Source organism: Paraburkholderia sp. MM5477-R1, from assembly GCF_050436385.1.
GTDB lineage: Bacteria > Pseudomonadota > Gammaproteobacteria > Burkholderiales > Burkholderiaceae > Paraburkholderia > Paraburkholderia tuberum.
In genome coordinates this window covers 1,479,360-1,530,066 of sequence record NZ_JBNDMC010000003.1, presented here as the reverse complement: position 1 = coordinate 1,530,066, position 50,707 = coordinate 1,479,360, and the positions used below count along the sequence as shown (strand labels likewise).

46 protein-coding genes, 1 rRNA gene and 3 pseudogenes (1 of these 50 running past the window's edge) are annotated in these 50,707 nt (G+C 64.4%); 23 read left to right on the top strand and 27 right to left on the bottom strand.

What is annotated here, in order from left to right; all coding sequences use genetic code 11:
- From OKW35_RS10325 to OKW35_RS10315, 3 genes are all read right to left on the bottom strand, one after another.
- Positions 1-82, bottom strand: a 16S ribosomal RNA gene (locus tag OKW35_RS10325); the annotation flags it as partial.
- Positions 83-434: 352 nt separating this feature from the next.
- Positions 435-1,715: an SGNH/GDSL hydrolase family protein gene (locus OKW35_RS10320; protein ID WP_429551819.1), complete on the bottom strand. Its 1,281-nt coding sequence runs from the start codon at positions 1,713-1,715 to the stop codon at positions 435-437.
- A gap of 113 nt (positions 1,716-1,828) precedes the next feature.
- On the bottom strand, positions 1,829-3,451 hold the full coding sequence (locus tag OKW35_RS10315) for an NAD(P)/FAD-dependent oxidoreductase (RefSeq protein WP_429551818.1): 1,623 nt from the start codon (positions 3,449-3,451) through the stop codon (positions 1,829-1,831).
- 247 nt (positions 3,452-3,698) lie between these two features.
- On the opposite strand from OKW35_RS10315, the gene paaA reads away from it, so the two are divergent.
- The 8 genes from paaA (at position 3,699) to OKW35_RS10275 (ending at position 10,085) form a co-directional block, all read left to right on the top strand.
- Positions 3,699-4,700 carry a 1,2-phenylacetyl-CoA epoxidase subunit PaaA gene (paaA, locus tag OKW35_RS10310; protein WP_429551817.1) on the top strand — a complete coding sequence of 334 codons (1,002 nt, stop codon included), beginning with the start codon at positions 3,699-3,701 and terminating at the stop codon, positions 4,698-4,700.
- Positions 4,701-4,736: 36 nt separating this feature from the next.
- Entirely contained in the window at positions 4,737-5,021 is a 285-nt protein-coding gene (paaB, locus tag OKW35_RS10305) for a 1,2-phenylacetyl-CoA epoxidase subunit PaaB (protein ID WP_018418671.1), read from the top strand.
- An 8-nt stretch (positions 5,022-5,029) separates the two neighbouring features.
- Positions 5,030-5,851, top strand: coding sequence for a 1,2-phenylacetyl-CoA epoxidase subunit PaaC (paaC, locus tag OKW35_RS10300; RefSeq protein ID WP_429408091.1), 822 nt, complete (start codon positions 5,030-5,032; stop codon positions 5,849-5,851).
- Between the two features lie 7 nt (positions 5,852-5,858).
- Entirely contained in the window at positions 5,859-6,428 is a 570-nt protein-coding gene (paaD, locus tag OKW35_RS10295; protein WP_429408089.1) for a 1,2-phenylacetyl-CoA epoxidase subunit PaaD, read from the top strand.
- A 1-nt stretch (position 6,429) separates the two neighbouring features.
- Entirely contained in the window at positions 6,430-7,518 is a 1,089-nt protein-coding gene (gene paaE, locus OKW35_RS10290) for a 1,2-phenylacetyl-CoA epoxidase subunit PaaE (protein ID WP_184034674.1), read from the top strand.
- A 175-nt stretch (positions 7,519-7,693) separates the two neighbouring features.
- Positions 7,694-8,509, top strand: coding sequence for a DUF1835 domain-containing protein (locus tag OKW35_RS10285; RefSeq protein ID WP_429551816.1), 816 nt, complete (start codon positions 7,694-7,696; stop codon positions 8,507-8,509).
- Positions 8,510-8,526: 17 nt separating this feature from the next.
- A complete protein-coding gene (locus tag OKW35_RS10280; protein ID WP_429356267.1) occupies positions 8,527-9,138 on the top strand; it encodes a TetR/AcrR family transcriptional regulator in 612 nt (203 codons plus the stop codon).
- Positions 9,139-9,416: 278 nt separating this feature from the next.
- Positions 9,417-10,085, top strand: a complete 669-nt coding sequence (locus OKW35_RS10275) for a GNAT family N-acetyltransferase (RefSeq protein ID WP_090802188.1) — start codon at positions 9,417-9,419, stop codon at positions 10,083-10,085.
- 99 nt (positions 10,086-10,184) lie between these two features.
- Here the strand turns inward: OKW35_RS10275 and OKW35_RS10270 are convergent, their stop codons facing one another.
- Positions 10,185-10,682, bottom strand: coding sequence for an Lrp/AsnC family transcriptional regulator (locus OKW35_RS10270; RefSeq protein ID WP_184034682.1), 498 nt, complete (start codon positions 10,680-10,682; stop codon positions 10,185-10,187).
- 189 nt (positions 10,683-10,871) lie between these two features.
- Between OKW35_RS10270 and hppD the strand changes: the two genes are divergently transcribed.
- Entirely contained in the window at positions 10,872-11,969 is a 1,098-nt protein-coding gene (hppD, locus tag OKW35_RS10265; RefSeq protein ID WP_429551815.1) for a 4-hydroxyphenylpyruvate dioxygenase, read from the top strand.
- Positions 11,970-12,107: 138 nt separating this feature from the next.
- On the opposite strand, the gene OKW35_RS10260 is transcribed toward hppD, so the two are convergent.
- On the bottom strand, positions 12,108-12,293 hold the full coding sequence (locus OKW35_RS10260; RefSeq protein WP_090802620.1) for a hypothetical protein: 186 nt from the start codon (positions 12,291-12,293) through the stop codon (positions 12,108-12,110).
- A gap of 386 nt (positions 12,294-12,679) precedes the next feature.
- On the opposite strand from OKW35_RS10260, the gene OKW35_RS10255 reads away from it, so the two are divergent.
- Positions 12,680-16,270: an indolepyruvate ferredoxin oxidoreductase family protein gene (locus tag OKW35_RS10255; protein ID WP_429551814.1), complete on the top strand. Its 3,591-nt coding sequence runs from the start codon at positions 12,680-12,682 to the stop codon at positions 16,268-16,270.
- 158 nt (positions 16,271-16,428) lie between these two features.
- Here OKW35_RS10255 and OKW35_RS10250 read toward each other — a convergent pair whose 3' ends face one another.
- Positions 16,429-18,711, bottom strand: a complete 2,283-nt coding sequence (locus tag OKW35_RS10250; RefSeq protein ID WP_429551813.1) for an NADP-dependent malic enzyme — start codon at positions 18,709-18,711, stop codon at positions 16,429-16,431.
- A 360-nt stretch (positions 18,712-19,071) separates the two neighbouring features.
- Positions 19,072-20,316 (bottom strand): MFS transporter, encoded by a 1,245-nt coding sequence (locus OKW35_RS10245; protein WP_429551812.1) that lies wholly within the window; start codon positions 20,314-20,316, stop codon positions 19,072-19,074.
- A 312-nt stretch (positions 20,317-20,628) separates the two neighbouring features.
- Between OKW35_RS10245 and OKW35_RS10240 the strand changes: the two genes are divergently transcribed.
- Positions 20,629-21,315, top strand: a complete 687-nt coding sequence (locus tag OKW35_RS10240; protein WP_018418686.1) for an orotate phosphoribosyltransferase — start codon at positions 20,629-20,631, stop codon at positions 21,313-21,315.
- 143 nt (positions 21,316-21,458) lie between these two features.
- Here OKW35_RS10240 and OKW35_RS10235 read toward each other — a convergent pair whose 3' ends face one another.
- Entirely contained in the window at positions 21,459-22,148 is a 690-nt protein-coding gene (locus tag OKW35_RS10235) for a response regulator (RefSeq protein WP_184056372.1), read from the bottom strand.
- Between the two features lie 269 nt (positions 22,149-22,417).
- Between OKW35_RS10235 and OKW35_RS10230 the strand changes: the two genes are divergently transcribed.
- From OKW35_RS10230 to OKW35_RS10205, 6 genes and pseudogenes are all read left to right on the top strand, one after another.
- The gene (locus OKW35_RS10230) at positions 22,418-23,014 is read left to right on the top strand and encodes a YbhB/YbcL family Raf kinase inhibitor-like protein (protein ID WP_429551811.1); all 597 of its coding nucleotides are present in this window, start codon (positions 22,418-22,420) and stop codon (positions 23,012-23,014) included.
- 91 nt (positions 23,015-23,105) lie between these two features.
- Complete coding sequence (locus OKW35_RS10225; protein WP_429551810.1) at positions 23,106-23,678, top strand: flavodoxin family protein; 573 nt, start codon at positions 23,106-23,108, stop codon at positions 23,676-23,678.
- Between the two features lie 211 nt (positions 23,679-23,889).
- A complete protein-coding gene (argC, locus tag OKW35_RS10220) occupies positions 23,890-24,837 on the top strand; it encodes an N-acetyl-gamma-glutamyl-phosphate reductase (protein WP_429551809.1) in 948 nt (315 codons plus the stop codon).
- A 112-nt stretch (positions 24,838-24,949) separates the two neighbouring features.
- Positions 24,950-26,089, top strand: a pseudogene (locus OKW35_RS10215) (DUF2957 domain-containing protein).
- A pseudogene (locus tag OKW35_RS10210) lies at positions 26,013-26,444 on the top strand (DUF2957 domain-containing protein); the annotation flags it as partial. The pseudogenes OKW35_RS10215 and OKW35_RS10210, both read left to right, overlap by 77 nt.
- A pseudogene (locus OKW35_RS10205) lies at positions 26,404-26,622 on the top strand (OmpW family outer membrane protein); the annotation flags it as partial. The pseudogenes OKW35_RS10210 and OKW35_RS10205, both read left to right, overlap by 41 nt.
- A gap of 242 nt (positions 26,623-26,864) precedes the next feature.
- Here the strand turns inward: OKW35_RS10205 and OKW35_RS10200 are convergent.
- Positions 26,865-27,500 carry a LysE family translocator gene (locus OKW35_RS10200; protein ID WP_184065758.1) on the bottom strand — a complete coding sequence of 212 codons (636 nt, stop codon included), beginning with the start codon at positions 27,498-27,500 and terminating at the stop codon, positions 26,865-26,867.
- A 106-nt stretch (positions 27,501-27,606) separates the two neighbouring features.
- On the bottom strand, positions 27,607-28,476 hold the full coding sequence (locus OKW35_RS10195; RefSeq protein WP_184034705.1) for an NAD(P)-dependent oxidoreductase: 870 nt from the start codon (positions 28,474-28,476) through the stop codon (positions 27,607-27,609).
- Between the two features lie 93 nt (positions 28,477-28,569).
- On the opposite strand from OKW35_RS10195, the gene OKW35_RS10190 reads away from it, so the two are divergent.
- Positions 28,570-29,328, top strand: coding sequence for a Mut7-C RNAse domain-containing protein (locus OKW35_RS10190; protein ID WP_187612748.1), 759 nt, complete (start codon positions 28,570-28,572; stop codon positions 29,326-29,328).
- A 53-nt stretch (positions 29,329-29,381) separates the two neighbouring features.
- The gene (locus OKW35_RS10185; RefSeq protein WP_018418694.1) at positions 29,382-29,657 is read left to right on the top strand and encodes a hypothetical protein; all 276 of its coding nucleotides are present in this window, start codon (positions 29,382-29,384) and stop codon (positions 29,655-29,657) included.
- 151 nt (positions 29,658-29,808) lie between these two features.
- Here the strand turns inward: OKW35_RS10185 and OKW35_RS10180 are convergent, their stop codons facing one another.
- Complete coding sequence (locus tag OKW35_RS10180) at positions 29,809-30,018, bottom strand: hypothetical protein (protein ID WP_184056380.1); 210 nt, start codon at positions 30,016-30,018, stop codon at positions 29,809-29,811.
- 265 nt (positions 30,019-30,283) lie between these two features.
- Entirely contained in the window at positions 30,284-31,036 is a 753-nt protein-coding gene (locus OKW35_RS10175; protein ID WP_018418696.1) for an IclR family transcriptional regulator domain-containing protein, read from the bottom strand.
- Positions 31,037-31,272: 236 nt separating this feature from the next.
- Here OKW35_RS10175 and OKW35_RS10170 point away from each other — a divergent pair, with 236 nt between their 5' ends.
- Positions 31,273-32,202 carry a DMT family transporter gene (locus OKW35_RS10170; protein WP_429551808.1) on the top strand — a complete coding sequence of 310 codons (930 nt, stop codon included), beginning with the start codon at positions 31,273-31,275 and terminating at the stop codon, positions 32,200-32,202.
- 79 nt (positions 32,203-32,281) lie between these two features.
- On the opposite strand, the gene OKW35_RS10165 is transcribed toward OKW35_RS10170, so the two are convergent.
- From OKW35_RS10165 to OKW35_RS10145, 5 genes are all read right to left on the bottom strand, one after another.
- The gene (locus OKW35_RS10165) at positions 32,282-32,533 is read right to left on the bottom strand and encodes a hypothetical protein (protein WP_184056386.1); all 252 of its coding nucleotides are present in this window, start codon (positions 32,531-32,533) and stop codon (positions 32,282-32,284) included.
- Positions 32,534-33,313: 780 nt separating this feature from the next.
- Positions 33,314-34,231 carry a DUF2242 domain-containing protein gene (locus OKW35_RS10160; protein WP_429551844.1) on the bottom strand — a complete coding sequence of 306 codons (918 nt, stop codon included), beginning with the start codon at positions 34,229-34,231 and terminating at the stop codon, positions 33,314-33,316.
- Positions 34,232-34,425: 194 nt separating this feature from the next.
- On the bottom strand, positions 34,426-35,118 hold the full coding sequence (locus tag OKW35_RS10155) for a lytic transglycosylase domain-containing protein (RefSeq protein WP_429551807.1): 693 nt from the start codon (positions 35,116-35,118) through the stop codon (positions 34,426-34,428).
- Positions 35,119-35,243: 125 nt separating this feature from the next.
- A complete protein-coding gene (locus OKW35_RS10150; protein WP_429551806.1) occupies positions 35,244-36,530 on the bottom strand; it encodes a cytochrome-c peroxidase in 1,287 nt (428 codons plus the stop codon).
- Between the two features lie 8 nt (positions 36,531-36,538).
- On the bottom strand, positions 36,539-37,741 hold the full coding sequence (locus OKW35_RS10145) for an alkaline phosphatase family protein (RefSeq protein ID WP_429491979.1): 1,203 nt from the start codon (positions 37,739-37,741) through the stop codon (positions 36,539-36,541).
- Positions 37,742-38,014: 273 nt separating this feature from the next.
- Here OKW35_RS10145 and OKW35_RS10140 point away from each other — a divergent pair, with 273 nt between their 5' ends.
- On the top strand, positions 38,015-38,275 hold the full coding sequence (locus tag OKW35_RS10140) for a DUF6723 family protein (RefSeq protein ID WP_090805534.1): 261 nt from the start codon (positions 38,015-38,017) through the stop codon (positions 38,273-38,275).
- 51 nt (positions 38,276-38,326) lie between these two features.
- Here OKW35_RS10140 and OKW35_RS10135 read toward each other — a convergent pair whose 3' ends face one another.
- From OKW35_RS10135 to OKW35_RS10110, 6 genes are all read right to left on the bottom strand, one after another.
- Positions 38,327-38,926 carry a rhomboid family intramembrane serine protease gene (locus tag OKW35_RS10135; protein ID WP_429551805.1) on the bottom strand — a complete coding sequence of 200 codons (600 nt, stop codon included), beginning with the start codon at positions 38,924-38,926 and terminating at the stop codon, positions 38,327-38,329.
- A 162-nt stretch (positions 38,927-39,088) separates the two neighbouring features.
- Positions 39,089-40,906, bottom strand: a complete 1,818-nt coding sequence (gene glmS, locus OKW35_RS10130) for a glutamine--fructose-6-phosphate transaminase (isomerizing) (protein ID WP_429362775.1) — start codon at positions 40,904-40,906, stop codon at positions 39,089-39,091.
- A 59-nt stretch (positions 40,907-40,965) separates the two neighbouring features.
- Positions 40,966-42,327, bottom strand: a complete 1,362-nt coding sequence (gene glmU / locus OKW35_RS10125) for a bifunctional UDP-N-acetylglucosamine diphosphorylase/glucosamine-1-phosphate N-acetyltransferase GlmU (protein ID WP_429551804.1) — start codon at positions 42,325-42,327, stop codon at positions 40,966-40,968.
- 141 nt (positions 42,328-42,468) lie between these two features.
- Positions 42,469-43,470 carry a tRNA 2-thiocytidine(32) synthetase TtcA gene (gene ttcA, locus OKW35_RS10120; protein ID WP_429551803.1) on the bottom strand — a complete coding sequence of 334 codons (1,002 nt, stop codon included), beginning with the start codon at positions 43,468-43,470 and terminating at the stop codon, positions 42,469-42,471.
- A 3-nt stretch (positions 43,471-43,473) separates the two neighbouring features.
- The gene (locus OKW35_RS10115; RefSeq protein ID WP_090802589.1) at positions 43,474-43,869 is read right to left on the bottom strand and encodes a dihydroneopterin aldolase; all 396 of its coding nucleotides are present in this window, start codon (positions 43,867-43,869) and stop codon (positions 43,474-43,476) included.
- A gap of 89 nt (positions 43,870-43,958) precedes the next feature.
- A complete protein-coding gene (locus OKW35_RS10110; protein WP_429335437.1) occupies positions 43,959-44,786 on the bottom strand; it encodes an SDR family oxidoreductase in 828 nt (275 codons plus the stop codon).
- Positions 44,787-44,799: 13 nt separating this feature from the next.
- Here OKW35_RS10110 and OKW35_RS10105 point away from each other — a divergent pair, with 13 nt between their 5' ends.
- Together OKW35_RS10105 and OKW35_RS10100 are read left to right on the top strand one after the other, a co-directional pair.
- Complete coding sequence (locus tag OKW35_RS10105) at positions 44,800-46,002, top strand: class I SAM-dependent methyltransferase (protein WP_090805533.1); 1,203 nt, start codon at positions 44,800-44,802, stop codon at positions 46,000-46,002.
- Between the two features lie 31 nt (positions 46,003-46,033).
- Positions 46,034-46,228: a DUF2905 domain-containing protein gene (locus OKW35_RS10100; RefSeq protein ID WP_018418711.1), complete on the top strand. Its 195-nt coding sequence runs from the start codon at positions 46,034-46,036 to the stop codon at positions 46,226-46,228.
- A 34-nt stretch (positions 46,229-46,262) separates the two neighbouring features.
- On the opposite strand, the gene OKW35_RS10095 is transcribed toward OKW35_RS10100, so the two are convergent.
- The 4 genes from OKW35_RS10095 to OKW35_RS10080 all read right to left on the bottom strand — a co-directional run.
- Complete coding sequence (locus OKW35_RS10095) at positions 46,263-47,495, bottom strand: multifunctional CCA addition/repair protein (RefSeq protein ID WP_429551802.1); 1,233 nt, start codon at positions 47,493-47,495, stop codon at positions 46,263-46,265.
- Complete coding sequence (locus OKW35_RS10090; RefSeq protein ID WP_429490403.1) at positions 47,492-48,145, bottom strand: glutathione S-transferase family protein; 654 nt, start codon at positions 48,143-48,145, stop codon at positions 47,492-47,494. The genes OKW35_RS10095 and OKW35_RS10090 overlap by 4 nt, the downstream gene beginning before the upstream one ends.
- A gap of 27 nt (positions 48,146-48,172) precedes the next feature.
- Positions 48,173-49,126 carry a complex I NDUFA9 subunit family protein gene (locus OKW35_RS10085; protein ID WP_090802583.1) on the bottom strand — a complete coding sequence of 318 codons (954 nt, stop codon included), beginning with the start codon at positions 49,124-49,126 and terminating at the stop codon, positions 48,173-48,175.
- An 82-nt stretch (positions 49,127-49,208) separates the two neighbouring features.
- A protein-coding gene (locus tag OKW35_RS10080) for a transglycosylase SLT domain-containing protein (RefSeq protein WP_429356280.1) crosses the window boundary here: on the bottom strand, positions 49,209-50,707 show its 3' portion. The gene runs 469 nt beyond the window's last position; 1,499 of the gene's 1,968 nt are visible here — the last part of the coding sequence; its start codon lies off the right edge, out of view; its stop codon occupies positions 49,209-49,211.

Sequence of the window (50,707 nt, the reverse complement as noted above, 5' to 3'; positions counted from 1 at the left end):
AAAGTCCGTGCTGCCGTTCGACTTGCATGTGTAAGGCATGCCGCCAGCGTTCAATCTGAGCCAGGATCAAACTCTTCAGTTCAAACCTGTTACTGTGTTCGGGCTCTCTCGAACCCGGTCGCTCACTCAACGTACTGACGATGATTGATCCGTCTTTCGACAGACAAACCTTCCTCTAATACTGTGTGAGGCTTCTGATACTTCTGCCTGACAGCAGATTCCGGAGAATCCGCTGCCGCATCCCGCATCAAGCGCCCACACTTATCGACTGTTAGTTTTTAAAGATCGGTCCGCCAAACCCGCCGCGCCTGAACCACCACTACCCGGCACTGCTTCGTTTGCGTCGCTGCGTCTGCAGCAGAGAAGCGAGATTATGGAGACTCTTTCACGTCTCGTCAATACCCGTTTTTGCTTTCGCTTAAAAAAGTTGCCGCTCACTTCCGGGTCGCATCCACCACGACCTCGACAGGAACTGCAGCGGCCATAGCCGCGTAGCCCGCGTCGCTTGGATGGATGTGGTCGCCGCTATCGAAAGCGCGCTGCAGACGCTCCGGCTGCGTCCGATCGCGCAACGCCGCGTCGAAGTCTACGACGCCATCGAAAGCACGACTAGTTCGGATCCACTGATTAACCGCGAGTCGGATCTTTTCCCGCTCCGGTGGCAGCGACGCCGGCGTCAGCGTCGCGCCGAACATCTTGACACCGTTGCGCCGCGCGGCCGCGATCACTCGCTGGTAACCGGCGATCAGATCGGCAGCCGTGACCGACGTATGAGGAAAATCGCAGTCGAGCCCGCCATGAGGCGGCATTGCCGCAAAGTTGATGTCGTTGATGCCAATCAGCAGGATCGCCGCTTTGACGCCTGGACGTCGCAAAACGTCGCGCTCGAAGCGGCTCGCAAGCGCGTCGCCATAACAAGGCGAGTCGCTCAGGAGCCGGTTGCCGCTGATGCCGAGATTCACGATCGCGGTCGACTGCGCGCCGCTCGCCGCCAGCCGCCGAGCCAGCGCATCCGGCCAGCGACGGTTCTGGTTGAGGGTGGAGCGCATGCCGTCGGTGATCGAGTCGCCGATCGCGGCCACCGCAAGCGACGGTGCCGCCGCCTCCACCGACAAACCTGTGACCCACACATATTGCGTGAAGCGGCCGGGAAACGCCGTGGCGGACGCGTCGGTGGTGTGATTGCCGGGCCCGGACACATAATTTACCTGATTCGACACTCGGTGCCATGCGACGATCCGCTGCTCCGGTCCCACGAACGCACTGATCGCATATGGCGCGCCCTCGACGACATCGATCGCGACCGCATCGCTGTCCACCTCGCCGCCAGGCGGAACGCTGACCGCGCCCTTACCGCCAAACGTCACCCGACTGCCGGCGCCCTCGACTGCTGCCGCGCCACCGGCGGAGCGCGCGATGCGCAGTTCGTCGATGACGAGAGGCGTCTTGCCGTACGCATTACTCAGATGAATTCGCGCCACCCTCCCCGACAACGTCGGATACATGATTTGCCGAACGGTGCGCCCGGCGACTTCCGGCGCGCGATACAGCGGTGGCAACTCGGCCCGCTGTGGAATCGGTTGCAGCGCGGTCGCCCAAACGGCGACCCAATGCTCGGACGCTTCGGCAGCGAACGCACTCGAGGAAACGACAAACGGGGCAAATTGGGCAAGCAGCGCCGCGCCGCATGCGGCAGCCAGGGTGCGAATGGTCATTCGGAAGATCGGTTCGAGGCGAAACGCGCATTGTGCCCGAACGACGCGGCAAGCGCCGGCAATCGCAGGCAGGTCCGCTTACCCCGGCGCCCGGCGGCTGTGCCGGCTCGGTCTCACGCCGTTTGCTGACTCATGATCTTCAGCGCGACCGCTTCGGCGACCTCGATTCCGTCGATTGCCGCCGAGTAGATCCCGCCCGCATACCCCGCACCCTCGCCCGCCGGATACAGCCCGTTGACGTTGACACTCTGGTAGTCGTCGCCGCGACGCACGCGTACCGGCGACGAAGTTCGCGTTTCAACGCCGGTCAGCACCGCATCATGCATCGCGAAACCTGCGATTTTCTTCTCCATCTGTGGCAGCGCTTCGCGAATCGCTTCGATCGCGTAGTCGGGCAGCGCGGTGCTGAGATCGGTTGGCCGCACGCCCGGCTTGTACGACGGAACGACCGAGCCGAGTGAAGTGGACGGCCGCCCCGCGATGAAGTCGCCGACCAACTGCCCTGGAGCCATATAGTTACCGCCACCGAGCTCGAACGCCCGCTCCTCCCACTTGCGCTGGAACGCGATGCCGGCGAGCGGCCCGCCCGGGTAGTCGTCTGGCGTAATGCCGACCACGATGCCCGCGTTCGCGTTGCGCTCCGCGCGCGAGTACTGGCTCATGCCGTTCGTGACGACGCGCCCCAGCTCGGACGTGGCCGCCACCACGGTGCCGCCGGGACACATGCAGAAGCTATAAACCGCTCGCCCGTTGCTGCAGTGGTGCACCACCTTGTAGTCGGCTGCGCCGAGCTGTTTGTGACCGGCAAATTTCCCGAAACGGCTCCGATCGATGATCCCTTGCGGATGCTCGATCCGAAAACCGAGCGAAAACGGCTTCGCCTCGACGTGAACGCCGCGGTCGTACAGCATCTGGAAGGTATCGCGTGCGCTATGGCCGACCGCCAGCACAACGTGGTCGCAGCGCAGCGTCTCGCCGGTCGACAGCTTCAGCCCGCGCACCTGGCCGTTGTCGATCTCGATGTCCTCGACACGCGTTTCGAAGCGCACTTCGCCGCCCAACTCGTGGATGCTCGCGCGCATCTTCTCGACCATGCTGACGAGACGAAACGTGCCGATATGCGGCCGGCTCAGGTACAGGATGTCCTCCGGCGCACCGGCCCGCACGAATTCGTCGAGCACCTTGCGGCCGTAGTGTTTCGGGTCCTTGATCTGGCTGTAGAGCTTGCCGTCCGAAAAGGTGCCCGCGCCACCTTCGCCGAACTGCACGTTCGACTCGGGATTCAGCACCGATTTGCGCCACAGGCCAAACGTGTCCTTGGTGCGCTCACGTACGGCCTTGCCGCGCTCGAGGATGATCGGCCGGAAGCCCATCTGCGCGAGGATCAGGCCCGCGAACAGTCCGCACGGCCCCATGCCGATGACGACCGGACGCGGCGTGCTCAGTTGGGCGGGCGCTTCGGCGACGAACTTGTAACTCATGTCGGGCGTCACGGCGCAATGCGGCACGTCGGCGAGCCGTTTTAGCGCGGCCCCTTCATCCTTGACCTCGACATCGACGATGTAGGTGAGCTTGATGTCGGCGCGCTTGCGCGCGTCGTGCGCGCGGCGAAACACGGTGTATCGGATGAGCCCGTCCCGCGCCACGCCGAGTTCCGTGAGGCGCGCACGGATGGCGGCTTCGAGGGCGCTTTCGGGATGATCGAGCGGGAGTTTGATTTCGCTTAGACGTAACATGAGTGCCGGAGATGCAAGTGGGCCGCAAATCGCGGCCAATTCGCAATTTTACCGGTAAGTGTCGGCGCGGGGTGACGGCCGGTCATGAAGCGCCGGCCCGTCGAAACCGGGCAAACCAGCATGCATGCTTCGACGCCCTCGACGAGCTATCAGCCCCAACGTCTCTGCACAAAAAATTTATTAACCGACCGGTCGGTTGGTTTATACTACGCCGACACAGACCACTCCTCCAGAGAGAGCGTCCCTCATGTACACCCAATCCCTCGATATCCCCGGCAACGTTGCCCCGCTGGACGCGGACGCGAATTCGCCCGAACAACAGGCTCGCTTCGACGCGGTCATGAGCGCCGACGGCAAGATCGAGCCGCAGGACTGGATGCCCGACGCGTACCGCAAAACGCTGGTGCGGCAGATCTCGCAGCATGCGCACTCGGAGATCGTCGGCATGCTGCCCGAGGGCAACTGGATCACGCGCGCGCCGAGCCTCAAGCGCAAGGCGATCCTGATCGCCAAGGTGCAGGACGAAGCCGGCCACGGCCTCTATCTGTATAGCGCCGCCGAAACGCTCGGTGTCTCGCGCGAGCAGCTGATCGACGCGCTGCACGCGGGCAAGGCCAAGTATTCGAGCATCTTCAACTACCCGACACCCACCTGGGCCGACGTCGGCGTGATCGGCTGGCTCGTCGACGGCGCGGCGATCATGAACCAGATCCCGCTGTGCCGCTGCACGTACGGCCCGTACGCCCGCGCGATGATCCGCATCTGCAAGGAAGAGTCGTTCCATCAGCGCCAGGGCTTCGACGCGCTGCTCGCGATGATGGCCGGCACCGAGGCGCAGCGCGAGCTGGTCCAGCAGGCGGTGAACCGCTGGTGGTGGCCGGTGCTGATGATGTTCGGCCCGAGCGACAAGGACTCGGTCCACAGCAACCAGTCGGCCAGATGGGGCATCAAGCGCATCACCAACGACGACCTGCGCCAGAAATTCGTCGATGCGACCGTCGAGCAGGCGAAGGTGCTCGGCGTCACGCTGCCCGACGTGGACCTCAAATGGAACGAGGCGCGCGGTCATTACGACTACGGCGACATCGACTGGGAAGAGTTCTGGCGCGTCGTCAATGGCGACGGCCCGTGCAACCGCGAGCGCCTCGCGACCCGCGTGAAGGCCCATGAAGACGGCGCCTGGGTACGCGAAGCCGCGCTCGCCCACGCGGAAAAGCAGCGCCAGCGCGCGCAACAGCACGCCGCCTGAGTGGCACCGCACATCAAAGGAATCAGGAGATCAGCAATGAACAAGGAATGGCCGATTTGGGAAGTGTTCGTGCGCAGCAAGCAGGGACTCGACCATAAACACTGCGGCAGTCTGCATGCCGCCGACGCGCCGATGGCGCTGCGCATGGCGCGCGACGTCTACACGCGCCGCCAGGAAGGCGTGAGCATCTGGGTGGTGCCGTCCTCGGCGATCACGGCCTCGGCGCCGCACGAGAAGGCCGAGCTGTTCGAACCGGCGGGCGACAAGATCTATCGCCACCCGACGTTCTACACGCTCCCCGACGAAGTCAACCACATGTAAGCGCGGCCATGACCACTACGTCCACTACGCCCATTACGCCCGAACATCTCCAGTACGTGCTGCGCCTCGCGGATACCGCGCTGATCCTCGGTCAGCGCAACACCGAGTGGTGCGGCCACGGCCCGATCCTCGAGGAGGACATCGCGCTGTCGAACATGAGCCTCGACCTGATCGGCCAGGCGCGCCTGCTGTACACGCACGCGGCCGCGCTCGAAGCGCCGCTCACCGGCCGTCAGCGCAGCGAAGACGACTACGCGTACTTCCGCGCCGAGCGCGAATTCGCGAACTACACGCTCGCCGAGCTGCCGCATTACGGGCCGCTCGCCGGCACCGCGCAGGCCGGGAAGGATTACGCGGTCACGATCGTGCGCAACTTCCTGTACGCGACGCTGATGATGCATCTGTGGGGTGCGCTGACGGGCTCCACCGACGGGCAGCTCGCCGCGATCGCCGCGAAGTCGATCAAGGAAACGCAGTACCACGTGCATCACGCGAGCGAGTGGCTGATCCGTTTCGGCGACGGCACCGACGAATCGCACCGTCGCGCGCAGGCCGCGCTCGACTATCTGATGCCGTACACGTACGAGTTCTTCAGCGCGGACGCGGTGGAAGACGCGGTCGCCGCGGCCGGCATCGGCCCGCGCACCTCGACGCTGGAAGCCGCGTGGCTCGACGACGTGCGCGCCACGCTCGACCAGGCCACGCTGACGCTGCCCGCGGCGCTGCGGCACGTGAGCACGGGCAAGCACGGCGAGCATTCGGAGCACATGGGTTTCGTGCTCGCCCAAATGCAGAGCCTCGCGCGCCAGCATCCGGGCGCCAGCTGGTGAGTACGCGATGACGACCTCGACCGCCCCGCAGCCCGCGAACGCCGCCGCTGCCACGACCGACGCCGCGCTCACCCGCGCATGGACCGTGCTCGAAGCGGTACCCGACCCGGAGATCCCGGTGGTGTCGATCCGCGAGCTCGGCATCCTGCGCGACGTGCGACGCGCCGCCGACGGCGCGCTCGAAGTCGTGATCACGCCGACCTACTCGGGCTGCCCGGCGATGTCGCAGATTGCCGAAGACGTCGGCCGTGCGCTCGAGGCCGCGCAGCTCACGCCATACCGCGTCGCCACCGTGCTCGCGCCGGCGTGGACCACCGACTGGATCACGGCTGAAGCCCGCGAAAAACTGCGCGTCTACGGCATCGCGCCGCCGACGGGCAACTGCGGTTCAGCCGCGACGTCAGCGCCGCAGGAGAAAGTGCTGCGCTTCGTGCCGCGCGCGCTGCCGGCCCCAGGCTGCCCACGCTGCGGCTCGGCGCACACCGAGCGGCTCGCGCAATTCGGCTCGACCGCCTGCAAGGCCCTGTATCGCTGCCTCGACTGCCGCGAACCCTTCGACTACTTCAAACCGTACTGATATGGCCACCCCGCAATTCCATCCGCTGCGTATCCGCGAAGTGCGCCCCGAAACCGCCGATGCGGTCTCGGTCGCCTTCGAAGTCCCGCCCGAACTGCGCGACCACTATCGCTTCACGCAGGGGCAGTTCGTCACGCTGAAGACGCATATCGACGGTGAGGAAACGCGCCGTTCGTATTCGATCTGCGTGGGCGTCACCGACTACGATCGCGACGGCGAGTTGCGCATCGGCATCAAGCGCGTGCGCGGCGGGCGTTTCTCGAACTTCGCGTTCGACACGCTGCAGCCGGGCCACACGATCGACGTGATGACGCCCGACGGCCGTTTCTTCACGCACCTGAACGCGGAACAGGGGCAGCAGTACCTCGCGTTCTCGGGCGGCTCGGGCATCACGCCGGTGCTCGCGATCATCAAGACGACGCTCGAAGTCGAGCCGCGCAGCACCTTCACGCTCGTCTACGGCAACCGCAGCGTCGACCAGATCATGTTCGCCGAGGAGCTCGAGGATCTGAAGAACCGCTTCATGAACCGCTTCGTGCTGTATCACGTGCTGTCGGACGACCTGCAGGACGTCGAGCTGTTTAACGGCGTGCTCGACCAGGAAAAATGCGCGGCGTTCATCGAGCAGCTACTGCCGGCCGACGCGATCGACGAAGCGTTCATCTGCGGCCCCGCGCCGATGATGGATGCGGCCGAGGCCGCGCTCAAGGCAGCCGGCGTGCCGCCCGCGAAGGTGCACGTCGAGCGCTTCGGCACGCCGCTGCCGCAGGCGGGCGTGCCGCCCGTCGAGATCACCGCGGACACCCCCGCGGCCGAGCTCGAAATCGTGCTCGACGGCAAGCGCCGCAAGCTGCGCCTGCCGTATCAGGGCACGAGCGTGCTCGACGTCGGGCTGCGCGCCGGTCTCGCGCTGCCGTATGCGTGCAAGGGCGGCGTGTGCTGCACCTGTCGCGCGAAGGTGCTCGAGGGCGAAGTGAAGATGGAAAAGAACTACACGCTCGAAGAACACGAGGTCCGCGACGGGTTCGTGCTGACGTGTCAGTGTCATCCGGTTAGCGACAAGGTCGTCGTCAGTTACGACGAACGTTGAGTCGAGTGCTTTCATGGCCTATGTACGGACTGCCCGCCCGTGACGTCCGCCACCGCTTTCGGCCGTTTCGCGATCCGCTTAAACTAGAGGCCGCTCATCGATCGGGACATCGGGTTCCAGTCGGCGAGCGGCCTCTTTTTGTTACAGCTGCTGGCGTCACTGCAAGCCCTTGCCCATGAGCACGATTCACCTCACCAACGGCGATGTCGCCGCCGAGTCGCTGCGTACCGCGCTGGACCAGGCGGGCCGCGACGATCGCGTGCAGCCGCTGCGGGACGATCTGGCGGTCGGCCCGTTACGCGGCGTCGACGACGCTCCGCACGTGCGCGCCGACTTCTGGGAACGCGTCAGCGCCGACACGCAACGCGACTTCGTGCGCGAGTTCCGCGAACAGGCCGCGGTGCTCGACGGCCTCGCCAGCAGCACCGCGAATCTCGTGGTGTGGCACGCCGAAAGCGCGTCCGATCAACTGATGCTGCGCCGCGTCTGCTACCTGGTGCGCAACAGCCCGCAGCGTTTGAACGAAGTGCGTCTGTCGATCGCCGACCTCGCCGATCCGCAAGCGTGGGCGCATAGCCGCAAGGATTGCGCGACATCGGTCGGCATGTTTGCGCCGGACGTATTGCAGACACACCTGCCGGACGCCGCGCCGATTTCCGTGCTGCGCATCAGCCGGCTCGCGCTCGAATGGCAGGAGGTCAAACAGGCGAACGGCGAGACGCGGCGCTGGCGTGACAACACCTTCACGAGCGGCAGCGTTGCCGAGATCGACGCGCTGATCCTCGACCGCGCACCCGACGACTGGCAGCCCGCCGCGCGCGTCGCCGCCTACGTGATGACCGCCGGGTTGGGGTTCCTCGTCAGCGACAGCATCGTGCTGTGGCGCATGCGCGAACTCGCGGCGCTGCGGCGCATCCGCCTGCGCGGCGACGCGAACGAATGGCGCTCGCTCGAACTGCGCGCGGCATCCACCCTCTGCTCACCCCAATAAGATAAGAACAGACGAATATGGCCCGCACCCGAGCCCCCGACCACGAGACCCAACGCGAGCAGATTCTCGAACTGGCCGCCGCGAAGTTCGCGCAGACCAGCTATCCAAGCACGTCGATGGCCGATCTTGCCGCGGCGAGCGGCACCTCGAAAGCGCGCCTCTATCACTATTACGAGAGCAAGGAAGCAATCCTGTTCGATCTGCTCGATCGCTACACGAAGCGCCTGATGCTGATCATCGCCGAGGTGGAAGGATCGAGCCAGCGGCGCGAACTGAGCGAGCGAGAAACCTTCGCGGAGCTGATCCGCGCGTTCCTGTCCGAGTATGAGACGTCGCACAGCCGGCACGTCGCGCTGCTGAACGATGTCAAGTATCTGGTCGATTCGCAGCGCGAGATCATCCTGAACCGTCAGCGCGACGTAGTCGCCGCCTTCGCGCGGCAGCTCGTGCGCGCCTATCCCGAACGCGCGACACGCGACAACCAGACCGCGCTGACGATGATGGTGTTCGGCATGATCAACTGGACCTTCACGTGGCTCAAGCCGGACGGCCGGATGGGCTATCGCGAGTTCGCCGAGCAGGTGGTCGGCATGGTCGAGCATGGTCTCGCCAGCGCGCCGGCCAGGTAGACGATGGTCTGAACAGATCGCAACCCGCGCACTGCATGTTGCAAAGCAACAACATGCAGACCAAATAAATCAGCGCAGGGAATCCATGCGGCATCGTGTCACGAACGTGCGATCACTTTTAACTTCTGTTTAAAATCAAATAATTAAATTTAGGGTTCCAGCGCTCCAGGTATTCACCTCGACTTTGGATACGGGTTTTCCCTAGTGAATGGCTTAGGTTTCCGTTAAAATCGTTTTTGCGGTGCACAACGCCGCCTGATTAAAAGGAGAACCCGACCATGAACATGCTGACCCATCGCAACACCGAGCCGATCGCGCCGAACGATCGCGCGTCGCTGCCTGCTGAACGCGCGCACGTTCTGGTCCGTGAACTCACCGCCGCCGATCGCGAACGCCTGCTTGCTCACTTCCTCGCGCTCGACGAAGAAGACCGTCTGCTGCGCTTCGGCCAGGTCGTGCCGAACCATGTGATCGAAAACTACGTGCGCGCGATCGACTTCACGCGCGACACCGTGTTCGGCGTGTTCAACAGCAAGCTGGAACTGAGCGGCGTCGGCCATCTGGCCTACCTGCCGGCCGAAGGCAACAAGCGCACCGCCGAATTCGGCGTCTCCGTGCTCGAAAGCGCACGCGGCATCGGTATCGGCTCGAGGCTATTCGAGCGTGCCGCGATCCGCAGCCGCAACACGCATGTGACGACGCTGTACATCCACTGCCTGGCGCGCAATTCGACCATGATGCACATCGCCAGGAAGGCCGGCATGAAGATCGAGTACGCGTACGGCGAGGCCGACGCCTATCTGACGCTGTCGCCGGCCGATCAGTCGAGCATCCTCGCGGAAATGCTGCAGGAGCAGGCCGCCGTGTTCGATTACGCGCTCAAGCGCCACGCACGCCAGGCATCGCGACTGTTCGAGTCGTTCATGCCGGTGGCTGTCGCTGCCTGAATAATCGCTACGGGGAAATGAGATTGGGGCGGCCGCAAGGTCGCCCTCTTTTCTATCTGTACCCAATCAACGCCACGCGTAGGACCGTGCGCGTGAAGCCTACAAAATGGGCAGCGCTGTCGTTTCCTTGATCTTTTCTAGCGAAAAGCTCGATTTCACATCGATCACCGATGGATGCCGCAGCAATTGATCCTGCACGAAGCGCGAAAAGTGCGCCATGTCCTCCACCTGGACGCGCAGCAGGTAATCCATCTCACCCGTCATCGCGTGACATGCGACAACTTCGGGCCACGTCTGCACGGCCGCGCCGAACAGATCGGCATGCGTGGCCTCGCCATGCGGACTGAACGCGCGACCGCCACCCTTCTCCAGCCGCACGCTGACATACGCGAGCAGGTCAAGCCCGAGACGTTGCGCGTCGAGCAGCGCGACATAGCCGCGAATCACGCCGCTTTCCTCGAGCCGGCGAATCCGCCGCAGGCACGGACTCGGCGACAGATTGATCCGTTCCGCTATCTCCTGATTCGATAGCCGGCCATTCTCCTGAAGGATCGCCAGAATGCGTCGATCGATCGCGTCTATCTCGCCAATAGCCATGTTCTGCCACGTGTCGTTCGAATAGAGCCATAAACTGGCTCAAGCGTAGCGACGCGTGATTAAGTTCGCAAGTTTTTGTCTTCATCGCGGTTCTACACTTGCCCCATCCGGTCGCGCTCAGCCGACCGTCCCGCGCGCTCACCGCCTGCGCGCCTCGGCAACCCTCTTGCATGGGATTGGAGACTGACGATGCAGGTTTCAACTTGGGAAAATCCTGTCGGCACTGACGGCTTCGAATTCATCGAATACACGGCGCCGGACCCGAAAGCGCTCGGCAAGCTGTTCGAACAGATGGGCTTCACGGCCGTCGCGCGGCATCGTCATAAGGACGTGATGCTGTATCGTCAGGGCGACATCAACTTCATCGTCAACGCGGAGAAGCATTCGTTTGCGCAGCGCTTCGCGCGCTTGCATGGCCCGTCGATCTGCGCGATTGCGTTTCGCGTACAGGACGCCGCGAAGGCCTACGCCCAAGCGCTCGAAAAAGGCGCATGGGGTTTCGACAACAAGACCGGCCCGATGGAGCTGAACATCCCGGCGATCAAGGGCATTGGCGATTCGCTGATCTATTTCGTCGACCGCTGGCGCGGCAAGAACGGCGCGACGCCGAACAGCATCGGTGACATCGACATTTACGACGTCGACTTCGAGCCGATTCCGGGCGCGAACCCGAACCCGGTCGGTCACGGCCTGACCTATATCGATCACCTGACGCACAACGTGCATCGCGGCCGCATGCAGGAATGGGCGGAGTTCTACGAGCGCCTGTTCAACTTCCGCGAGGTGCGCTACTTCGACATCGAGGGCAAGGTGACGGGCGTCAAGTCGAAAGCGATGACCTCGCCGTGCGGCAAGATTCGCATTCCGATCAACGAGGAAGGCTCGGACACCGCCGGTCAGATCCAGGAATACCTGGACGCGTACCACGGCGAAGGCATCCAGCACATCGCGCTCGGCACCAGCGACATCTACCGCACCGTCGACGGCCTGCGCGCATCGGACATTTCACTGCTCGACACGATCGACACGTACTACGAACTCGTCGACCGACGCGTGCCGAATCATGGCGAGCCGCTCGAGGAACTGCGCAAGCGCAAGATCCTGATCGACGGCGCAGCGGACGATCTGCTGCTGCAGATCTTCACCGAAAACCAGATCGGTCCGATCTTCTTCGAGATCATTCAGCGCAAGGGCAACCAGGGCTTCGGCGAAGGCAACTTCAAGGCGCTGTTCGAATCGATCGAGCTCGATCAGATTCGCCGCGGCGTCGTGCAGGACAAGACCTGACCACGCAGACTCGCGCCTGATCGGCGCGCACAAGAAAAAAGGGCGAGGATCGCAGGATCCTCGCCCTTTTACGTTGCAACGCCGCCGCTCTCTTCGGAACGGCGGCCGGTCGTCATTAGACGCGCGCGATGCGGTGCGTCATGAATTCTGCCTGTACCGATCGCTGCCGATCGCACCGTCGACCCGCGCCGGCGCCACCTGCGCCGTGCGGATGATCGCGTTCGACAGTGCCCCCGTGCTGCCCGGATTCGAGCGCACCGGCGCGCTCATCGCGAAGAAAGCGGCGGAAACCATCAGGAAGGTCTGGATGTTTCTTGTGTTCATGCGTACTCCTTTTCTAACTGCCCTGCTGTCCAGAAGCTGCACAGAATGCGCGGCGTTCGGCATCGCTCGCAGGTCGGGGTTAGACAGTCGTTTTCACTGCGGTTCCGCAAATTTGTAGGTTTTACAGCTTGTTACACGCGCAGGCGCAATACAACTCCATTCCGGCGGAAATCCGCGACAACTGCTGACAACACGTCGGCAACTTGTCGCGAAACCGGCCGAAATCAGACCGTGCGCGGGCGATTTTTGATCCGCTGCGGCGGGTTTCCACCAGTGCTACCATCGCTTAAAACCCGTCAATATGACGACCCCGGCCCCAGCATTCACGAGATGCCGGGGCCAGAAAAGTTTTGGTGATCCCAAGCTGAAGTGGAGGAGTACACATAATGAATGCCCCGCTAGACGCAGGTCAGCGAGCCTCGCTCGAAGCCGCGTTGTCTTCCGTCACGCTCGACGACAAATACACCCTCGATCGCGGCCGCGCGTACATGAGCGGCATCCAGGCGCTGGTGCGTCTGCCGATGCTGCAGCAGGAACGCGACCGCGCCGCCGGCCTCAGCACGGCCGGCTTCATCTCCGGCTACCGCGGATCGCCGCTCGGCGGGCTCGACCAGTCGCTGTGGAAAGCGAAAAAGCATCTGGCCGCGCATCAGGTGGTGTTCCAGCCCGGCGTCAACGAAGACCTCGCGGCCACCGCCGTATGGGGTTCGCAGCAAGTCAATCTGTACCCGAGCGCCAAATACGACGGCGTGTTTTCGATGTGGTACGGCAAGGGCCCCGGCGTCGACCGGTCCGGTGACGTCTTCAAGCACGGCAACTCGGCCGGCTCGTCGCGGCACGGCGGCGTTCTCGTGCTCGCCGGCGACGATCACGCGGCCAAATCCTCGACACTCGCGCACCAGTCCGAACACATCTTCAAGGCATGCGGGCTGCCGGTGCTGTTTCCGTCGAACGTGCAGGAATATCTGGACTTCGGCCTGCACGGCTGGGCGATGAGCCGCTACTCGGGCCTCTGGGTCGCGATGAAGTGCGTGACCGACGTGGTCGAATCGTCCGCATCGGTCGATATCGATCCGCACCGCACCAACATCATCCTGCCGGAAGACTTCGTGATGCCCGACGGTGGGCTGAACATCCGCTGGCCCGATCCGCCGCTCGTGCAGGAAGCGCGTCTGCTCGACTACAAGTGGTACGCGGGTCTCGCCTACGTGCGAGCGAACAAACTCGACCGCGTCGAAATCGATTCGCCGCATGCGCGCTTCGGCATCATGACCGGCGGCAAAGCTTATCTAGACGTGCGCCAGGCGCTGACCGACCTCGGTCTCGACGACGAAACCTGCTCGCGCATCGGCATCCGGCTGTACAAGGTCGGCTGCGTGTGGCCGCTCGAAGCGCAAGGTGCGCAGGCCTTCGCACGCGGTCTCGACGAAATTCTGGTGGTCGAGGAAAAGCGCCAGATCCTCGAATACGCGATCAAGGAAGAGCTATACAACTGGCCCGACGCGCAGCGCCCGCGCGTATTCGGCAAGTTCGACGAGAAGGACGGCGCGGGCGGCGAATGGTCGGTGCCGATGGGCAACTGGTTGCTGCCGGCGCACTACGAGCTGTCGCCCGCGATCATCGCGAAGGCGATCGCCACGCGGCTCGACAAGTTCGATCTGCCATCGGATGTGCGCGCCCGCATCGCCGCGCGCATCGCGGTGATCGAGGTGAAGGAAAAGGCGCTCGCGCGGCCGCGCGTCGAAGTCGAGCGCAAGCCGTGGTTCTGCTCGGGCTGCCCGCACAACACGTCGACCAACGTGCCGGAAGGCTCGCGCGCGATGGCCGGCATCGGCTGTCATTACATGACGGTCTGGATGGATCGCAGCACCAGCACGTTCAGCCAGATGGGCGGCGAAGGTGTCGCGTGGATCGGCCAGGCGCCGTTCACGAACGACAAGCACGTGTTCGCCAATCTCGGCGACGGCACCTACTTCCACTCGGGGCTGCTCGCGATTCGCGCGGCGATCGCGTCGAAGGCGAACATCACCTACAAGCTGCTGTACAACGACGCGGTCGCGATGACGGGCGGCCAGCCGGTCGACGGCGTGCTGAGCGTGCCGCAGATCACGCATCAGCTCGCCGCCGAAGGCGCGGCGAAGATCGTCATCGTCACCGATGAGCCGGAGAAGTACGCGGCAAACGTCGGCCTCGCGCCCGGCGTCGAAATTCACCACCGCGACCAGCTCGACGACGTGCAGCGTCAGCTGCGCGAGGTTCCGGGCACCACGATCCTGATCTACGACCAGACCTGCGCGACCGAAAAGCGCCGTCGCAGGAAACGCGGCGCGTATCCCGATCCGGCACGACGCGTCGTGATCAACGAAGCGGTGTGCGAAGGCTGCGGCGACTGCTCGGTGAAGTCGAACTGCCTGTCGGTCGAACCGCTCGATACTGAGTACGGCACGAAGCGCCAGATCAACCAGTCGACCTGCAACAAGGACTTCTCGTGCGTGAACGGCTTCTGCCCGAGCTTCGTCTCCGTTGAAGGCGGCCAGTTGCGCAAGCCGAAGGCGGCGTCGGGCGCCGAAATGCCGCCGGTGCCGGATCCCGAGTTGCCGTCCATCGACCGTCCGTACGGCGTTCTGGTGACGGGCGTCGGCGGCACGGGCGTCGTCACGATCGGCGCGCTGCTCGGCATGGCCGCGCATCTCGAGAACAAGGGCGTCACGGTGCTCGACGTCACCGGCCTCGCGCAGAAAGGCGGCGCCGTGATGAGCCACGTGCAGATCGCGAAGCAGCCCGCCGACATCCACGCGACCCGCATCGCAATGGGCGAAGCGAGCCTCGTGATCGGCTGCGACGCGATCGTCACCGCCAGCGACGAATGCGTGTCGCGGATGCACGCGGATCGCACGCGCGTCGTGCTGAACAGCGCGCACACGCCGACGGCCGAGCTGATCAAGAACCCGAACTGGCGCTTCCCCGGCAGCAGCACCGAAGCCGACGTGCGCGCCGCGGCCGGCGATGACAACGTCTCGACCGTCGACGCGAATCACTTCGCCGTCGCGCTGCTCGGCGACGCGATCTACACGAACCCGTTCGTGCTCGGCTATGCGTGGCAGCGCGGCTGGGTGCCGCTCACGCACAAGTCGCTGATTCGCGCGATCGAGCTGAACAACGTGCAGGTGGACAAGAACCGCGCGGCGTTCGAATGGGGCCGGCGTGCCGCGCACGATCTGGCTGCGGTACGCAAGCTCGCGCAAACGCAGGGACGCGGCGAACCGGCCGACAGCGCGGGCGGCAAGATCATCGCGCTGCATACGCCGAAGGCGCTCGACACGCTGATCGACAAGCGCGCCGACTATCTGACCGCCTGGCAGAACCGTGCGTACGCGGAGCGCTATCGCGCGCTGGTGTCGCAGGTGCGGGCCGCGGAAGAAGCGCTCGATTCCGCCGACGGCCAAATGCCGCTGACCGAGGCGGTCGCGAAGAACCTGCACAAGCTGATGGCGTACAAGGACGAATACGAAGTCGCGCGTCTGTACAGCGACCCGGCGTTCATCGAAAAACTGAACGCGACGTTCGAAGGCGACTGGAAGCTGCACCTGCATCTCGCGCCGCCGACGCTATCGAAGAAGGACGCGCACGGCCATCTGGTGAAGAAGAAGTACGGCCCGTGGATGTTCCGCGCGATGCACGTGCTCGCGAAGCTCAAGTTCCTGCGCGGCACCGCGTTCGACGTGTTCGGCAACACCGGGGAGCGTCGCACCGAGCGCGCGCTGATCGGCGAATACGAGGCATTGGTGCGTGAGCTGATCGGCGGGCTGACTTCTCAGAAACGCGATCTCGCGGTCGAGCTCGCGAATCTGCCCGACGGCATCCGCGGCTATGGGCACGTGAAGGAAAACAACCTGAAAGGCGTGCGCATCAAGTGGAACGAGCTGCTCGCGCGTTGGCGTTCGCCGGATGCGGGCAAGACGCAGCACGCGGCTTGATCGACTCTCCCAACTGAACCGAAAAGCGGCGGTCTGCACGGGCCGCCGCTTTTTTCAGGCGCAAAAAAACGCTACGGAACCGAGATTCCGTAGCGCTTCTGCCCAGGCCGCCGCGCGCGCGTTAATGCCGCGCCCGCGCCAACCTCACGTGATGCACGTTACTTCGCGTTCACCGACTTGCGCGCGTTCGCCGAAGCGACCGCCGTCATGTTGATGATACGGCGCACGGTCGCGGCCGGCGTCAGGATATGCACCGGCTTTTCCGCACCCAGCAGGAACGGCCCGACCGTCACACCCTCGCCGCCCACGACCTTCAGCAGGTTGTACGCGATGTTCGCCGCTTCGACGTTCGGCATGATCAGCAGATTCGCTTCGCCGGCGAGCGTCGTGCCCGGGAACGCGGCCTTGCGGACCGTCTCCGACAGCGCCGCGTCGCCGTGCATTTCACCGTCGATTTCGAGCGACGGCGCGCGTTGCGTGATCAGCTTGCGCGCCGCGGCCATGCGCTGCGACGACGACGACGGCGCGCTGCCGAAGTTCGAGTTCGACAGCAGCGCGACCTTCGGCGTGATGCCGAACTTCTCGATTTCGCGCGTGGCGAGCATCGTCATGTCGGCAAGCTGCTCGGCGGTCGGCACTTCGTTCACGTACGTGTCGCAGATGAACATGTTGCGGCCCGGCAGCATCAGCAGATTCATCGCGGCGAAGTTCTCGACGTCGTCGGCCTTGCCGAGCACCTGCTCGATGAAGTTCAGATGCGTGTGGAACTGGCCGATCATGCCGCAGATCATGCCGTCCGCTTCGCCAAGGCGCACGAGGATCGCGCCGATCAGCGTGTTGAACTTGCGCATCGCGGCCTTCGCGACGTCCGGCGTCACGCCTTCGCGCGCGCCGAGTTCGTGATACGCCTGCCAGCACTTGTGATAGCGCGGATCGTCTTCCGGATCGACGATCTCGACGTCTTCGCCGCACTTGAGCTTCGAGCCCATCTTCTTCAGACGCATCTCGATCACCGACGGACGGCCGACCAGGATCGGCTTGGCGATCTTTTCGAGCAGCACGAACTGCGCGGCGCGCAGCACGCGCTCGTCTTCTCCTTCCGCGAACACGATGCGCGCCGGTGCAGACTTCGCCGCCGCGAACACCGGCCGCATCACCATGCCCGAGCGATAGACGGTCGCGCCGAGCTGTTCGCGGTACGCATCCATGTCCTGGATCGGGCGGGTCGCGACGCCCGAATCCATTGCGGCCTGCGCGACGGCCGGCGCGATCTTGATGATCAGACGCGGATCGAACGGCTTCGGAATCAGGTATTCGGGACCGAATTCGAGCGAGTGGCCTTCGTAGGCCTTCGCGACTTCATCGCCCTGGTCGGTTTCCTCGGCCAGTTCGGCAATCGCGCGCACGCACGCGAGCTTCATTTCTTCGGTGATCGTCGTCGCGCCGACGTCGAGCGCGCCGCGGAAGATGAACGGGAAACACAGCACGTTGTTGACCTGGTTCGGATAGTCCGACCGGCCGGTCGCGATGATGCAGTCCGGGCGCACCTTGCGCGCTTCTTCCGGACGGATTTCCGGCTCGGGGTTCGCGAGCGCGAGAATCAGCGGCTGCGAGCCCATTTCGGCGACCATCTCCGGCTTCAGCACGCCGGCGCTCGAGCAGCCGAGGAACACGTCGGCGCCGCGGATTGCATCGGCGAGCGAGCGCGCTTCGGTGTGCGCCGCATAGCGCTCCTTCGACGGATCGAGGTTGCCGCGCCCTTCGTAGATCACGCCCTTCGAGTCGGCGACGAGAATGTTCTGCTTCGACAGACCGAGATTGACGAGCAGATCCAGACACGCAATGGCCGCCGCGCCCGCGCCCGAACAGACCAGCTTCACTTCGTCGAGCCTCTTGCCGACCACCTTGAGGCCGTTCAGGATCGCCGCCGATGCGATGATCGCGGTGCCGTGCTGATCGTCGTGGAAGACCGGAATCTTCATACGTTCGCGCAGCTTCTTCTCGATGTAGAAGCACTCGGGTGCCTTGATGTCCTCGAGGTTGATGCCGCCCAGCGTGGGCTCGAGCATCGCGATCGCCTCGACGAGCTTGTCCGGATCGGATTCGCTCAGCTCGATGTCGAACACGTCGATGTCCGCGAACTTCTTGAACAGACACCCCTTGCCTTCCATCACCGGCTTCGCGGCAAGCGGGCCGATGTTGCCGAGGCCGAGCACCGCGGTGCCGTTCGTGATCACGCCGACGAGGTTGCCGCGCGACGTGTACTTCTGCGCGTCGAGCGGTTCCTCGTAAATTGCCATACAGGCTGCCGCCACACCCGGCGAATACGCGAGCGACAAATCCAGCTGGTTCGACAGCGCCTTGGTAGGCGTCACCGAAATCTTGCCAGGTTTCGGATTCTGGTGATATGCGAGAGCGCTTTGCTTGAGTTGTTCGTCCATTTCTAGGCCTGCGAGACGTAAGTGATTGGGCCCGGCGACACACATCGTTGCAGCGCTTTCATCTGTCGGACCGATAGCCGACCGAGGCGGTTTTCGCACGCGCCCGGTCAGGCGCGACGGCTTACCTCGACGAAGACGGGACGATGTGGAGTGCTTCGCGGGTCGATTAGTGTACACCCCGGACGTGTCGATGCACTGAGTGGTTAACAGGACTCGCCATTAGCGAAACAGGCGCTCAGGACGCTGCGTCGCCACTACCCGGCCGTGCTTTTCCGCCACGCGGCGGGGCGCCATGCGGGCCGCATGGTCCACGCATTCGCAGTATTCGAAGCGATTGAAGGATGCGCTTCGTCGACGCGGTCAGTCGAGTTCGGCGCCGCGTCGCTCAGGAATCAGAAACAGGGTCGCGAGGATGTCGAGCAGGTAAATCGACGCCAGTAGCGCGAGCGCCGCGCCGAACGAGTAGCGCGCCGCCAGCGCGCCCACGACGACCGGCCCAAAGCCGCCCACCGCGCGACCCGCGTTGAACAGCACGTTTTGCGCGGTGGCGCGCGCATCGGTTGGATAGAGCTCCGAAATCAGCGCGCCGTAGCCGCCGATCATGCCGTTGACGAACACCCCCATCGCCGCGCCGCCGATCAGCAACGCCATCGGCGTCGTCAGTTGCGCATAGACGAACACCATGACGACGGCGCCCGCCTGGTAGAACAGGAACGTCGGCTTGCGGCCGAAGCGGTCGGCGGCGATGCCGAATAGCCAGATGCCGGCCGCCATGCCGAGAATCGTCGCGGCGGTCCACAGCCCCGATTTGGTCAGCGAGTAGCCGAAGGTCTTCGACAGATAGCTAGGTAGCCAGATCATCAGCCCGTAATAGCCGAAGTTCTGCACCGAGCACAGGATCGTGACGCCGAGGCTCGCGCGCGTCGTGCGTCCATCGACGAACAGCAGTTTCAGCGGCAGCTTGCGCATGCCGCGCGCGACGCGTTGGTCGAAAAGCGCCGGCTCCTCGACGCGGCGCCGCACGAAGAACGACACGACCGCCGGCAGCAGCCCGAGCGCGAACATGCCGCGCCAGCCGATCACCGGCAGCAGCAGCGGCGTCAGCAACGCGGCCGCCAGCACGCCAAGCTGCCAGCCGAGCCCGACATACGACGACACCCGCGCCCGCTGCGACGCTGGCCACGCTTCGGCGACCAGCGTCATACCGATGCCGAATTCGCCGCCCAGCCCGATCCCGGCGACGGTCCGATAGATCAGCAGGTCCGTGTAGCCTTGCGCGAGCGCGCACAGGCCGGTGAACACTGCGAAGATCAGGATCGTCCACGTCAGCATGCGCACGCGGCCGAAATAATCGCTGAGCACGCCGAAGAGCACGCCGCCCGCCACCGCACCGATGAGCGTCCATGTGACCAGCGCACCGGCCTGCGAGGAACTCAGATGCAGGTCGGCGGCGATCACCGGCAGCATGAAGCCGAGAATCAGCAGATCGAAGCCGTCCATCGCATAACCCAGCACCGACGCAAGCAGCGCGCGGCCCGCATAGCCCGGTTGGACGGCGGAGCGGGTTTCGGTGGCGGAGGCGGAGGCGGGTGGAGCGGCGTTCATTGAAAGCATTCCGTAGGTCTGAAGGCGGCTGCGTGGGAAGCGTCCCGGGAAAGTCGCGTGAGTGTAAAGGCGGCCTCACCCGGTCACAAGACGATGCGCGCGCCAAAGCGCCCGCCGGCTGCGCCGCCGCGCACGACGGCCTCCTCGGTGCGACCCATTTCAGGTAAAATAGCGGCCCACGCGCGCAGCAAAAGCCGGTCTGTGCTCTTCCCCCGGCCGCGTATCCCGCCCAGCATGGCGCGGCATACCCCGCTTGCTGCGCCACCGGGCCCAGCGCCCGCTTCTCCCCCGCTCACTCCGAAGGATCCGCCCATGACAGGCTTCGATCGCCAGACGATCTCCGACACCACCGCCAAAATGCTGCTCGAAGTACAAGCAGTGCATTTCAACGCGGAGAAACCGTATATTTTCACGTCCGGCTGGGCGAGCCCGGTGTATATCGACTGCCGCAAGCTGATCTCGTATCCGCGTGTGCGCCGCGGCCTGATGGAAATGGCCGAAGCGACGATCCTGCGCGACGTCGGCTATGAGCAGATCGACGCGGTCGCCGGCGGCGAAACCGCGGGCATCCCGTTCGCGGCATGGCTGTCCGACCGCCTGATGGTGCCGATGCAGTACGTGCGCAAGAAGCCGAAGGGTTTCGGCCGCAACGCGCAGATCGAAGGTCTGCTGACCGAAGGCCAGCGCGTGTTGCTCGTCGAAGACCTGACGACCGACAGCCGCAGCAAGATCAACTTCATCAACGCGCTGCGCACCGCCGGCGCGACGGTGAACCACTGCTTCGTGCTGTTCCACTACAACATCTTCAAGGAAAGCGTGTCGGTGCTGAAAGACATCGACGTCGATCTGCACGCGCTCGCCACATGGTGGGACGTGCTGCGCGTCGCGAAGCAGAACAACTACTTCGACACGAAGACGATCGACGAAGTGGAAAAATTCCTGCACGCGCCGGCCGAATGGTCCGCTGCACATGGCGGTGCGACGTCTACGCCGCAATAAAGCCATCGCGCTAAGGCAGTGACAATAAAAACGTAGCCGCTTTATGCGGATTGAATGAAAAAGCCGCCTGTTTCGCAACAGGCGGCTTTTTTTATCGCCGATTTTTTATCGCCGATTACCCGGCGGACGAAACGAGGCCGATATCAGGACTGGTTCGCGATGTCCTTACTCGAGTTCGACGAAAGATTCAGCAAACCATTGCTCTGCGCATACTGGAATAGTTGGGAGTCTCGATCGATTCCGAGCTTGCGCATGGCCGCGTTTTTTTGTGTGCTGATCGTCTTGATGCTGCGATTCAAACGCTCCGATATTTCCTTGATCGTCATACCCGATACGAACAGGCGCACGACTTCGAGTTCGCGCCGCGACAGCTTCGAGTCGTCGCGCTTGCCGGCTGAATTGACCCGCAACCCATCGAGCACCGCCTTCACCGACGGACTCATATAGGTCATACGACGGCCCACGTGTTGTACCGCAAGCGCAATATGGCTGAGATCGTCCGATTTGTTCACGACCGACGTCACGCCAAGTTCCTTGAGCCGTTTGAGCAATGCGGCGTTCTCGAGCATGGTGAGCACGACGATCGGCAGATTCGGGAAATTGCGGCGCAAATAGTCGATGAGTTGCAAGCCGTCGCCGTACTGACCGCCCGGCATGGCCAGGTCGGTGACGAGCACGTCGCATTCGGTGGATTGCAACATTTTGATAAGTTCAGTCGACTGCCTTGCGCGCCCAACGACTTGCATACCGGGAAATTTGAGCAGCGCATTTTCAGCGCCAAACAGAATAACCGGATGATCGTCTGCCACCACGACCCTGAGTGAAACTTGCATCGTCCTCCTCTGGACGGATAAACCGGTCTCCACAACTTCTAACACTGCTTTTGACGCTCGCTATTTAAACGAGTCAAATGCAGTAAGGGTCGCACGACAACCCCCTTACTATAGCTGATTTCCTGTCTGCGAATTCCGCGGCACGCGAACATATTGCGTCGCAGAGCTAATCAGCGCTGATGTTAGACTTGATTCGACCTTGGGGCACAATTCAGGACAACGACAGTCGCGAGGACCCGCGCCTCGCGCCCTTACAGGAGAACCGGCATATGCGCATGCGTTGCCTGGTTGTTTCGCTGGCTTCATCTTGGCGGCATCGATCGCTCGCCGTCGGCGCGATGCTTGCGCTATTGGCAGCGCATAGTGCCGGTGCGCGGGCCGACGAGCCGTTCACGCTGACGAGCGCGAGCGTGCGCGCGGGCGGCACCGTGCAGAATGCGCAGGTGTTCGACCGGAACGACTGCAAGGGCGGCAACCGTTCACCGCAGCTCTCATGGCGCGACGCGCCGGCCGGTACGCGCGGCTTCGCGATCACGATGTTCGACGAGGACGCGCCGGGGCGCGGCTGGTGGCACTGGGCGGTCGCGGGCATCCCCGCCACGGTCGACAGCCTGCCCGAGAATGCGAGCTCGTCCGGTTTCCTGCGCAAGCTCGGCGCGGTCGAAGCGCGCAACGACTTCGATACCGACGGCTATGGCGGCCCGTGCCCGCCGCCCGGCAAACCGCATCGCTATATCATCACCGTGTACGCGCTGAACTCGGCCGATCTGCGTCTCGCGCAAGGACGTCCCGCGTTGATGTTCGATCACGAGATCGGCACGGCCGCGATCGGCAGCGCGCGGCTCGAGGTCAATTACGGGCGCTAGTGGCGGCCGTCGCGGTCGTGATGGGGCGCCGCCGCGCAGCATCGCCTGGCTTGCGCCGTTCGCCTTCCCGATCGCTTTGCTGGAGCACTTCATGTCGAAGATCGTCATCGTTTATCACAGTGGCTACGGCCACACGAAGAAGGTCGCCGAAGCCGTGCTCGCGGGCGCGCTGGAAGCCGGTGCGCGGGCGAAGATGATGCCGGTCGGTGACCTCGACGACGCCTCGTGGGACGAACTCGCCGCCGCCGACGCGCTGATCTTCGGCGCGCCGACCTACATGGGCGGCCCGTCGGCCGATTTCAAGAAGTTCGCCGACGCCAGTTCGAAACCATGGTTCGCGCAGGCGTGGAAAGACAAGATCGCAGCCGGCTTCACGAACTCGGCGACGATGAACGGCGACAAGTTCTCGACCGTTCAGTACTTCGTCACGCTGGCGATGCAGCACAGCATGATCTGGGCCGGCACCGGCATGATGCCGTCGAACACGAAGGCCGCGACGCGCAATGATCTGAACTTCGTCGGCGGCTTTACCGGACTGCTTACGCAATCGGCGGCCGATGCGTCGCCCGACGAAGCGCCGCCGCCGGGCGATCTCGAAACCGCGCGCCTGTTCGGCGCGCGCATTGCGGGCGTCACCGCGCGCTGGATCGCGCCGCGCGGGTAGCGGCGCGCGGCTAATGGCTGAACGGCGCCGAAACGACGTCGCGGTTCATCTTCGGTCATCAGCCCGCATTCGCCGCGCAACGGGTCACGCCAACGTCACGTTGTGCGCGCATCGTCGTTTTTTCGCGCTGCACCGCACCGTCGCAGCGATGACGTCTTAAAATAACGTTCCGGCGCGGCGTCGCGCCCCGTTTCCAGCGAGTGAGATCGAGATGAGCACGAAAGTTTTTGTCGACGGACAGGAAGGCACGACCGGCCTGAAAATTTTTGAATACCTGTCGCAGCGCGCCGACGTCGAAATCCTGCGTATCGAAGAAGCGAAGCGCAAGGACCTGGACGAGCGCCGTCGTCTCATCAACGCGTCGGACGTCACGTTCCTGTGTCTGCCCGATGTCGCCTCGCGCGAGTCGGCCTCGCTCGTCGAGAACGACCGCACGGTGCTGATCGACGCGAGCACCGCGTTCCGCACCTCGCCCGACTGGGCCTACGGCCTGCCCGAGCTGGCTCGCTCGCAGCGCGAACGCCTGCGCACCGCCAAACGCATCGCCGTGCCGGGCTGCCACGCCTCGGCGTTCGTGCTCGCGATGCGCCCGCTCGTCGAAGGCGGCGTCGTCGCGCCCGAGTTCGCCGCGCACGCCTATTCGGTCACTGGCTACAGCGGCGGCGGCAAGAAGATGATCGCCGACTACGAAGCCGGCGGCAACGACAGACTCAAGAGCCCGCGCCCGTACGCGCTCGGTCTCACGCACAAGCACCTGCCGGAAATGGCCACGCATACGGGCCTGAAGTCGGCGCCGATCTTCACACCGATCGTCGGCGACTTCTACAAGGGCCTCGCGGTCACCACGTACTTCTCGCCGGGCCAGCTCGCGAAGAAGACGACGCCGCAGGACGTGCAGGCTCAGTTCGCCGAATACTACGCGGGCGAAGCGTTCGTGCACGTCGCGCCGTTCAACGCCGACGCGAGTCTCGACAACGGCTTCTTCGACGTGCAGGCGAACAACGACACCAACCGCGTCGACCTGTTCGTGTTCGGCAACGAAGAGCGCTTCGTGACCGTCGCGCGGCTGGACAATCTCGGTAAGGGCGCGTCGGGTGCGGCGATCCAGTGCATGAATCTCGCGATCGGCGCGGCCGAAGACACCGGTTTGAAACGCTAGGCGAGTCGACCCGCATCCGCGGTGCCACGAAAAAAGCCGGTCTTTTCAGACCGGCTTTTTTTGTTTTAAAGCCCGCTCATTGCATTGCACTGCATTGTTTTCCGCCAGCAGCATGTCGCACGGCATAACTCGCGGCCTGGCAATGGCTATTGCCACAGCACCTTTTCTTATCGCTTGCGGCGGGGCAAAGCCGACAATCCGGGCTCCGTCACACCGGCGCAATGCGCGGGCGCGAGTTGCGGTACGCAAGGCGCGCCGACGCCCAGCGCTAGCACCGCGACGCTGTGCCCCGACATCGCGGACCTCGTCAACAGCACTTACCTCGGCGGCGCCGGCAGCGGCGAAATCGTTCAGCTGAATATCGACGCGACCGCGATGACCTACACGCTGAAGTGGCTCGAGTCGCCGATTCCGCTCACCAGCGCGAGCGTCTCCGTCACACGCAGGGGCACGCAGATCACGGGCGCGGTGATTCACCCGCCCATCGGCATACTGCCGACCGCCGAGCAGACACGCTGCGCGTTCATCCTCGGCGCGGGCACCGGCACCGCGTCGGACGGCACGACCTACACGACGCCCGACTTCGTCGACAACCCGAACCCGCCGATGATCCTGATCGGCAAGGGCGTCGCGGACGGCGGGATTCCGGGCGCGACGATCCAGTATGCAGGCATCGCGCTGCTGCCCGGCGTTCCCGCCATCGGCGCGGTCAACAAGCGGCACTTCGACTTCTATCCGTTCCTCGGCTTCGCGAGCATGACGACCGACATCACGAAGCTTGCCGGCACCTACAACGCTGCTGTACCACCTGTCGCCGACCGCGAACTACGAAACCGTCGCTACGAACGCCGTCGAAACCTTCGACGCGATGTTGACGGCAGAATTCATCGCCGTGGCAGGCCCAACGGTCCGCTTCAGATCGCCTGATGCATTGGCTTCTGCCGCTGGCCTGGCTCCGGTCCTGAAGCAATCGGGCAAATCCAGCTGGCTCAAACGACCTCAAAAGGGCGACAAGCGTCTCAAGCAGATCTTCTATCAGTCCGCATTCGCATCGATGCGCTGTCCCGAGAGCGCCGCGTTCTACGCACGCAAACGCAAAGAGGGGAAGCGACATCATCAGATCATCATTGCTCTGGCCAGACGACGCGTGAATGTGCTGTGGGCCATAGGGCGGTATGAATTCGAAAATCATTTCGGTGCTCGCTCTGTGCGCACCGTTGCTGGGCGCGTGCGGCGGCGGCAGCAGCAGTAACGGCGACGGACCAATGACCGAAACGCGACTGTGCCCTGCGTCGCTCGACTACGGCACGGTCTTCACCGGTGGCGGCGGAGACGGTGAACTCGTCAAACTGCAGCTCGATACGACGAAGATGACGTGGCAGATCAGCTACATCCAGTCGCCGATTCCCGCCACCACCGGCACCGTCGCCCCGACGCGCGCGGGCCAGGTCGCGGGCGGCTCCCTGCCCCCGGAAAAGCGGCTACCGACCAACAAGCTGAACCAGTGCGCGTTCCGCCTGAACGGCGCGAGCCTCGATGCGAGCCGGCCGGCGCGGATTTTCGTGGGCGAAGGCGTCGTCGTCGTGGGCGCCGGTGTTCAACGCGGGCCTTGCGTACAACATCACCGAGCACTGGGGGCTCGTTGCGTCGGTCACGTATATCCCGCTGAAGACGACGTCGTCGGTCATCATCAAGGCGGCCGATGGGACGGAGCTTGGCGTGTCGAAGGCGGATCTGGACGCAGACCCGATCATTTCCTTCCTGGCCGTGTCGTATAAGTTCTGAATTTGATTTTCCGCGGTCGCGGCGCCGCCTTGGGCGCGCGGCGAATTCCGGGCAAAAAAAAGCCCACCTAAGTTGGCGGGCTGAATCCATATCAGAGGAGACATGGAGGAGACAAGACGAACTATAGCAGACCGCTTGGTGCGTTGCAACATGCAAATTAGGGTTGACCCTCAATGTTGCAGACATACAACGGTCACATGGGTACGGCTCAGTTTGCCCTTGTCTGCCGACACGCGCGGTGCTTAGTGCCTCACCAGCGCCATCATCGCGCCGAAACCGACGAACACACCGCCCGTCAGCCGGTTGAACATCCGCGCGACGCTGCGGCTCTTCAACCTGGCGCCGATGCGCGTGCCAAAACCCGCATACACCAGATACCAGCTGACCTCGATCGACGCGAACGTCGCGAGCAGCACGCCGAACTGCGGCAACTTCGGCTGGGTTGCATCGATGAATTGCGGCAGCAGCGCGGCCGCGAACAGGATCGCCTTCGGATTGCTGCTCGCGACCAGAAAGCCGTTGCGAAATAGCGCGAAGCGCGAGCGCGCGGGCCGGGCCGTCAGGTCGTCGACGTTGTGCGCAGCGGTTTCGTCGGCCGGCGCGCGCCATGCCTTGATGCCCAGATATACGAGGTAGGCCGCGCCGATCATGCGCAGTGCATTGAACATGGTCGGCCATGCCGCCAGAAACACGCCGAGCCCCGCCGCCGATACCACCAGCATCAGCACCAGCGCCGATAGACAACCGGCCATCGTCGCGCTCGCGCGACGCAGGCCGTGCTGGGCGCCGTGCGTCATTACGAGCAGCATGTTGGGACCGGGAATCGCGGAAACGACGAAAACGGTGGCGGCGAACAGCCACCAGGTATGCAGAGTCATCGAAATCGGGTGTAGGGGGATCGGGCGGCTATTATGCCTTGCCGCCCAGCGCGACTCATGCGGCCACGCTGCGTCGAGCGCTCGCGTCCGGCGATCGACAGCGCCGTCAGCGGCCGGCCCGGCGCGTCGCGACCTGACCCAGCACCGCGAAATCCTTCTCGCCGTCGCCGTGCGCGATCGCTTCGATCAGGCTGTCGCGAACCACGCTCGCGACCGGCATCGGCGTCGTCACCGCATCGGCGGCGGCGAGCGCGAGGCGCACGTCCTTCAGTCCCAGACGCGCCTTGAACAGCGCCGGCTCGAAGCGCTGCTCGGCGATCAGCTTGCCGTAGCCCGAGTACACCGGTCCCGGAAACAGGCCGCTCGTGATCACGTCGAGGAAGTCCTGCATCGCGAGGCCGTGGCCCGTCACGAGCGCGGCCGCTTCGCCGAGCGTCTCGATCGCCGCGCCGAGCATGAAGTTCGCGGCCAGCTTCATCACGTTCGCCTGCTGCGGCAGCGAGCCGATGCGCCAGGTCTTCTGGCCGAGTGCGTCGAAAATCGGCTGGATCCGGTCGATCGATTCGGCCGGCCCGCCCGCGACGATCGTCAGCTTGCCCGCGGCCGCGACGTCGGGCCGCCCGAGCACCGGTGCGGCGACGTAATGCACGCCGCGCGACGCGTGCGCGGTCGCCAGCTCCTCGGCGAGCGCCACGGAAATCGTCGCCATATTCGCGTGGATCAGCCCGCGCGGCGCATGTTCGAGCAACGACGCGGTGATGACTTCGCGCAGCGCGGCATCGTCGGCGAGCATCGAGAACACGGCGTCGCCCGCAAACGCTTCAGCCGGCGTCGCGACGACTTGCGCGCCCAGCCCGGCCAGCGGCTGGGCCTTTTCCGGTGAGCGGTTCCACACGCGCACCTGGTGCCCGGCTTTCAGAATGTTTGCAACCATCGCGGCGCCCATCTCGCCGAGACCGATAAAACCGATGTCCATCTATCGCTCCGTCTTCTAAAGAACCCGAAGTAGAGCACACTCATGCGACAAGCGCAGGACAACGCGCAACCCGAGCGGTGCGATACTGCAGGCATGGTCACCGCGACATTCCGCTTCTACGAGGAGCTGAACGACTTCATCGCCCGGCCGCTGCGCCGGCGCGCGTTCACCTGCGTCTGCGCGCGCGGCGCAACGACCAAGCACATGATCGAAGTGCTCGGTGTGCCGCATACCGAGGTCGAGCTGATACTGGTAAACGGCGACTCGGTCGGTTTCGATCATCCGCTCGCCGACGGCGACCGCGTCGCGGTCTATCCGAAATTCGAGGCGCTCGACATCCAGCCGCTGCTGCGCGTGCGCGAGCGGCCGTTGCGCGTGATGCGCTTCATCGCCGATGCGCATCTCGGCGGCCTCGCGCCGCTTCTGCGGCTTGCGGGCTTCGATACGCTGTACGACAACCACTTTCCCGACGCCGATATCGAGGCGCTCGCCGCCGCGCAGCAGCGCATCGTGCTGACGCGCGACCGCGAGCTGCTCAAACGCCGCAACATCACGCATGGCTGCTACGTGCGCGCGCTGCGGCCGCGTGAGCAGTTGCGCGAAGTGTTCGAACGACTCGATCTCGCGCGCAGCGCGCAACCGTTTCGGCTATGCCTCGTATGCAACGCGCCGCTGCGACGCATCGCACGCGAGGAAGCCGGCCTGCGCGTGCCGCGCGGCGTGCTGCAGCGGCACAGCCGCTTCGTGACCTGCGATGTATGCCGACGCGTGTTCTGGGAAGGCACGCATTGGCAGAGGATGCGCGCGTTGATGGACAGCGTCTCCGCCGGCGCACCGGACCGTGTCGGCTGACGCCCCGCGCTTGCGTACAATGCGGGTTGATCTATTTGGCAGAGGCCTTTCCGATGATGAAAAAAACCGACCTTGAAAAGAACAAGGCGCTGAAACTGGGCAACGCGATGAAACAGGCGACCGCTAACCGCGGCGGCAAGAACGCGGCGACCGAGCCGAAGATCGACCGGCGCGAGCAGCGCAAGCTCGATCAGGCGCAAGGCCTCGTCCCATTTGCGTGCAAGCTCAACGGCGAGCTGGTGGAGGAGCTGAAAACGCGCGCCGCCAGTCATCCGGACGGCCTGAACGGGCTGCTGGATGAAGTGATCCGGCGCGGGCTCGCGGGCTGATCTTCCCGCGCGCAAAATCCGCCGCAACAGCAAAAAGGCCAGAGCGCGAGCTCTGGCCTTTTTGCTGGCAATGCATCTGCCGCCACCGGTTGCACCGACCGGCAAACGGTGCGGCGCAGCGCTATGTCGCGCCCGACGAGCGCGCGTTGGCTTAGTTCTGCACGCCCTTGTCGTTCGTGCCTGCTGCCGAAGCTGCGGCGGAAACGTGTGCCTTCTTGCCGTGGGTCTTCAACTGCTTGACGTGGTGCTTCTTCGGTGCGCTTGCTGCTTCCATAGCAGCGGCATCCGATGCCTGCGCGAAAGCCTGAACGGAAACGAGTGCGATCGAAGCGGCTGCGAGCGAGACGATAACTTTTTTCATGTGTTGATCCCCAAACCAGACGACTGAGTCAATGTGAATGAATACAGCTGCACGGTAGAGCGGCTGGACTTCGAGGTGCCTTGTGCTCCCCGCGGGAGAGTATTACCCAGGCGTAGGCGGTTTGTCATGCGCAAAACTCGATATGTATTTTCCGGGAGACAGCCTGCTTTCAGCCTGCTTTCATCTACCTGCAAGGCGCACCAAGGACCCTACCAGGTCCCCGTGAAGCCGCCGCCCGCGCGCCTCGCCGACCGCTTCGCGGCGCTCAAACCAGGTTCCGCAGCAGGCTCGCGGTCTCCTGCAGCGCCGGCAAAACGCGGTGCAGCGCGGCGTTCGCCGACTCCTCGCCGATCGGCATGCTGACGCTGATCGCCGCGACCACCGTACCGTGCCGGTCGCGCAGCGGGACCGCGACGCCGCGCACACCGATCTCGAGCTGCTGGTCGGTGACCACGTAGCCGTTGCGGCGGATTTCGCCAAGCACTTCTCTGAGCCGTTCGACGGTCGAATAGGTGTACGGCGTGAAAACCTTGATCGGATACGACGCGAGCCACGGGTCGATGCTGTCGGGCGGCTGGAACGCGAGCAGCACGAGCCCCGCCGACGATAACGGCGCCGGCGCGCGCGAGCCGGTCACGAAGCCGACCGCCATCGCCCGATTCACGCCGTTGCGCGCGACGTAGACGACGTCGTGTTCGTCGAGGATCGCGACCAGCGCGGTTTCCTGCACGGTCGCGGTGATCCGCTGCAGGAACGGCTGCACCGTGCGCGGCAAGCGCGCCGAATCGAGGTAAGACTGGCCCAGGCGCAGCACGCGCGGCGCCAGCCAGAACAGCTTGCCGTCGGTGTCGACGTAGCCGAGCTCGCGCAGCGTCAGCAAATAGCGGCGCGCAGCCGTGCGCGACAGGCCGGCGCGCGCGGCGACCATCGTTGGCGTCATGCGCGCGTGCTCTTCGTCGAATGCTTCGATGATCGCGAGCGCCTTCGCGGCGCCCGCGATCCAGTCCTTGTCGTCCATTTCGTTTGCTCGTGGAAGGAGCGGGGGATCGCGGTCCGGTCCGCAAGTCGCTTGATCACCGCGATCTGCAGGCCGGCGACCGCACGGCCGTTGCGCGATTATCGCGCGACTTGCGGGCTTTGCCTGCCCGGCGCGCGACGCCCGCGTATCATGTGAGCGATTCCTTACCGGCTGAGCACCGCGTGGCGCGCCTGCGCGGCTTCCCAGCGCGATCCCAAGACAAACCATAAGAAATCTTGCATCCCGATACCCGCCAACACCTGCGCGCGAACGTGCTGATGCTGATCGCCGCGATGATCTGGGGCTCCGCGTTCGTCGCACAGCGACTGAGCCTCGATACGATCGGCCCGTTCCTGTTTACCGGCTTGCGCTTTCTGCTCGGCGCGCTCGTCGTGCTGACGATGATCGTCTGCGAGCGCCGCGCGGCGCTCGCCGAGCTGACGAAGCGCGCGCCCGGCGGAGCCCGCGAACTGCTTGGCGCGGGCGGGCTGCTCGGCGTCGTGCTGGCCGTGTCGATCTCGCTGCAGCAGATCGGCCTGCAGTACACGAAGATCGCGAACGCGGGCTTCATCAGTTCGCTGTATGTGGTGATCGTGCCGCTGCTCGGCGTGCTGTTGCGCCACCGGACTGGCCTCCGTACGTGGCTTGGCGCGCTACTGGCGGCCGTTGGCATGTACTTCCTGAGCGTCGACGAGCACTTTTCGATGCTGTACGGCGACTGGTATCAGCTCGCCGGGGCGCTGGTGATTTCCGCGCAGATGATGCTGGTCGGCCGCTTCGCGGCGCGCCACGACACGCTGATGCTCGCACTCGCGCAGTTCGTGACCTGTGGGCTCGTGTGCCTGTCGATCGGCCTTGCCATTGAACCCGTTAGCGCCGCGGTAATTGCGCGAGCCGCGCCGACGATCGCGTACGGCGGTGCGTTATCGGTGGGCGTCGCGTATACGATCCAGGTGGTCGCGCAGCGCTACGCGGCGCCCTCGCATGCGGCGGTGATTTTCAGCATGGAAGGCGTGTTCGCGGCGTTTGCGGGCTGGCTCGTCCTCGGCGAAACGCTGACGACGCGCGCGTTGTTCGGCTCTGCGCTGATGCTCGCGGGATTGATCGTGTGTCAGATACTGCCGGGCTGGAAACGCGCCCGGCAGCGTGCGCCGCAGGTGATGTGATTTACAGCGTTTTAAAACGATTCGACGCCAACGCTCGGTGCGCGATGCGCGCCGACAGGCGTCTTGCCCCTTCGCCCAACTATGCCGCGCGCGGATGAGCGAATAGGCTCGGCGTATCGGCGGTTGGCGGAAACACGCACCAGCAGCCGTCGTCGTGGCGAAAGAAGAACAAACCCCGCCCGCCCTGTTCCGACGACGTCTCCACCCTCACATAGCGCCGCCCGCCCGCGCGCGTGCGGCTGAACTCCGTCACGTGAACCGGCTCGGCCGGCGATGGCGAAAGCCACTTCTCGACCAGAAACCGCAACGACTGTTCGCTCGCGGCTCTCATGATCTGCTCCGGAACAGCTTGTCGCGCTGCGCATCGCGCGTGGACTCGGGACTGTCGTCGTCGCGAGCGGCGTCGCCGTTCTCGGCGGCCTCGGCGGCTGCCAGCGCCATCATCCGACTCGTCGCGACCGCGCGCAACGAGCTGCAATGGGCCGCATGTCGAAGGTCCGACAGAAGACGGACTAGCTGTCGTGCTGATCTGCGTCTCATACATCCCCCGCACTGCACCAGAAACCTCACAAAGCACTTTAACTCTATGCCGGATTGTTCGTTGGGCAAATGATTTTGACTAAATAGCAACAGTCGCGCTTGCAATAAGAAGGCGCGCAATCTTCGTGCCGCGTTATCAATGTGCGCGTTCGGTGGGCGGAAATCTGTGCGTTGGCGAGCGCTTCGCGTCGCGCGAAGCGTCGATGCGGGAGCAACGGGAAGTGTCGGTCGGAGACTTGTTATCCACAGCGACCTCTGAATAACTTCGGGATAGCGCGACGAACAGCCTGTGCGCGAAATCTTGATAAGGATCAGGGTCGGCTAACGGTGTTCGAACTTATCCCAGTTATGTAGTTTTTCTACCGGCGTGTTCCGCAGGGTTATAGGTTTCGCATGATGTTGAAGCGGCGCGACATTTGCGACTTATCCACAGAATCGGTTGACCCTTGTTAACTACTACTACGTATGTATACGTATCAAGTAAACACTATAAGGTGAATATCGCTGCGCGCCTGAATCAGAGGCTGATCGGACCTTGATCAGCCTCGATGCGAAAGCCGCTGCGCCGCTGTCACGGCACCAGAGGCGCCGTGCCGCTCGCGGGTTCGATCGCTGCAGCCTGGCCAATCGGGTCGGCGGGCTGGACCGGCGAGGATGTCGACGGTGTCGTCAACGGAACCGGTGCGGGCGCGGTTAACTGCACTGGCGCGGGCGCTGACTGGACCGCCTGAGCCGCAGCTGGTGACGTCACGGCGACAGGCTTGTCGGTCGTCGGTTGAGCGAGCGCTGGTGAGGTCGTCTGAACCGGCACGGTCGGCGTCGCTCGAACTGCAGCGGAGGTGGTCGCCGCTACCGGCTCGGGCACAGGTTCAGGGATCGTCAGTTGAAGCGGCGCTGCTACCGGCATCGGCAGCGTCCGCGTCTCGATCGGGCTGCTCGTCACCGGCTGCGTGCGCACGACCGTCTGCAAGTAATGATCGACGAGACCGAAAAAGCGGTCATAGAACTTGCCCGACGGAATCGTCTCGCTCGAGATCTTCACCATCGCGTCGCTATTGGAGCGAATCGGCAGCGACAGCGAACCGAGCACGCTGAGCCCGACGCTCGCCGACGTATCGCTCTTCTTCAATGCGAAGCCGTTCTGCACCGCGTTCACGTACACGATGCTGGTATCGGCCGCCTCTTCGCCGGGCGTGCACACGACGTGAAATTCGACGACCACGTGCGAATCGCCGGTCGGCTGAAAATTCTTCGTGCCGTCGACGGTATCGGGACGCGACATCGTCGTCAGGTAGCCTTGGCTCAGCAATGCGCGGCGCGCGGCTTCGCAGCTATCGCCCGTACTCGAATTGAAATTGCGCGCGTACGGGCTTGCACCGGTTTCGAATAGTTCCTGAGTGAATTGGGGTTGCGGCGTGCTGCTGCATGCCGTGAGCGCGACCAGCCCGAACAGGGCCGCGGCGGTGGTGCGGGAAAAGGGGTTCTGCATGATCAGTTGCAAGAAGCGCCTCGTGGGCGCGAATGGAAATGCATTGTAGAGCGGGCAGCGTCACGTGCGTAAAAAGCGTGCAAGGTACAGCCCGGACCCTATTGCAGCGGGTAACACCACGTCAACTTGAAGCACGCTGCCGCGCCCTCGCAGTGCATGCGGGCGAAAATGCGAAAGAAATCGCGCGCGCGTGCCTAGTTCGACGTCGTGCGCGTCGAGCCAATCGTCGCGGCCGAAGTCGACCCAGAGGTCGCGGCCGACGATGCCCCGGCTGCCCCGCTCGCGGCGGGTGCCGCGGATGCAATGAGCACCGCCGGCACGCTGAACGCGTCGGCCCACGGATTCGCGCTGGCGCAACGATCCGCCTCGCACGACGCGGCCCGCCCAACGGCCCCGGAAGCGCCGTCAGCGGGTGTCGCAACCGCCGCGAAATCCTCCACGCGCAGATTCACCTTCTGCGCATAGGCCTTCGAGCCGCCATAGCTCTTGAGCGCGGTATTCAGATCGCCGTTCGCCGAGCGCATGTAGCCGTACAGAATCGCCGACCCCGCTTCGATGTTCGCACCCGGCTCGGTCAGATCCTTCACCTTGCGCAGCAGGCCGCGGTGCGCCTGCGGCACGACCTGCATCAGCCCCGTCGCGCCATTGGCGCCGCGGGCTTTTTCCTTGAAGCGGGATTCGATCGAGATGATGGCGAGCAGCAGCGCCGGAGGAAGGGAGTATTTGTTGGCGGCGGATTGCACCGCGTCGGAGATCTTTTGAGCCTTTTCTTTGCCCACACCGAACTTCTGCGTCAGGTACGCCGATATTCGGTCGGTGTTTTCGTCGGCCGCCGCGGTTTGCGCGAGGCCGAGCGAAAGCACGATCAGGCAAAGTAACCGGCTCATAGTGGACGTCGGAGGAAGCAAAGATCCGCGCATTATAGCGCCGCTGCATCGGGCGGCGCCTTTCCTCGGCAATTTTTGTCTTTTAAATCAAGGGTGACCGGAACTCGCCCCGCTTTCCGATGCGTTCATTTGAGCGCTTTTAACTTCAGGTCATAGCCGTCGCTCAGCGTCGCGAGGAACGCGGCGACGTCGTCGATATCACGCTCGGACCAGACCGGACGCTCGCCCGTTTTGCGCGTCAGCGGCTCGTCGGTCGTATCGACGTTCACGCGCAGTGCGACCGGCAGATCGTTGAATTTGTCGACTTTGCCGTGCGCATCCCTTGGATACCACTTGTCCGGGTTCGTGTCGCGTTGCACGTAGAAACGCAACGCCTCTTTCAGCGTGTGGAAGCGACCGTTGTGAAAAAACACTTGACGCGTCGCGGTATTGCGCAGCGATACCGACTTGAACAGTCCGCAGTTCAGCTTGTCGCTCTGATCCGTACGCAATGGTCCGCACAGGCCCATGTCGAAATACTTCGGATCGGCGTTGACCTTCAGTTCAGCGTTGCGCGGCACGCCAAGCGCCTGAAAGTTGAAGTCGGTGAAAAGCGGATGAGCGCCGTTCACGCCCGACTGGTCGATATGACAGGATGCGCAATTGCCGCCGGCGGGGTCGTCGAACAGTTTTTTGCCGCGCAACTCTTGTGCAGTTAGTCGCACTTTCCCGTCCAGGTAGTAGTCGAACTTGCTCGTGTACGGATGAAAACTCGGGTCTTCGAGCTCGAAGCGCTCGATCGCGTACATCGCCTGGGTGAACGCCTTGGTCGGATCGGCAAAAATGTTCTGGCCGAATACTTCCTTGAAGCGCGCAGCGTAGGGCGCGCGCTGCATCTTCGCGAGCAATGCGGCCGGATCCTTGTTGGCCATCTCGTTCGGATTGAACAGCGGGAAGTTCGCCTGATCGTGCAGATAGTTGAAGCGCCCGTCCCAGCCGAAGCCGCCGACCGGCGCGTTGTCCGTTTCGCTGAGCCGCTCGGACAGGCTCGCCGCCTGCGCATGCGTCCAGATCGGCGTACGGTTCAGCACGTAGCGCAGGCTCGGCACCGCGCGCGTGCCCTGCTGATGCAAGTCCGCGCCGCCCAGTTGCGCGGCGAGACCGTTGGGCGGCCCGTACGCGTGCTCGGGACTGTGGCAGCTCGCGCACGACATCTTGCCCGAGGCCGACAGCGCCGGATCGAAGAACATCAGTTTGCCGAGCGCGGCGGCGTCGCTATAGACGGGCTTCGCATCGGCAGATGCCGGTGTCGCATTCGACGCAACAGCGGGCGCCGCACCGGCGCCCCCCAGTAACGCGCCGCCCATCAGGGCGGCGAGCGCTATCCGACGCGCGCTCGCGCGCGCCGTGAATCGCATGACAGAAGACAGCATCGAGTCTTTTACAGGTTCGTGAAGATGTCGCTGCCGAACCCCACCAGACCGGCCTGTCCCGCATAACCAAGGTGGTCGAGCTGGAAGATGTCCTCGATGCTCTTCAGCATCGAATAGTGGTTGTACGGCACCGTGGACACCGTACCCGGCTTGATGAACTTCGAGATCATCACAGCGCCGGTCTGGTCGCCGCCGTAGCTCGACTTGGTCAGGTTGATCGTGATGCCGTTATAGGCGAGCGACGAAGTCTCCGGGAACGGCGGCAGGTTCGGGCCGGGTTGCTGGCTACAGCAGGTCGTGCCCGCAAATACCAGATCCTCGCCCGACGCGGACTGCGTGACCGTCGCGTAGCTGCTTTCGTCGAAGTTGATGATCAGCAGGCCATCCTTCTGGAACGCCGGCGATGCGGTAATGATCGGCACCCACTTCTGCAGGAACGTGTTCGCGCTCGTCAGGCCGCCCGGCTGGCCGTTCACGCAAGGTGCGTCGTGGCCGTCGTCGCACAGGTTCGGCGTGATCAGGTTGAAGTTCGCCGTGGTCGAGACCGATTGCAGATCGTTCTGCAGGTTATTCAGATTGACGACGTGCTGTCCGCAGTCCGGCGAATCGATGATCGAGTGGAAGTACATGAACGGATTGTGGCGCGTCGCATACTGGTCGCCGAGCGGCACGGCCGCGCTCGGCGCTTCGGCCGACTGCGTGAGGTCCGTCGTGTTCAGCGTCGGATGGCCGCAGGTGGCGGCTTCGCGCGACGGATCGTTGCCCATGTCGCCTTCATAGCCCTTCCACGTATAGCCCGCCGCCTTCAGCTGGTCCGGCAACGTCTTCACGCTCGCCGGATACACGCAGCCCGAGCCGATCGCCTGGCCATCGGACGTCATGCCGGTCAGCTTGAAGTCCTGATAGGTCATGCAGTCGTTGTCGGTCTCGTTGGTCGGCGACTGGCCGCTGATCATCGAGATGTAGTTGTCGAGACTCACGTGGCCCGTGCCGTAGTACTGCTGCACGAGCGCGCCTTGCGATGCCAGTGTTTGCGCGAGATACGGCGCTTTGGTGTTGGCGCCGAATGTGGTCGCGTAGTTTTCGTTTTCGAGCGTGATCACGAAGACGTGGCGAATCTGCTGCTGTCCGGTCAGTTGCAGCCCGCCGGACGAAGAAGACGAGCCGCAGGCGGCCACGATCAAAGCGATTAAAGCCACGCAAGCGGCCATGATGAGTGCGCGTAGCCCAATGCGGTGTGACATGTTCGTTGCCCTCTGTTGCTGTCTCTTTGTTGCCCTGTCGGGAATGCGGTTTTATTTGCGGGCAGACTTTATGGAGCGCCTATGACATTGCCGTGAAAATTGACGTTAATTCACCGATAAAACCATTGGCGAACCAGCGGGTTGCCGACTCGATTCACGCTTCGCGACGATTTGAGACAATGCGCGTCGGCCGCGCGCATCGTTGCGCGCCGCCTCAACGAACAACCGATGTTTTCAGCTATGAGCAAGACCGCGTTTATTCCCAGCGTCCCGGGCACCTCGGAGGACGACTTCGAGATTTCGGCGAGCGCGAAAATGGCCGGCTACCGGCGCTTCTTCGGCGTATTGAAGGTGGTGCGCACGACCGACGGCCGCGTGCTGTTTCCATTCGATGGCGCGCCCGAACTGGGCCCACACGCGAGCCGACTCGAAGCGCTCGCGGCCGCGCAGGTGTATGGCGAACACATCGTCGCGAGCGATCTGGCGCGGCCGGAGTTGTAGGATTCGTCGATCACCCGGCGATATGCCGATAGGCGAAAAAATACGGGTGGGTCAGCGCACGCGTACCCGGTTTGCCGCGCCGGCCCCTGCACGCGCGGCGAGCACACCACCGAGCACGCCGCCGACATGGCTCTGCCACGACACATCCGGATAGATCGGCAGTACGCCGAACAGCAGGCTCAGACCGTAGCTGCTGACGACGACCAGGGCCACGAGGATCGACACGAGATTGCGCGTGTAGTAACCACGCGCAACCAGGTGACCCGCATAGCCGAACACCAGCCCGCTCGCGCCGATATGCACCGAATACGGCGCGCCGAATAGCCACGCGCAAAGACCGGCGCCGAGCATCGCGCCGATGGTCGCGCGCCAGAAGCCGGCGATGTTCGGCCACGTACACAGCCAGCCGAGTACGACGAGCCCGCTGGTGTTGGCGGCGATGTGTCCGACGCACGCATGCAGCCACGGCGCGAACAGGATGCCCTGCAAGCCGTCGAGCGAACGCGGCACGACGCCGTGTTCGTTCAGATGCAGGAACGGCAACGCAACCGACAGAAAGAACACCGCCCACATCGAACCGACGAACAGCGCGATCAGCACGACGCGTGACTTCAGCTTTTCGGTGAGCGTGTTGGGAGATGAGGTCTTCATGATGACGAGGCCACGTGGGATGTCGACAGAGGGTAGTCGATGTGGCGTCGTCACGTCGAGGCATCGTGGCAAGACAGATGCCGATGGTGTTTCGTCCGCCGGACCGCATGGCGGCGCGGCTGATTGCATGAGCTTGCGGCCCGGTTTGCCGCTACGTCTTCGTCACTCCACCGTCACCGACTTCGCCAGGTTCCGCGGCTTATCCACATCCGTGCCACGCGCACAAGCGGTGTGATACGCGAGCAACTGCAGCGGCACGACGTGCAGGATCGGCGACAGCAAGCCATAGTGCTCTGGCATCCGGATCACATGCAGCCCTTCGCCGTTGACGATCTTCGTATCGGCATCGGCGAACACATAAAGCTCGCCGCCGCGCGCGCGCACTTCCTGGATGTTCGACTTCAGCTTTTCGAGCAGCGCGTCGTTCGGCGCGACCGTCACCACCGGCATCGCTTCGGTCACGAGCGCCAGCGGCCCGTGCTTCAGCTCGCCAGCCGGATACGCCTCGGCGTGGATATACGAAATCTCCTTGAGCTTCAGCGCGCCTTCGAGCGCGATCGGATAGTGCATGCCGCGTCCGAGGAACAACGCATGTTCCTTGCGCGAAAACTCCTCCGACCACGCGATGATCTGCGGCTCCAGCGCGAGCACGCTGTTGAGCGCCGCCGGCAGGTGGCGCAACTGCTTCAGATAACTCGCTTCCTGCTCGTCGTTCAAACGTCCGCGCAGCTTCGCGAGCGTTGCCGCCAGCGTGAACAGCGCAACCAGCTGCGTCGTGAATGCCTTGGTCGACGCGACGCCGATCTCGCGGCCCGCGTGCGTGAGGAACGACAACTCGGTCTGCCGCACCATCGCGCTCGTGCCGACGTTGCAGATCGCGAGCGTGTGCTTGTGGCCGAGCTCCTGCGCGTGCTTGAGTGCCGCGAGCGTGTCGGCGGTTTCGCCCGACTGCGAAATCACCACCACCAGCGACTTCGGATTCGGCACCGACTCGCGATAGCGATACTCGCTCGCGATCTCGACCTGAGTCGGAATCTTCGCGAGCGATTCGAGCCAGTACTTGGCGGTGAGCCCCGAGTAGTAGCTGGTGCCGCACGCGAGAATCAGCAGGCTGTCGATGTCCGCGAACACCTGGCGCGCGCCTTCGCCGAAGATCGACGCATCGAACGCGTCGGCCTGCGGAATCGTGTCGGTGATCGCGCGCGGCTGCTCGAAGATTTCCTTCTGCATGAAGTGGCGATACGGGCCGAGTTCGACCGCGCCGCCATAGGCGGCCACCTGGCGCACCTCGCGTTGCGCGGCCTCGCCCTGGCGATCGGCGATGCGCACGCCATCGAGCGACAGTTCGCAGACGTCGCCTTCCTCGAGGAAGATGAAGCGCTCGGTGCTGCCTGCGAGCGCGAGCGCGTCCGATGCGAGGAAGTTTTCGCCGTCCCCGAGCCCGACCACGAGCGGCGAGCCCTGACGCGCGCCGACCACCGTATGCGGCTGATCCTCGTGCAGCACCGCGATCGCATACGCGCCGTGCAGTTGCGCGATCGCCTCGCGCACCGCAGCGAACAGGTCGCCGCGATACAGGCTATGGACCAGGTGCGCGATAACCTCGGTGTCGGTCTGCGAGACGAACTCGTAACCCTTGCCGCGCAGCATTTCGCGCAAGGTCTCGTAGTTTTCGATGATGCCGTTGTGTACCAACGCCAGCGCATCCCGCGAGAAGATCGGGTGCGCGTTGTCGGTGACCGGTGCGCCATGCGTGGCCCAGCGTGTATGCGCGATGCCCGTCACGCCTTCGAGGCGACCGTCGCGCACCTGGCCTTCGAGGTCGGCCACGCGCGCGACGCTGCGCGCGCGGCTCGGCCCGCGAGCGCCGAGCACGGCGACGCCGCACGAATCGTAGCCGCGATATTCGAGGCGTCGCAGTCCTTCGATCAGGACGGGAACGATATTACGTTGCGCAACCGCGCCGACAATGCCGCACATGGTGTATTCCTTTTCAGTGCCGGATTCAGTGAGCGCGCCTCGTGGGCACGCCGTATCGATCAGCTTTTCTTTTTGACAGGGCGCACGTAGCCCGTCTTGCTCGTCTGGGTTTTATCGTTCAACACCAGCGCGTCGGCGGCGACGTCCTTCCACACCGTGGTGCCGGCCGCGATCGTCGCGCCGCGCTGCACGCGCACCGGTGCGACCAGTTGCGTGTCCGAGCCGACGAACACGTCGTCCTCGATCACGGTGCGGAATTTGTTGGCGCCGTCGTAGTTGCAGGTGATCGTGCCCGCGCCGATATTCACGCGCGCGCCGACATCCGCATCGCCGATGTAGGTGAGGTGGTTGGCCTTCGAGCCATGACCGAGCACCGCGTTCTTGATCTCGACGAAGTTCCCTACATGAGACTCGTCCTGCAGCGCCGCGCCTGTGCGCAAGCGCGCATATGGACCGACAACGGCCTTCGCGCCGACTTCCGCGCCTTCGATGTGCGTGAACGCATCGACGCGCGTACCGGCGCCGATACTCGCGTTGCGAATCACGCAGTTCGGCCCGATGCTGACGTTGTCGGCCAGCGTCACACGGCCCTCGAACACGCAGTTGACGTCGATCGACACGTCGCGGCCGCATTCGAGCGTGCCGCGCACGTCGATGCGCGCCGGGTCGGCGAGCGTCACGCCCGCGACGAGTAGTGCGTCGGCGACATTGCGCTGAAGAATCCGCTCGAGCTCGGCGAGCTGCTGCTTGCTGTTGACGCCGAGCGTTTCCCACTCGTCGTCGGGCTGCGTGGTGACGACTTCGAGGCCGGCTTCGATCGCCATTTCGACCGCGTCGGTCAGATAGAACTCGCCTTGCGCGTTGTCGTTTTTGAGCGCCGCGAGCCAGCCGGCAAGGCGCGCGGTCGGCGCGACGATGATGCCGGTGTTGATTTCGGCGATCTTCAGCTGCTCGGGACTCGCGTCCTTCTGCTCGACGATGCGTTGCACGTTGCCGTGCAGATCGCGCACGATGCGGCCGTAACCGGTCGGGTCGTCGAGCGTGACGGTGAGCACGCCGTAGCCGTCCTGGCCGGCACGCCCGGTCAGTGCGCGCAGCGTTTGCGCACGCGTGAGCGGCACGTCGCCATAAAGCACCAGCGTGGGCAACGATGGATCGAGCAGCGGCAGCGCCTGCTGCACCGCGTGGCCGGTGCCGAGCTGTTGCTCCTGCACCGCGAACTGGATATCGGGCGCCGCGACGGCTTCGCGCACGGCTTCGGCGCCGTGGCCGATCACGACGATCAGGCGGGCGGGCTTCAGCGCGCGGGCGGTGTCGATGACATGAGCGAGGAGCGGCCGGCCGGCCAGAGGATGGAGCACCTTGGGAAGCGCGGACCGCATGCGCTTGCCGGTACCTGCCGCCAAAATGACGATGTTCATGGCGTCGGCAAATAGACGAGTTTGGAGCGGACGATTCTATCATGCTGCATCTGCAAAAAAGGCCGCAGACGCGGCCTCGGCAGGGCTTGCAAGCCAGCGGAAAAGCGCCGGAATGCCGCCGGAACAGGCACTTTTCGCTCGTTACAGGTCGTCGAACTGGACCAGCGAAATGGTCTTCGCACTGGTGAGCGGCGCGCCTTCGCCGCCGCTCGAGCATGGTTCTTCGTCGAACGCGATGTCACCTTGCGGGTCGGCTTCGCCGCTCGCGCGCAGCCCCGCGAACGCAAACAGCTGGTGATCCATCAGATGCGACGGCACCACGTTCGACAACGCATTGAACATGTTCTCGATGCGGCCCGGGAAACGCTTTTCCCAGTCGCGGACCAGCGCCTTCATTTCCGCGCGCTTAAGGTTTGGTTGGCTACCGCACAGATTGCACGGAATGATCGGGAATTCACGCAACTCGGCGTACTTCTCCAGATCGGTTTCCTTCACGTAGGCGAGCGGCCGGATCACGATGTTCTTGCCGTCGTCCGATTGCAGCTTGGGCGGCATGCCCTTCAACTTGCCGCCATAGAACAGGTTCAGCAGCAGCGTTTGCAGGATGTCGTCGCGATGATGGCCGAGCGCGATCTTGGTCGCGCCGAGCTCGCCGGCGACGCGATACAGGATGCCGCGCCGCAGCCGCGAGCACAGCGAACAGGTGGTCTTGCCCTCCGGCACGAGCCGCTTGACGATGCTGTAGGTGTCCTGATTCTCGATGTGAAACGGGATGTCGAGCTGGGTCAGATACTCGGGCAGTACGTGCTCGGGAAAGCCCGGCTGCTTCTGGTCGAGGTTTACCGCGACGATGTCGAAATTGATCGGCGCGCGCTCGCGCAGCCGCATCAGGATCTCGAGCATCGCGTAACTGTCCTTGCCGCCCGACAGGCACACCATCACCTTGTCGCCGTCCTCGATCATGTTGTAGTCGCCGATCGCCTGGCCGACCTGGCGCGCGAGACGCTTGAAGAGCTTGTTGTTCTCGTACGCTTCCTTCTGCTCGCGGCGCGTGAGCGGCGATTTCGGGGCGCGGGCGGCGCTCGGTGCCGCGGTGGCGTCAGCGGCTTCGTTGTCTGCGGTCAGGATTTCCGGTGCGTTCATCGCTCAGTCCTCCTTGATGCGGAAGACTTCGACGCCGACCGCATCGCAGTCCGGATACACGTCCGGCTTTTCGGTCGACACGCGCGCGCCGCGCACCTGCGGATGTTCGAGCATCGCGCGCACGAGGTCGTCGCACAGCGTTTCCTGCAGATGAATATGGCCTTGCGAGACGCGCCTCGCGATCGTCGAGCGCATGAAGTCGTAGTCGACGACTTCGGTGAGCTTGTCGTGCACCGGCGTGGACATCGCGAGCGGCACGAACAGTTCGACGTTGATCACGACGCGCTGCTCGCCGCGCTTTTCGAAGTCGTGCACGCCGATATTGATGTGCACTTCGTAATTGCGCAGAAAAAGCCGGCGGCAATCGGCGAGCCGGGGGTGCGAAAGAGCGGCAAACATGTTCGTTCCAGTCCAAAAAAGCGTGCGGGGCACGCAAAGGGGCGCTTCGCCACACGCGATGACCGCCTCGAAGGCCGGCCGCGCGCGTGTCAGGCGCCCGTCAAAAACATCACGTCGCGCGGCAGCGGCACGAGATGCTGCCCGCCGTCGACCACCAGCGTCGTTCCGGTCACGCCGGCTGCATCCGCGAGATACAGCGCGGCGGCGACGATATCCTCGGGCCGCGACGCACGGCCAAGAGGCGTCATACGGTGAGCGGCCTCGAACCCGTGCTGGGTCTGGTCGCCCGATTGCATGGTCAGCCCGGGCGCGAGCCCGACCACCCGGAGCTTCGGCGCGAGCGCCTGAGCGAGCGCGACCGTCGCGGTCTGCAGCGCCGCCTTCGACAGCGTGTACGACAGATAGTCCGGGTTCATGTTGTACAGCTTCTGATCCAGCACATTGATGACGACGCCGCGCTGACTTTCGTCGCGCAATGCCGCATCGGGCGTCGCGTCGTAAAGCATGCGCGCGAGCACGAGCGGCGCGCCGACGTTCATCGCGGTCAGCTTCAGCAGCAGCTCGTAGCCGACGTCGCGCGCCGTGTCTTCCTCGAAGCGCGACGCGTTATTGACGATGCACGACGGCCGCCCGAGCGCAGCGGCACAGTCCGGCAGCAGCCGGGCGACCTGCGCCTCGTCGCCGAGCTCGGCGTGCAGCGCGACCGCGCGGCGGCCCAGCGCGACGATCTGCGCGACCACGTCGTCGGCGTCCTCACGCGAGGCACCGTAGTGCACGGCCACGTCCCAGCCGCGCGCGGCGAAGCCGAGGGCGAGCGCGCGCCCAATGCGGCGCGCGGCGCCCGTAATCAGCACGACGCGGGGCGTTTCGGGCGGCAGTTCAGCCGCGCGGGCAGCGATGTCCGGAGAAACGGTCATTTACAATGCGGGGATGAATCCCAAAGCTCACCAACCCGATAGTTTACCTGCTCCCGGCCCGAGCGCGCTCGCGCAGTCCGACGCGCTCGTCGCCGAGATCCGCGCGCAGCTCGACGCGGCCGGCGGCTGGCTGCCGTTCGACCGCTACATGGAGCGCGCGTTGTACGCGCCGGGTCTCGGCTACTACAGCGGCGGTGCGCGTAAATTCGGCCTGCGCGCCGACGACGGCAGCGACTTCGTCACCGCGCCGGAATTGTCGCCGCTGTTCGCGGCGACGCTCGCGCGCCCGCTCGCCGAAGCGTTGGAGGCGAGTGGCACGCGCGATGTGATGGAGTTCGGCGCCGGCACCGGCAAGCTCGCCGCGGGCTTGCTCAATGCGCTCGACACGCTCGGCGCCGGGTTCGACAGCTATTCGATCATCGATCTATCGGGTGAGCTGCGCGAGCGGCAGCGCGAAACGATCGCGGCGGCCGCGCCCGCGCTGCTCGCGAAAGTGCGCTGGCTCGACGCGTTGCCGCAGCGCTTCGAAGGCGTGGTGATCGGCAACGAGGTGCTCGATGCGATGCCGGTGCGGCTCTTCGCGCAAAACGGCGGTGTCTGGCGCGAGCGCGGCGTGGTGTGGCGCGACGGCGCCTTCGCGTTCGACGACCGGCCCGTCGCGGCCGCCGCGGACCTCGCGCTGCTGACCGAAATCGATGCGACCCGCGAACCGGCCGGCGACGACTACGTGACAGAAACGCACGAAGCCGCGCGCGCCTTCACGCGCACCATCTGCACGATGCTAGCGCGCGGCGCGATCTTGCTGATCGACTACGGTTTTCCGCGCCACGAGTACTACCACGACCAGCGCGCGCAGGGCACGCTGATGTGCCACTACCGGCACCGCGCGCACGGCGACCCGTTCCTGTACCCCGGTCTGCAGGACATCACCGCGCACGTCGAATTCACCGGCATCGCCGAGGCGGGCGTCGAGACCGGCGCGGACCTGCTCGGCTTCACATCGCAAGCGCGCTTCCTGCTGAACGCGGGCGTCACCGAGGTGCTCGGCGAAATCGATCCCGCCGACGCCGCGCGCTTTCTTCCCGCCGCCAACGCGGTACAGAAGCTGCTGTCCGAGGCGGAGATGGGCGAGCTCTTCAAGGTGATCGCGTTTTCGCGCGGACTCGACGATACGCTGCGCGCCTTTTCGAGCGGCGATCGTTCGCATACGCTGTGATCGTGAATCCGCTCTGGCTCGAGGACTCGCGATGATTCGCTGGCTTTTGACTACCTTCGTTGCCGTCGCGGTGCTGTCGTCGTGCTGGCCGTGGCTGAGGAAGCTCGGCATCGGCCGGATGCCCGGCGACGTGACCTTGCGGCTGTTCGGCCGCGAGTATCCGTTTCCGTTCATGTCGACGCTGGTGCTGTCGATGCTGTTGTCGCTGTTGGCGCGGGTGTTGTAGGCGCCGTCGCGCGCTACTTTACGCCCGCGCGACTTCAAGCCAGCGCAGCCTCTACTGCACGCACGCGCTCCTCATGCACGGCGTCCTTGATGCCGGCCGGCGCATCGGCGAGCCGCTGCGCCACTGCCCCTGCATCCACGCCTCGCGCGGCCACCAGTGCAAGCCTCAGCCGCTCGGCCTGCGGGTACTCGCTCATCTCGAGGCCGAGCCGCCCGCGTGCATCCGACTCGCAGGCCTGCAGCGCCTCGGCGAAGCGCGCCGGCTTCCTGATCGCGTCGCTGCGCTCGAGCAGGCGCACCACAGCCGCCGCCCCCATCTCCATCACGCGATGAATATTGCCGTGCTCGCGCGCGACCAGCACCGCCAGATCGCGGCACTCGTTCGGCACGCGCAGCCGCTCGCACAGCGGCTTCAGCAGATCGACGCTGCGGCCCTCGTGGCCGATGTGCCGCGGCAGCAGGTCCTCTGGCGTGGTCGCCTTGCCGAGGTCGTGCGTCAGCGCCGCGAAGCGCACCGGCAGCGCGTAGCCCTGCTGCGCGGCATGGTCTAGCACCATCATCACGTGGACACCGGTATCGACCTCGGGGTGATAGTCGGCGCGCTGCGGCACGCCGAACAGCGCGTCGATCTCCGGCAGAATCCGCGCGAGCGCGCCGCAGTCGCGCAGCACGCCGAACATCCGCGACGGCTTCTTCTCCATCAACCCGCGCGACACCTCCTGCCACACGCGCTCGGCCACCAGCGCATCGGCTTCGCCGTCGGCGACCATCTCGCGCATCAGCGCCAGCGTTTCCGGTGCGACCGTGAAATCGACGAAACGCGCCGCGAAACGCGCGATGCGCAGAATCCGCACCGGATCTTCGAGGAAGGCGGCGCTGACATGGCGAAAAAGCCGCGCCTGCAAGTCAGCCTGGCCGTTGAACGGATCGATGACGGGGCCGGTCAGCTCGCCGTCCGGGCGCACCTCGCGCGCCATCGCGTTGATCGTCAGATCGCGGCGCGCGAGGTCTTCTTCGAGCGTCACGTCGGGCGCATAGAAAAACTGGAAGCCGTGATAGCCGGCCGCCGTCTTGCGCTCGGTGCGCGCGAGCGCGTACTCCTCCTGCGTCTGCGGATGCAGGAATACCGGAAAGTCCTTGCCCACCGGCCGATAGCCCTGCGCGACCATCTGCTCGGGTGTTGCTCCCACCACCACGTAGTCGCGGTCCTGCACCGGCACGCCGAGCAGCTCGTCGCGGACCGCGCCACCTACTGCATAGATATTCATGGGCATTCGTCTTGATAGGCGATCGCGTGCGTTTCGCGGCGCGAGGCGTCGATCCATGCATTGACCGCGGGCAGCTCGGTGAGCCGCTCGACATAGGCGGCTGCGGTCTCCGACAACGCCGGCTTCCACGTGTTGAAGCGCATCGCGACCGGCGCGAACATCGCGTCGGCAATGCCGAATTCGCCGAACAGGAACGGACCGCCGTAGGTCTCGAGGCAGTCGCACCAGATCGTCTCGATCCGCGCGATATCGGCGAGCGCGCCCGGCGTCGCGTTCTTGCCAGGGAACGACGCACGGATGTTCATCCACATCTTCGAGCGCAACTCGCCGAACCCCGCATGCATCTCGGCGCTGACGCTGCGCGCATGCGCGCGCGCCGCCGCGTCTCGCGGCCACAGCGCGTGTTGCGGGAAGCGCTCGGCGAGCGTTTCGGCGATCGCCAGCGAATCCCACACGGCCTGCCCGGCGTCGTCGATCAGGCACGGCACCTTGCCCGGTCCGCGCGGCGCCTGAGCGCGGATCTTCGCATTCGTGTCCGCTTCGTACAGCAGGATCAGTTCCTCGTCGAACGGAATGCCGAAGTGCGTGAGCAGCAGCCACGGACGCATCGACCACGACGAATAGTTCTTGTCACCAATCAGCAGTTTCATACTTGTTATCAGGTAGAGGGAAAGGCTTCAGCGTCCGGCGTTGGCGCGGAACGTGTCGAGTCGCGAACCCGAGGCAGCACCGGTCAGGTACGTCGGCACGATCGCTTCGATGCTGACCGGTTCGAGTCCGAGCTCGGGCGCGAGCGGCCCGCTCAGAATGTTGGCAACCTTCATCGAATCGAGATTGTCGCGCGAAATCACCGGTTCGCCCGGCGCCATTTCGAAGCTCAACGCCTGCAGGCGCGCGAGCGGCTCGGGCAGACGGATGATGCGCGCATGCTTGCCGATCACGTCGCCGCAGTACGAAACCAGGTCTTCGAGCGTGTAGACGGTCGGACCGCCGAGCTCGTAGGTGCGGCCGCTCGCGCCATCGAGATCGAGCACGTTGACGATCGCCTTCGCGACGTCGCCGACATAGACCGGTTGGAACTGCGCGTCCGGCATCGCGAGCGGAATGGCCGGAAACACGCGCTGCAGGAACGCGAACTTGTTCAGAAACGCGTCCTCGGGTCCGAACACGACCGACGGCCGGAAGATCGTCCACGCGACGTTGGCCGCATGCACGGCTTTCTCGCCGTCGGCCTTCGAGCGCGAATACATGCTCGGGCCGTTCGGATTGGCGCCTAGCGCGCTCAGATGAATCAGCCGATGCACGCCCTTGCCTTCGCAGGCGGCGACGATGCGCGTCGGCAGCTCGACGTGCGCATGCGCGAACTCCCGCCCATAGGGCTTGCCGCGTTTGCCGTTCAGGATACCGACCAGATTGATCACGCAATCGGCGCCCTCGACGAAGCGCGCGAGTTGCACCGGATCGAACACGTCGGTTTCGAGCACGTCGATCGGCAGCATGGTCAGATGTCGCGCGTTGTAGCGTCGCCGTGTGGCGACGCGCACGTCCTTGCCCGTCTCGACGAGCGCGTTGACGAGGTAGCTGCCGATAAACCCTGAACCGCCGATGACCGCGATGGCTTGATGTCGCATTTTTCGACTCCCTGACGGAAGCCGCGGCAACGGCTGGCGAAGCGCGCCGCAACCTCGAAGCGAGATTGCGGCGCCAAGGCGCTTACGGTGCGATGTAACCCAGGCGCGCCTTCAGCGATTGCGGACGGCCTTCGAACAATGCCGCGTAGTAGACCGTGTTGGACAACACATTTTTCACGTAGTCACGAGTTTCCTGAAACGGAATCGTCTCGGCGAAGACCGCGCCTTCGACCGGGCGCTGCAGCGACTGCCGCCAGTTGCGCGGACGGCCCGGACCTGCGTTGTAGCCAGCGGTGGCCAGCACGGCGGACCCGTCGAACTGATTGTAGATCATCGCCAGGTAGTTCGTGCCGAGCAGGATGTTGGTGTCGATGTCGTTCATCTGCTCGCGCGACACCGGTCCCAGACCGATCTTCTTCGCGACCAGTTGCGCGGTGGCGGGCATCAGCTGCATCAGTCCGCCCGCGCCGACCTCAGAGCGCGCGTTGATGATGAAGCGCGACTCCTGGCGGATCAGCCCGTACGCCCACTCGACGTCGAGCCCGCTCGACTGCGCGTCCTGCTCGACGATGTTGCGAAACGGCGATAGATAGCGCAGCGAAAAATCGTGCTCGCTCTTCGTGCGGTCCGCGGTGTTGACGGTGCGGTCGTACAGCTCGATGCGGCGCGCGTACTCGGCGGCGGCGAGCAGTTGCCGGTCGGACATGTTGCGCAACGGCCAGTTCCACTCGCGATTGCCTTCGAGCCGCAGATTCAGCCCATAGAAGCGCTGCGCGAGATCGAAGCCCGGCGTGGTGCCGGCTTGCTGCACTTCGGCGTCGGTCACGGTGGTTTTCGGCGGCACGGTGATCTTCTGGCCGAGCTCTTCGAGCGCGAGCTGGCCGTAGAAGTTGAAGTTCGACGCGATCGACTGGAATTCCTGACTGGCCGTAGCCGTGTCGCCGGCCTGCTTCAGCGCGCGCGCGTGCCAGTACACCCACGACGGTTGCTTGCGCAGCGACTCGGGCATCTGCTCGATCGACCAGCGCACCATGTTCCAGTCGCCTGCGAGTAGCGCGCTGCGTGTGCGCCATTCATACGCGGGATTCGACAGCGGCGCGTTGGCCGACAGCCGGAACCAGTCGACCGCGCCAGGCATCTGCTTGAGCGCGCCCTGATAGCCGATCGTGCCCCAGCCGATCGCGCGCTCCGGCGAATTCAGCGACGGCGCGACCGACGCGAACGTGGCCGCGGCCATGGCCGGATCGTTGCGCGCCATGCGCGTGATGGCGAGCAGCGCCAGTTGATGCGATTGCGCATCCGGTCCGACGCCGCGCGCGAGCAATAGCGGCGGCGCATTGGTCGCCTGGCTGAACAGCACCGGGTCGGGCGGCTGGTCGCCGAGCGCGTCGACGAGCTTGCTGCCGGTGCTCGTGTAGTTCTGCTCGTACGCGAGACGAATTTGCGCCCAGATGTCGTCGGCGCTGAACTGGTGGTTCACGCCGAGCACCGTGATCAGATCGACGCAGCCGTCGCCGTACCACTTCGGCTCGACGAGCAGCGCGCGCGCCGCGTCCGCGACGTTCTCGCCGCGCGACGCGC

Bases quoted from the DNA above. Each gene is read 5' to 3' on its own strand.
- OKW35_RS10195 (WP_184034705.1), bottom strand. From the start codon at position 28,476: ATGGACATCGGTTTTATCGGTCTCGGCGAGATGGGCGCCGCGATGGTT.
- OKW35_RS10175 (WP_018418696.1), bottom strand. From the start codon at position 31,036: ATGGACGACAAGGACTGGATCGCGGGCGCCGCGAAGGCGCTCGCGATC.
- OKW35_RS10090 (WP_429490403.1), bottom strand. From the start codon at position 48,145: ATGAAACTGCTGATTGGTGACAAGAACTATTCGTCGTGGTCGATGCGT.
- OKW35_RS10150 (WP_429551806.1), bottom strand. From the start codon at position 36,530: ATGCTGTCTTCTGTCATGCGATTCACGGCGCGCGCGAGCGCGCGTCGG.
- OKW35_RS10245 (WP_429551812.1), bottom strand. From the start codon at position 20,316: ATGAACGCCGCTCCACCCGCCTCCGCCTCCGCCACCGAAACCCGCTCC.
- paaD (WP_429408089.1), top strand. From the start codon at position 5,859: ATGACGACCTCGACCGCCCCGCAGCCCGCGAACGCCGCCGCTGCCACG.
- OKW35_RS10115 (WP_090802589.1), bottom strand. From the start codon at position 43,869: ATGTTTGCCGCTCTTTCGCACCCCCGGCTCGCCGATTGCCGCCGGCTT.
- OKW35_RS10105 (WP_090805533.1), top strand. From the start codon at position 44,800: ATGAATCCCAAAGCTCACCAACCCGATAGTTTACCTGCTCCCGGCCCG.
- OKW35_RS10095 (WP_429551802.1), bottom strand. From the start codon at position 47,495: ATGAATATCTATGCAGTAGGTGGCGCGGTCCGCGACGAGCTGCTCGGC.
- glmS (WP_429362775.1), bottom strand. From the start codon at position 40,906: ATGTGCGGCATTGTCGGCGCGGTTGCGCAACGTAATATCGTTCCCGTC.
- OKW35_RS10160 (WP_429551844.1), bottom strand. From the start codon at position 34,231: ATGCAGAACCCCTTTTCCCGCACCACCGCCGCGGCCCTGTTCGGGCTG.
- argC (WP_429551809.1), top strand. From the start codon at position 23,890: ATGAGCACGAAAGTTTTTGTCGACGGACAGGAAGGCACGACCGGCCTG.
- OKW35_RS10140 (WP_090805534.1), top strand. From the start codon at position 38,015: ATGAGCAAGACCGCGTTTATTCCCAGCGTCCCGGGCACCTCGGAGGAC.
- OKW35_RS10285 (WP_429551816.1), top strand. From the start codon at position 7,694: ATGAGCACGATTCACCTCACCAACGGCGATGTCGCCGCCGAGTCGCTG.
- OKW35_RS10145 (WP_429491979.1), bottom strand. From the start codon at position 37,741: ATGGCCGCTTGCGTGGCTTTAATCGCTTTGATCGTGGCCGCCTGCGGC.
- OKW35_RS10240 (WP_018418686.1), top strand. From the start codon at position 20,629: ATGACAGGCTTCGATCGCCAGACGATCTCCGACACCACCGCCAAAATG.
- OKW35_RS10185 (WP_018418694.1), top strand. From the start codon at position 29,382: ATGATGAAAAAAACCGACCTTGAAAAGAACAAGGCGCTGAAACTGGGC.
- OKW35_RS10110 (WP_429335437.1), bottom strand. From the start codon at position 44,786: ATGACCGTTTCTCCGGACATCGCTGCCCGCGCGGCTGAACTGCCGCCC.
- OKW35_RS10200 (WP_184065758.1), bottom strand. From the start codon at position 27,500: ATGACTCTGCATACCTGGTGGCTGTTCGCCGCCACCGTTTTCGTCGTT.
- OKW35_RS10275 (WP_090802188.1), top strand. From the start codon at position 9,417: ATGAACATGCTGACCCATCGCAACACCGAGCCGATCGCGCCGAACGAT.
- OKW35_RS10165 (WP_184056386.1), bottom strand. From the start codon at position 32,533: ATGAGAGCCGCGAGCGAACAGTCGTTGCGGTTTCTGGTCGAGAAGTGG.
- OKW35_RS10085 (WP_090802583.1), bottom strand. From the start codon at position 49,126: ATGCGACATCAAGCCATCGCGGTCATCGGCGGTTCAGGGTTTATCGGC.
- OKW35_RS10320 (WP_429551819.1), bottom strand. From the start codon at position 1,715: ATGACCATTCGCACCCTGGCTGCCGCATGCGGCGCGGCGCTGCTTGCC.
- OKW35_RS10225 (WP_429551810.1), top strand. From the start codon at position 23,106: ATGTCGAAGATCGTCATCGTTTATCACAGTGGCTACGGCCACACGAAG.
- OKW35_RS10260 (WP_090802620.1), bottom strand. From the start codon at position 12,293: ATGAACACAAGAAACATCCAGACCTTCCTGATGGTTTCCGCCGCTTTC.
- OKW35_RS10235 (WP_184056372.1), bottom strand. From the start codon at position 22,148: ATGCAAGTTTCACTCAGGGTCGTGGTGGCAGACGATCATCCGGTTATT.
- OKW35_RS10315 (WP_429551818.1), bottom strand. From the start codon at position 3,451: ATGTTACGTCTAAGCGAAATCAAACTCCCGCTCGATCATCCCGAAAGC.
- OKW35_RS10100 (WP_018418711.1), top strand. From the start codon at position 46,034: ATGATTCGCTGGCTTTTGACTACCTTCGTTGCCGTCGCGGTGCTGTCG.
- OKW35_RS10230 (WP_429551811.1), top strand. From the start codon at position 22,418: ATGCGCATGCGTTGCCTGGTTGTTTCGCTGGCTTCATCTTGGCGGCAT.
- OKW35_RS10250 (WP_429551813.1), bottom strand. From the start codon at position 18,711: ATGGACGAACAACTCAAGCAAAGCGCTCTCGCATATCACCAGAATCCG.
- ttcA (WP_429551803.1), bottom strand. From the start codon at position 43,470: ATGAACGCACCGGAAATCCTGACCGCAGACAACGAAGCCGCTGACGCC.
- paaA (WP_429551817.1), top strand. From the start codon at position 3,699: ATGTACACCCAATCCCTCGATATCCCCGGCAACGTTGCCCCGCTGGAC.
- OKW35_RS10280 (WP_429356267.1), top strand. From the start codon at position 8,527: ATGGCCCGCACCCGAGCCCCCGACCACGAGACCCAACGCGAGCAGATT.
- OKW35_RS10190 (WP_187612748.1), top strand. From the start codon at position 28,570: ATGGTCACCGCGACATTCCGCTTCTACGAGGAGCTGAACGACTTCATC.
- OKW35_RS10135 (WP_429551805.1), bottom strand. From the start codon at position 38,926: ATGAAGACCTCATCTCCCAACACGCTCACCGAAAAGCTGAAGTCACGC.
- paaE (WP_184034674.1), top strand. From the start codon at position 6,430: ATGGCCACCCCGCAATTCCATCCGCTGCGTATCCGCGAAGTGCGCCCC.
- OKW35_RS10180 (WP_184056380.1), bottom strand. From the start codon at position 30,018: ATGAAAAAAGTTATCGTCTCGCTCGCAGCCGCTTCGATCGCACTCGTT.
- paaC (WP_429408091.1), top strand. From the start codon at position 5,030: ATGACCACTACGTCCACTACGCCCATTACGCCCGAACATCTCCAGTAC.
- glmU (WP_429551804.1), bottom strand. From the start codon at position 42,327: ATGAACATCGTCATTTTGGCGGCAGGTACCGGCAAGCGCATGCGGTCC.
- OKW35_RS10155 (WP_429551807.1), bottom strand. From the start codon at position 35,118: ATGAGCCGGTTACTTTGCCTGATCGTGCTTTCGCTCGGCCTCGCGCAA.
- OKW35_RS10270 (WP_184034682.1), bottom strand. From the start codon at position 10,682: ATGGCTATTGGCGAGATAGACGCGATCGATCGACGCATTCTGGCGATC.
- hppD (WP_429551815.1), top strand. From the start codon at position 10,872: ATGCAGGTTTCAACTTGGGAAAATCCTGTCGGCACTGACGGCTTCGAA.
- paaB (WP_018418671.1), top strand. From the start codon at position 4,737: ATGAACAAGGAATGGCCGATTTGGGAAGTGTTCGTGCGCAGCAAGCAG.
- OKW35_RS10255 (WP_429551814.1), top strand. From the start codon at position 12,680: ATGAATGCCCCGCTAGACGCAGGTCAGCGAGCCTCGCTCGAAGCCGCG.